Origin of the sequence: Specibacter sp. NPDC078692 (genome assembly GCF_040686835.1) — a bacterium.
GTDB lineage: Bacteria > Actinomycetota > Actinomycetes > Actinomycetales > Micrococcaceae > Specibacter.
Genome location: NZ_JBFBLV010000014.1, coordinates 57,672 through 100,315, shown reverse-complemented (window position 1 = coordinate 100,315; position 42,644 = coordinate 57,672). Strand labels below are relative to the sequence as shown.

Below are 42,644 nucleotides of genomic sequence, written 5' to 3'. Positions count from 1 at the left end.
GGATCGGCACCACCATCGCAAAAGGGATGGCGCTTGCGGGAAAAGACGGCATTAGACGGCCGTCTTTTCCCGCAAGCGCCGTCCGATGTGGAGCTACCCCACTATTTAGGTGCCCACATGATGAGGCGGGCCACAGCTCATCACCCTAGGTGCACTAAATGGATAGCCAACTTAAAAAAACAGCCATTGCTGCCCTAGCGTCTGGGGTGGGGCGGCGTCTGGGGTGGGGCTAGAGGCTGAAGGCTGTGCCGCCGGTTGCGCTGTGCTTGGCACGGAGCGCTGAGGGATCATCGATGGGGCCGGTGGCGACGGTCAGCTTGGTGAAGTCCAGCTTTTCGTCCCGGATGCAGACCTTGATGTTGGCCACGGCGCGGGCTGCATCGGGGGCCACAATGTAGATGTTCAGCTTGCCGAGACCGTGCGGGGCCGGCCCGAACTCGTACTTCTCCAGGATGCCGCTGCCGCGCCAGGCCAGGTGCGCGGTGAGGCTGTCCTTGGCCCGGCTTGCCAGGTGCTTGTCGCGGTCGGAGACACGTGAGCTCTTCAACGCGAACTGGGCAACGACCAACGACTGCTGGCTGCGCTCAAGCACAGCGAAGCCGTCCTCGAGGCACTGAGCTGTGAACGCTGCCAGCATGGCCTCGGCTTCTTCGAGGGTGGCTACCGGGGCATCCTTGGAGGTGCTGATGTGGCCCACCGTGCCGTGGTTGACTACGAAGAACACCCCCTCGTTCTCGCCGTCGCCCTCGCCATCCGTCTCCCCGGCTCCCCCAGCGTCAACCCACGCTTCACGGAAAATCAGTTGACCGGCGTCGTCCTTCTTATACATGCGCACAATGTTCGGGTCCAGGCCCGCCAAGATGGTTTCTGTGTGCTGTTCTGAACTGTGCTGTTCGGTACTGTTGTGCTCGCTCATGCTGTTTGCAGCGTCCTTCCAAGGGTGAACCAGGCCGCGTCGCGGCCGTCGAATGGGGCGTGACCGGCGGCCACGGCTTCGCTGAGCGCCTGGCAGGCGGCCTCGATGCGGTCGCAGATCTCCTGCGGGTAAGAGAATTTCACGGCGTGTTGGGCAAACTCGTCCCGGTCGTCAACGAACAAGCCGCGGTCCTTGGTGCGGACAACGTCCAGATCCATGTCAATCATGTGGAACTCCACCACGTCCGGGCGGATGCGGTGCCACTGCAGGTCCAGGGCCAGATCGATGTACAGCTCCACCCCGTGTGGATGGGCTGCGTCAAAGAACGTTGCCACCCAATCGCCGGTGTGCGGGATCAAGAAGATGGCATCCGATTCGGTGTACAGGGCCGCACCGGGCCGCGAAATGAACTCATGCGTGCCCTGGAAGACCCAATGACCGTGCTGATCCGTGCCGAGGTGACGCCCGGGAACAACCCAGTGGGCACCGCCGTCGTACTTGCGATTGCGGGCCACCACCAGATCGCCGGGCTGCGGCAGATCCACCCCACCCTGCTGCTCAACCGCTGCCTCCTGCGCAGCTATCACAGGATCGGCATCTGCCCTGTGCGCGGGGCGGGCTGGCCGGGTAGGGGCCGGGCGAAGGGAACCTTGGTGCCAAGGACCTGTTCGACGACGTCCTGGGCCACCCGCTGTGCCGTCAGCCCCACACGTTCGAGCACCTCGCCACGCGTACCGTGCGCGAGGAATTCCACGGGGAGGCCAACCTCGTTCAGCGCCGTATCGATGCCGGCAGCACGCAGTTCCTGACGGATCCGTGAGCCGACACCACCGGCGCGCACACCGTCTTCGACGACGATGACGATGCGGTGCTGTGAGGCCAGCTGAACAATTGAACGCGGCACGGGCAGGACCCAGCGTGGATCCACCACTGTGGAGCTGATGCCTTGGGCACCAATACGGTTGGCGACATCCAGCGAGAGTTCGCTCATGGCGCCGACGCTGACAATCAGCACATCGGTCTGCGGGTCCGCACCGGCACCAGGCATGTCGTGCGCAGAGCGGGCCAGGACGTCAACGCCGTCGTACAAACGCTCGAGAGCCACAATCTCCGGGCCCACCTGGCCCTTGGAGTAGCGCACAACGCTAGGCGCATCAGCGATGGCGACAGCTTCGCGGAGTTCCTCGCGCAGACGTTCGGCATCGCGCGGGGCGGCCAAGTGCAGGCCGGGGACGATCTGCAACATGGACAAATCCCACATGCCGTGGTGGCTGGGACCATCCGGGCCGGTCACGCCGGCCCGGTCCAGGACGATGGTGACGCCGGCCTTGTGCAGGGCAACGTCCATGAGCAGCTGATCGAAGGCACGGTTGAGGAACGTGGCGTAAATGGCCACGACCGGATGCATGCCACCGAAGGCCATACCTGCCGCCATAGTCACTGCGTGCTGTTCGGCGATGCCGACGTCGATGACGCGTTCGGGGTACTTTGCGGCAAACCCAGCCAGACCCATGGGGAGCAACATGGCGCCGGTAATGGCCACAATGTCGTCGCGTTCCTGCGCGATCTTGGTGATTTCCTCACCAAAAACACTTGTCCACGACTTGCCGCTGGCCGCTGCCACAGCACTACCCGTTTCGGGGTTGATGACTCCCACAGCGTGGAACTGATCGTCTTCGTCGGCGCGGGCAGGTGCGTAGCCGCGGCCCTTTTCCGTGAACGCGTGCACAATGACTGGTCCGCCATAGTTTTTGGCCAACTGCAGGGCAGCCTCCATGGCCTTTTCGTCGTGGCCGTCAACCGGACCAACATACTTCATGCCGAGGTCGTCAAAAAGTCCCTGGGGTGCCCACCAGTCTTTGACGCCCTTCTTCGCGGCGTGCAAACTCTTGTAGACAAAGCGTCCGGCAGCGTTGCCGTCTTGGAGTCGCTTCTTGCCCCAGTACATGGAAGCTTCGTACTTCTTATGAGTGCGCACGTGGTCAATGGCAGGGCGCAGCGAGGCCAGATAGTCTGCAACGCCACCCACTGTTGGGGCGTAGGACCGGCCGTTGTCGTTCACGACAATGACAACTTTGCGGTCTTTGTCGGCGGCGATGTTGTTGATGGCTTCCCAGGTCATGCCGCCGGTCAGGGCGCCGTCGCCAATGACTGCCACAACGTAGCGGTCATTTTCGCCACGGAGCTGATGAGCCCGGGCAATGCCGTCGGCCCAAGACAGAGATGAGGATGCGTGTGAGCTTTGCACGATGTCGTGCTCGGATTCTGCACGTTCCGGATATCCGGAGAGGCCACCCTGCTGGCGCAAAGTGGAGAAATTCTGGCGACCCGTCACCAATTTGTGCACATAGGACTGGTGCCCGGTATCGAAAACGATACTGTCCCGCGGAGAGTCAAAGATTCTGTGGATAGCCAGCGTCAGTTCAACAACACCCAAGTTGGGGCCCAGATGGCCACCTGTCTGGGACACATTTGCGATGAGGAAGTCCCTGATTTCTTGGGCCAGCTCCTCCATTTGGCGTTCACTGAGCCGGCTCAGATCACGCGGGTGCGTGATGGATTCTAAAAGTCCCATGGGTACCTCCTGGTGCACGGTCAACGTCTAACAATATCGTGTCTACGGCAATAACCTAGTCCACGCCTAACAAAAAATGCCGCCGTTTCCGCTTTCGCTATGGTCAAACCATGGCGTAAAGCGGAAACGGCGGCATTTCTCACCAGCAACAAGCTATACAGTGATCAACCCCACTGGACTGAGCCCTGCAGAGCAAGTGGCAGGGACCAGTTAGGCCGCTGCGGAGATCTGGCGCAGTACGTACTGCAGGATGCCACCGTTACGGTAGTAGTCTGCTTCACCGGGGGTGTCGATGCGCAGAACGGCATCGAAGCTCACGGTGGTGCCGTCTTCTGCAACAGCGGTGACCTTGAGCGTCTTGGGCGTGGTGCCGTTGTTCAGCTCGGTGACGCCTTCGACGGAGAACGTCTCGGTGCCGGTGAGACCCAGTGATTCGGCATTGGCGCCGGCCGGGTACTGCAGGGGCAAGACGCCCATGCCGATGAGGTTGGAGCGGTGGATGCGCTCGTAGCTCTCGGCGACAACTGCCTTCACACCCAGCAATGCGGTGCCCTTGGCAGCCCAGTCACGGGATGAGCCGGAGCCGTATTCCTTACCTGCCAAGATGACCAGCGGGGTGCCGGCAGCCTGGTAGTTGACGGAGGCATCGTAGACGTATGCCTGCGGGCCGCCAGCCTGGGTGAAGTCGCGGGTGAAGCCACCTTCAACGTTGTCCAGGATCTGGTTGCGGATACGGATGTTCGCGAACGTTCCGCGAATCATGACCTCGTGGTTTCCACGGCGTGAACCGTAGGAGTTGAAGTCCTTGCGCTCCACACCGTTAGCCAGCAAGTACTGGCCTGCCGGGGTTTCGGACTTGAAGGAACCGGCAGGGCTGATGTGGTCGGTGGTGACCGAATCGCCGAGCTTGAGCAAGACGCGTGCACCGGCAATGTCCTCCACCGGATCAGCTTCTGCCTTCATCCCATCGAAGTACGGGGGCTTACGAACGTAGGTGGACTTGGGATCCCACTCGAAGACGTTGCCTTCGGGAGTTTCCAGAGCCTTCCAGCGATCGTCGCCATCGAAGATGGTGGCGTAGGAGTTGGTGAACATCTCGCGGTCGATCGAGGCGTCCATAACTTCCTGGACCTCAACCGGGTTCGGCCAAATGTCTGCAAGGAAGACGTCGTTGCCGTCGGCATCCTGGCCCAGCGCATCGGTGTCGAAGTCGAAGTCCATGGAACCAGCCAGGGCGTAAGCGATGACCAGCGGCGGTGAGGCCAGGTAGTTCATCTTCACGTCCGGGTTGATGCGGCCTTCGAAGTTACGGTTACCGGAGAGCACTGCTGTCACGGACAGGTCGTTTTCAGCAATGGCTGCTGAAACTTCGCTGTCCAAGGGGCCGGAGTTACCGATGCAGGTAGCGCAGCCGTAACCAACCGTGTAGAAGCCCAGCTTTTCCAGGAACGGAACCAGCCCTGACTTCTCGTAGTAGTCGGTGACAACCTTGGAGCCCGGAGCCACGGAGGTCTTGACCCACGGCTTGGACAACAGACCCTTGTTGACGGCGTTGCGAGCCAAAACGGCTGCAGCGAGCATCACGGAAGGGTTGGAGGTGTTGGTGCACGAGGTGATCGAGGCAATCGAGACTGCACCGTGATCGAGCTCGAACTCAACGCCTGATTCGTTCTTGACGTGAATCGGAGCGCTCTGGCGGCCGTTGGCACCTGCTGCTGCAGAAACGAGCACGCGCTCGGTATCGTGCTGGTGCGTGTCCGGGTGAGTGAACGACGGGGCGTCGGAGGCCGGGAAGGATTCTTCCAGGGACTCGTCCACCGTGTTGCCATCAGCGTTTGCATCAGCGGCAACATAGTTGTTCAAGTCAGAGCGGAACTGTGCCTTGGAGTTGGTCAGTTCAATGCGGTCCTGCGGGCGCTTCGGGCCTGAGATGGAAGGAACCACCGTGGACAGGTCCAGCTCGAGGTACTCGGAGAACTGGATCTCGACCGTTGGATCGTGCCAGAGGCCCTGCTCCTTGGCGTAAGCCTCAACCAGTGCCAGCTGCTCTTCGGAACGGCCAGTCAAACGCAGGTAGTCAACGGTGACGTCATCGATCGGGAACATGGCAGCCGTGGAGCCGAACTCCGGGCTCATGTTACCGATGGTGGCGCGGTTAGCCAACGGCACAGCCGCAACGCCTTCGCCGTAGAACTCCACGAACTTACCAACGACGCCGTGCTTACGCAGCTGCTCGGTGATGGTCAAAACCACGTCCGTGGCGGTTGCGCCGGCCGGGATTTCACCGGTCAGCTTGAAGCCCACAACGCGCGGGATCAACATGGAGACGGGCTGTCCCAGCATGGCTGCTTCGGCTTCGATGCCGCCAACGCCCCAACCCAACACGCCCAGGCCGTTGACCATGGTGGTGTGTGAGTCGGTGCCAACCAGGGTGTCCGGGTAGGCGCGCAGAACGCCGTCGACCTCGCGGGTCATGACGGTGCGGGCCAAGTACTCGATGTTAACCTGGTGGACAATGCCCATGCCCGGGGGAACTACCTTGAAATCTTCAAAGGCGGTCTGGCCCCAACGCAGGAACTGGTAACGCTCACCGTTGCGCTGGTACTCAATCTCCATGTTGCGCTCAACGGCATCTGAGTTACCGAAGACGTCAATCTGCACCGAGTGGTCAATAACCATTTCGGCCGGAGCCAACGGGTTGACCCTGGTGGGGTCTCCGCCGAGGTCCTTGACAGCCTCACGCATGGTGGCCAGGTCAACGATGCAGGGGACTCCTGTGAAGTCCTGCATGATGACACGGGCCGGGGTGAACTGGATTTCGGTGTCGGGCTCCGCACTCGGATCCCAACCTGCCAACGCACGTACGTGGTCGGCTGTAATGTTCGCACCATCTTCGGTGCGCAAAAGGTTCTCCAGCAATACCTTGAGGCTGAACGGCAGGCTCTTGGCGCCTTCTACCGAGTTCAGTCGGAAAATCTCGTATTCGGTCCCGGCTACATTAAGTACGCCTTTGGAACCGAAGCTGTCCACATTAGTCATCGATGGACTCCTCTCGCCACTGCTTTTATCTTCGTCACGCACGGGACAGGATGCCAGTTAGGCACGCCTTACTCACGTTCGGAAACCGCTCCGCGCTTCTTAAGAAAGCGGTAGAGCAGTTCGATCGCGACGCATCCTGCTGCTGTTACCGCAATCGTAGCCGCTAACAGCCCGCCACTGGGGATATCAAGGGCAAAGAAGGTGCGGGCGAACGGCACTGCCATGACTAATACGAGCCCCACCACCATGGCCGTAACCAACAGTGCCCGCCACTTATCGAAGGGCCGAGCCAAGGCACCCAGCACCCACAATGCCACCAGCAACACCGTCATGGTGACAGCCGTCTGCGCCTCTCGAATCAAGTGTTCCCCGCTCAAAGACGGGTTCGGGAAGGTCAACGCATAGGAGTACACGGCCATGATGCAGGCGGCCACAATGGTTCCAGAGGGGATCGCGAACATCAGTGTTCTGCGTAAGAATCCTGGTTGGTAGCGGCGCGCATTGGGCAGCAGTGCTAGGAAAAAGGCTGGAATGCCAATGGTCATGGAGCTCACAATGGAGAGTTGTCGAGGCAGGAACGGATAGCGCCACATCAGGATGCCAATGACCACGGAAATGATGATGGCGTACGTGGTTTTGGTGAGGAACAAGTTTGCCACGCGCTCCACATTGGCGATCACGCGCCGCCCCTCGGCCACCACCGACGGCAGGTGGCTGAACTGGCCATCGAGCAGCACCAGCCGGGACACGGCCTTCGTCGCTGCGGCACCGCTGCCCATCGCAATACCAATGTCGGCGTGCTTGAGCGCCAGTGCGTCATTGACGCCGTCGCCGGTCATCGCCACCACGTGGTCACGGCTCTGCAAGGCCTGCACAATGGACTTTTTCTGCTCCGGCGTGACCCGGCCAAGAACGTTCTCGCGCTCCAGCACATCTGCCATGGCCTCGAGGTCATCTGGCAGTTCACGCGCGTCATATCCGTCGCCGTCGAAGCTGAAACCGACGTCGCGGGCCACGGCGGCCACGGTCCGAGGGTTGTCGCCGGAGATGATTTTCAGTTCCACTCCCTGCTGGCGGAAGTACTCCAACGTAGCGCCGGCATCCGGGCGGACCCGCTCACGGAACACCAGCAGGGCTACCGGGTTCAGGCCGGCCAAGCTAAATTCTGCGTCCGACGCCGGATCGCCCACCTTCGCGGTCACCTCGCGGTGGGCGAGGATCACGGCTCGCAAGCCCTTCCCTGACGCTTCGTAGGAGGCCGCCAACGCCTCGGGGTGACTTCCCTCGGCGAGAACTACTTCTGGGGCGCCCAGCACCCAGTCGCCGGCCGCAGGTCCCGCCCCAAAAGTGACGGCGCTATATTTGCGGGCACTACTGAAGTGCACCTCGGAATACGGCAGCTGATCCGGGGGCGAGGTGTAGGCGCTGACCAGGGCAGCAGCCGTGGCATTGGCATTGGGATGAGCGCCCTGCCAGGCAAGGACCAATTCCCATCCCGGAACGGGCGAAAACAATGTGGTGTCCGCCAACTCCATGCGGCCTTCGGTCAGGGTTCCGGTCTTGTCCAAGCAGACCATGTCCACCCGGGCCAGCCCTTCAACGGCTGGCAGCTCTTGGACCAGAACTTGTTTGCGGGCCAAGGTCACGGCGGCCATGCCGAAGGAGATGCTGGTCAAGAGCACCAGCCCTTCAGGGATCATGGCGACAATGCTGGCCACGGCACTGACCACAGCGATGCGCCAGTCCCCCGTGGCAATGGCCGCCCGCCAGCCTCCATGTGCGCTCATCTGCCCGTTGATGACCAACAGAATGATGGGGATCAGCGCCCAGGCAATGTACAAGATGATGCGGTTGATGGAGTTGCGAATCTCGGAATTGACCAGCGAGAAACGCCGAGCCTCGGCGGTCAGCGCGGACGCGTACGACTCCGCCCCCACCGCATGAACCCGCGCACTGCCGTAGCCAGCGACCACGGCAGAACCCGAAAGTGCCGCATCCCCCAAGGACTTCGTGACGGGATCGGACTCCCCCGTCAGCAGTGACTCATCAATTTCCAGTGCCTCGGACGCCAAAATAGTGGCGTCGGCCGGCACCTGATCCCCCGTGCGCAATAACAGCACGTCGTCATGAACCACCTCGGCCACGGCAAGCTCGGCCTCGGCCCCATCCCGCAACACCCGGGCCCGCGGAGCATGCAGCACCGCGAGCTTGTCCAGGGTGCGTTTGGCCCGGTATTCCTGCACCACGCCAATGGCCGCATTGGCCACCACAATGAACCCAAACAGCGCATCGCGTGGGTCACCCACCACCAACACCAGCACTAGGCAACTGCCCAGCACCGTGTTGAACAAGGTGAAAACGTTGGCCCGCACAATGGCCCAAATACTGCGGCTGCTCTCGTGAGCCACCACATTCGTCAGTTCCGCAGCACGGCGTTCTTGCACCTGTGCGGCCGTGAGTCCACGTGCGGCCAGCCGTGTGGCGTCCACCGGCGCCAGAGCACCACGTGCCGCAGCCATGGCCGCCCGGCGATGCGCCTCCCGCCGCTCCGCTAGAAGGGTGTCCTTGGGCTTATTGCGAGTGAGATCGCGCCGAGGCGGCCGTACCTTATGTGCCGTTTGGTTCAAGACCGTTCCTAGTCCGTTCCTAGTCTGTTCCTAGTTCTGGCGGGGTGCCGTTGCTGTTGCGCTTGCAACTGCGGGCACTAAAAGGGCCACCGTTTCCACATGGTGCGTGTGCGGGTACAGATCGAAGGCGCGCAGCTTCTCAATCTGCCAACCGGCGTTGGCGAAGTACTTCACATCTCGAGCGAACGCGGCCGGATCGCAAGAAACATAGGCGATCGCCTTGGGCGCGGTGGCTACCAAGGCCCGGACAACAGCCTTACCGGCGCCTGCGCGCGGCGGATCAAGCACGACGGCGTCAAAACGGCGCCGCTGTCCGGCCTCGGTGTGCGATGCCCGCGGTTGGGTACCGAGGATCTTCTCCACCCGGCCCTGAAGGATCTCCACCTGTTCACTGGCGTGCAGGTTCTTGCGTGCATCGCGGCTGGTGCCCGGGGATCCTTCCACCGAGAGGACGCTGCCGTCGGTGCCCACGGCGTCAGCCAGCGGGGCGGTGAACAAGCCAGCGCCTGCGTAGAGGTCAGCCACGTCGGCGCCGTCGTTGAGGTAACCGCCCTGCAGCAAGTAACCCAGGGCTGCATCCGTCAAGACCTTGGGGGCATTGCGGTGAATCTGCCAGAAGCCGTCACCGGTGACACGGAACTCGTGATCGTCGGTTGTTTCCTTGACCCAGCCGCGGCCACTGACCACTTCAATGGCGCTGTTTTCCGGGTTCCAGCGGGCTACCGAGGGAGGTGTCGGCAGTGCCGCCAAGGAGCGTGCAATGCGCTTGACGGCGCTGCCGGCCGCCTTATCGCTGAGTCCGTGAACCGGTGCCAGCAGCACCAGAACGCCGGAGCCGTTGGCGGGGGCGGCCACCTCAACGCGGTCAATGCCAGTAAAGTCCAGTTCCCACAGGCGCAGCTCATTGATGGCTGGAAGCGCCAGCGGCATTTCCGTGATGGGAAGAATGGTGTGCGAGCGGTGGGCGTGCATGCCCAATTTGCCGGACGGGGTGACGGCGAAACCAACGCGTGTGCGCCAGCCCAGGCCTGCCTGCTGATCAGCGGTGCCCTTGGAATCAACATCCTCAACGCCAACGCTGAACAAGGCGTCCACGGAGTCGCTGGAAAGGCCTCCCAAACGTTCGAGCTGTTCACGCACCACTGCGGTCTTCAGCTCCAGCTGACCCTGACGGGAAATGTGACCGAACTCGGCGCCGCCGATCGGCGCACCGTGGCGGGCTCCGGCGCGCAACGCGTCCGCTTCGGGCCAAAAGTGCTCCACGCGTTCGGGCGAGGCTTCCACGACGCGAGTAACATCGGCGCGCCAAAACTTGGCGTCGTCGTCGTGCTCGGTCAGGGAAATCTCCACGGTCTCGCCGGGGATGGCGTGGCGCACAAAAATGACGCGGCCCTCATGCCGGGCAACGCAATGGCCGCCGTGGGCCACGGGACCTACTGTGACGGTGAGGCGGGTGGTACTGGTGGGCTCGCTCATAAGCTCTATTCCTGATATTTCTTGGCGTCGGTGGAGGACTTCAGCTGCCACGGCACGCTGGCAACCACTACTCCTGGTTCAAAATGCAACCGCGTCTTAATCCGCAGGGCCGTCTGGTTGTGAACCAGCTGCTCCCACCATTTGCCCACCACGTATTCCGGGATGTACACCACGATCAAATCACGCGGTGAATCCTTGCGCATGGTCTTGATGTGGTTGATCAGCGGCGTCAACGTTTCCCGATAGGGACTCGCCAACACAGTCAACGGTACCGGGATGGACAGCCGCTCCCAATCCGCGATGGTCTGTTCGGTCTCGGCAGGATCCAGATCTACGGTGATGGCTTCCAGCGTTGAGGGCCTTGATGCGCGGGCAAAAGCGATGGCACGCATGACAGGTTTGCGCACGTGCGAGACCAAGATCACCGCATGAATCCGCGCCGGCAGCGCCTTGATCGCCGAATCCGTCTCTACGGCGAGCTCCTTGGCCACGTTGTCGTAGTGCGAACGGATGCTCCACATGATCACGAACAGTACGGCCATCGCCAAGAGCGCAATCCAGGCGCCCTGTTCAAATTTCGTCACCAGGACAATCAGCAGCACCGTCAGCGTCATGCAGAAGCCGATCGTGTTGATGACCCGGGAACGCTTCATGCGGAACCGGATGGACTTGTCTCTGACCTTGAGCAGCTCACGGCCCCAATGCCGCACCATGCCCAGCTGGCTGGCTGTGAAGGAGATGAATACGCCCACAATGTAGAGCTGGATGAGCCGGGTGACATCTGCGTTGAAAGCCACAATCAGCACGATGGCGCCCACCGCCAGCAACAGCACGCCGTTGCTGAAAGCGAGCCTGTCGCCACGGGTACGCAGCTGGCGCGGCAGGTAGCCGTCCTTGGCCAGGATAGAGGCCAGCACCGGGAAACCGTTGAAGGCGGTGTTGGAGGCGAACACCAAGATGGTGCCCGTGGCCGCCACAATGATGAAGAACGGAATGGAACCGGCACCAAAAATGGTGGAAGCGATCTGGCTGATGGACGGATTCTGCACGTAACCAACGGGCGGGGCCACGCCATTGACCAGGAATTCCGTGTGCGGGTCAGCCACAATGTGCACGCCAATGGCGTTGGCCAGGAACAAAATGCTGGCCATCATGCCCGCGGCAATCGCGCCCAGCAGCAATAAGGTGGTGGCCGCATTTTTACTCTTGGGCTTGCGGAAGCTGGGCACCCCGTTGCTGATGGCTTCCACACCTGTCAGTGCGGCGGCACCCGAGGAGAAGGCGCGCAGCAACAAGAAGGCACCGGCGAGTCCCACTAGACCCTGGTTGAAGGCGGCCTCGGGCACAATCTCAAAATCGGCCGACGGCGCCCGGCCCAGCGTTCCCGTGGCTGCCTGGAAGATCCCGGCGGCGGTCATAGCGAAAATGCAGAACATGAAAATGTAGGTGGGGACGGCAAATACCGTGCCCGCTTCCCGCACGCCACGCAGGTTCACGAGGGCAAGAATAATGACACCGACGACGGCGATCATGGCTTGGGCGTCGTGCCAACCGGGTATTGCTGTGGCCAGGTAGTGTGCGGCCGAGGACATGGACACCGCCACCGTCAGGACGTAGTCCACCATGAGTGCCGAGGCCACTGTGAGGCCTGCGCGTTTGCCCAAGTTAACCGTGGCAATCTCATAATCACCGCCACCGGAGGGGTACGCGTGCACGTTTTGACGGTACGAAGCAACCACCGTCAAAAGCACCACCATGACAGCTAGTCCCACCCAGGGCGAGAGTGAAACCGCCGCCACACCGGCCAGGGCCAGGGTCAACAGAATTTCATCGGGCGCATACGCCACAGAAGACAGCGCGTCGGAGGCAAAAACGGGCAGCGCAATGCGCTTAGGCAGCAGCGTATGCGACAGCTTGTCGTTGCGGAACGGACGCCCCACAAGGACCCGCTTGAACGCGTTGAAGAAATTCAGCACGCGGGTAACGCTAGCACCAGAACAGCGCACCCGCCCGGCCCCCGCCCGTCAGCTTCGGTGCATGACACACTGGTGAGGCGGTGACAAGCGCGGCTCGAGGTGGTTCCGACTTGACCGCGGGGCCACGCGGGGCGTGAAATTGGTACCCGCAGGGCTTGGAAAACGCTGTTGAGAAACACTAGAAAGCAGTACACACTTGCGGCACCGGCCTTCCGGCCCGGGTCCGCCACGACAGGGAGCGTCAATGGCACATTTCGTGATCATGGGTTGCGGCCGGGTGGGCGCAACCTTGGCCCATGCTTTGGAAGATTCCGGCCATTCGGTGGCCATCATCGACCAAGACGAACGGGCTTTCCGCCGCTTGCGCACAGGCTTCAGTGGCCGGAAGATTACCGGGGTCGGCTTTGACCAGGACACCCTGAAGGAGGCTGACATTGAAAGCGCCTACGCCTTTGCCGCTGTCTCCAGCGGTGACAACTCCAATATCCTTGCCACCCGCGTAGCCCGGGAAACCTTCCATGTGGAACACGTTGTAGCCCGCATCTACGATCCCGGCCGGGCAGAGATCTACCAGCGTCTCGGCATCCCCACAGTGGCTGCTGTGCGCTGGAGCGCGGACCAGGTGTTGCGCCGAATTTTGCCTGAGACCGCCATCAAGGGTGATTTCCGTGAACCATCCGGGCGCTTGTTCTTGTGTGAACTGGCACCGCACCCGGACTGGATTGGTCGGCACATCGCAGAGATGGAACAAGCTGCCGATGTCCGTGTGGCTTATCTGACCCGCTTCGGTGAAGGCATCCTGCCAAGAGCAGATACCAGCTACCAACAAGGAGACACCGTCCACGCCATGGTGGCCAGCGCCCGTTCAGCCGATGTGACCCGTATTTTGGCAGCAGCCCCCGTGAAGGAGATTTAGCATGTTGGTGGTAATTGTCGGGGCCGGCAGCGTTGGTTGCTCCATTGCCAAAGAACTGCTCTCCAACGGTCACGAGGTGCTCTTGATCGATCCCAAGCCTGAGGTTATCGGAAAGAGCGGTTTGCGCGGTGCCCGCTGGCTGGTGGGTGACGCCTGTGAAATCAGCACCCTGCGCGAGGCCAAGCTGGAAGAAGCGGACGTAGTCGTTTCAGCCACGGGAGACGACAAGGTCAACCTGGTGGTCTCGCTGCTGGCGAAGTCCGAATTCGGCGTGGGTCGCACGGTAGGCCGGGTCAACAACCCCAAGAACGATTGGATGTTTGATGACTCTTGGGGAGTTGACGTTGCCGTGAATACTCCCCGACTCATGACAGCACTCGTGGAGGAAGCCGTGGAGATTGGCGACCTGGTGCGGTTGCTGACCCTGCAGGCGGGTGTGGCCTCACTCGTAGAATTCACAGTTCCTGGTGATTCCCACGTGATTGGCTCCACCGTGGGGGCAATTCTGTGGCCGCAGGATGCCACTCTCGTGGCGATTCTGCGCGACGAAGCACCCATCACACCGAGCCCGGACGATGTGGTTGAGGCAGGGGATGAACTGTTCTTCATCACCACCATCGCTGCAGAAAATGAGCTGCGGGATCTGCTTCGGAGCTAGGGATCAGCTTTTGGGCTCCCCCTCCCCGTGTTCCCGTGTTCCCGTAAACCCGCGTCCGTGGCTGCGCCGTGGCCAGGATACGCCGTAGCTAGCGGGTTAGGCGTCAGTGTTGGGAGTTGCCGTGTCAGCTTCGGCCGTCACCTCGGCCACCGGGCGGCTGATGAGCCAGGCGATCCAGAGCCCAAAGGCGTATAAGGGCACACCCATGATTAGGCGCATGGCGCCGAGTGCGTCCACGGCTCCGGCGAAGTACAGCGGCAGCTGCACCGCCAGCCGGGCAGCCATGACACCCACCAAAATCCAGGTGGCAACACGGTAGGCGCGCAGCCGCTCTGGCATCTCCCGCCACCGCACGCCCTCATTGCGCGCGTAGCCAAACAGCAAACCCAGAATCGGCCAGCGCACGGCGATAGAGACCACCATGGCGGCAATGTAGGCAGCATTCGTATAGAAACCCACGGTGTAGAAGTTCTCGGCCTTGCCGGTCTTCATTGCTAAAAACGCTGAAAGTGCGACGCCGGCAATTCCAGCCAGCGCCTGCGTCAGGGGTGTGCGCTGGATGAGTCGGGCAACGAGGAAGACCGCGGCCATGGCCACCGAGCCCACCAGGGCAATGCTCAGGTCCCGGGTCAGGGTGAATGCGACCAGAAAAACCAGTCCTGGCAACACGCTTTCGGCAATACCCCTCATGCCACCGGCGGCAGCCAAAAGGTCAATGTGCCCGTTTTCCTTGCGGGCCAGCGGGTTCTTGGCAGCCATGTCCTGGGCCATCTCGGCAAAGCTGCCGGTGGGCTTTTGCTCTGGTATTTGTCCTTCGGGACTCTGCTGGCTCAACTAGCTCTCCTGGATTCCGATGATCTCGTAGCGAGGGTTGTACATGGTGGGCAGCCCCTCGTGCAAAGAGACCATTCCTTCAACACGCAGCCCGACTCCGGCACCGATTCCGGGCACTCGGCGCCGGCCCAGCCACACCAGTCGCAGCCGGTGGTTCTGAAGTTTCTGATCCGTCCGCAGCGGATCTACCCGAGAAGCATCACGGTCATTGAGCATGATGTCGCTCAGGATGGCCGTGTAGGTGGGTGCCGCGGTGGCGGGCAGGATCGTGATCGCATCGATCACGCCTACGCACACTGCCCGGCCGCGCGGGGGCAACTCGACGATGGGAGTTGCCTCCGGCCAGTCACCTTGCTCAACAGGAGACAACGTTAGCCAATCGCTGTGATTTCCGGGCCGCGCTCCAGCGGGGAACCACCCTGGGCGGCACCCATGTCCGGGCCCGAAGCGCCTTGTGCAGCGGCCACAGCATCCTTGGGCAGTCGCAGCAGGAGCAGATCGCGGGGAGGCAGCGGCACTTCGCCGCGGACTACCACCACGCCACGGAACAAGTCTTCCAAGACCAAGGCAGCTTCGCTGTCGACGGCCGCGGACCCTCCGAGGACACCGCGGAGGAACCAGCGGGGACCGTCAACACCGATGAAACGGGCCACCCTGAAGCCCTTGGAGCCGTCGTCGCTCTGGGCTGGAACCTTTGCCAGCACTTCCTTGCCGAAGGTGCCGTCAAGGATCTCGATTTCTCCACCCTGTGAGCCAACGGAGAGACCGATCTGCTCGCGAATGTCGCGCCAAAGCGGCTCCGAGCGCGATGCGGCAAAGGCCTGCAGCTGCAAGCTGGAACCGTTCAGATCGAGGGTGACAGCAATGACGCGCTGGGTGTTTTCTTCAACTTCCAAGCGCAGGGACAGGCCCTCCCGCGGTGTCACCATCAACGCGCCGAGGTCCACATAACCATCGGTGCTCTCAATCTCGCTGACATCCAGTGGCCCGTGAACGGCCCGATCGTAAGCGGTATCCGCCGGATCCGGTGGCAGATTCAGCATGGCTGCGGCGCTCTCAACTGACTCTGTAGCTGCGTCAGTGGCATCTGCTGCGCCACGTGTGCTCGAGGCGGTTGCTGCGGACTCGTCTGAGCTGTTGTTCTTTTTCTTACCGAACCCAAAAGCCATGGGAATTAAGACTCCTTGTAAAAGTGTGGAAACGCAGGATCAACGATTAGTTGCTCGCCGGTGCATTGCTCGACGGGGAAAAGCCTCCGGTGGAACCAAATCCACCGGTGCCGCGCACAGAATCGGGCAGTTCGTCCACGGCGATGAACGCGGCGGTTTCCACACGCTGGATCACCATTTGTGCAATTCTATCGCCCCGGGACAGGGAGATGGAATGGTGCGCGTCGGTGTTCAACAAGGTTACGGAAATCTCGCCACGATACCCGGCATCGACCGTTCCGGGACTGTTGACAATGGTCAGGCCATGCTTGGTGGCCAGACCGGAACGCGGGTGGATCAACGCTACAAAACCAAAGGGCAGGGCAATGCTGACGCCTGTGGGCACCAGCGCACGCTCGCCCGGAGCCAGGACCAGGTCAATGCGGCTGCGCAGATCGGCTCCGGCATCACCGGGGTGGGCGTAGCTGGGAGGTTCGATCCCGGCGTCGAGCATGTGCAATTGCACCTGGACAACAGGAGTGTGGGGATCGAGGGCGGGGTTCGCGGGAAAAGTCTCATTGGTCACAACAGGACACTCTATCCCGAAGCGCTGGGCACTGCCTGCGTCCGCGCAGTGAGTGTCAAGATCAATCCCAAGGTGAATGAGCCAAGATGAATTACGCGAGGAAAGATGAAAAGCTGGTGCCATGTCATCCACATCCCCCCACAGCGCCACCTCCCCTTCCCCGGCTGCACCCACTTATACCGAGAAACTCTGGCCAAACTTATGGGGCTGGGTGATTGTGCTGGGACTTTCGGTTGCAGGAATCCTGATCTTCATTCCTATCAGCATCGAGGCCGGGTTCGTGGCCTTCGGTGTTTTGCTGGTGGTTCAGATCGTGGTCTTGGTCACTTCCACGCCGACGATTGCCGTCACCGAAGACACACTCCAAGTGGGGCGTGCGCAGATTGAACGACAATTTGTTGGCGACGTCAGCATCCATTTTGGCGACGACGCGACCGCTCAGCGCGGCATCAAACTCAACGGTTTGGCCTACCTGTGCATCCGCGGCTGGATCAAGCCCGTAGTGAAAATTGAAATCCTAGACCCGGAGGACCGGACCCCTTACTGGCTTACGTCCTCACGCAACCCCGAGCACTTGGCTGCGGCACTCCGGGGCAAGGGAGCCTAAGAAAACGGGTGTAGGAACCCGGGCGTAGGAAAACTAGCCTTCGCAGTCTCGGCAGTACTTCATACCCTGCTTTTCTTTGGCCAGTTGAGAGCGGTGCCGCACCAAAAAACAGCCACTGCAGGTGAATTCGTCGGCCTGTTCGGCAATGATTTCCAAGGCCTGCTCTTCAGGGGCTAGCTCAGCACCGGGCAGTTCGTAGCTATCTGCCAGTTCACTCTCGGCGGGGTCGATCACGGCAACCGCAGCTACCGGTCCGCGGCTTGTGCGAGGAGCTCTGTGGTGCTGGCGAGTGCTGGTGTTCATAGGTGTTCTCTTTCCTGTTCCCCGCCGGATGCAGATCCGACTTAATACAGCCAACACCTTAAAGCCTGCTGGCGCTTCTGGTGGCCCTGCGGCACTGGAAGTTCGCAGCTGGCTTAAGTTTTTACCGCGGCTCAGGCGCCGGTGGGCGCCGAGCATGGAGCGGAAAGAGTAGAAGCGGACGGAAACGGACAAAAAACAGAGCAGAACGGCGCAGAATGAGTCACATTTTTCAGCCATCTCACGCCACGCCTAGAGCGGTAGTAGGAATTGGCAGGTATCGGTGGCAAAGTTTTGAAGTGAACTAATGAGACTTTTTTGGAGGACGGCATGGCTGATTTACGGCTAGTGGGTGTCCACGACGACGGCGAACATCTGCTGCTCAGTGGTCCCGACGGGGACAATTACCTGCTCCCCCTTGATGAGGCGCTACGCACAGCTGTGGGCAGGACCAGTCAACGCGCCCCCCGATTGAACCAGCCCGGTGCCCGTATGACGCCGCGCGAAATCCAATCCTTGATCCGTGCAGGCTCCAGCGCCACCGATGTTGCCGATCAATCCGGACTGTCTCTGGAGCAGGTGCGCCGTTACGAGGGCCCGGTCTTGGCCGAGCGCGAGTACATAGCCAGCCAAGCTCGCAAAGTTCATGTTGCCTCCTCGGCCCTGCCGTCTGCGAACACTAAGCCTCCCTTGGATGAGGAACCCACCACGTTGGAGGAGATGGTCCGCTTCCGTCTTTCCGCTTTCGGCATCGACAGGGCTTCCCTGCGCTGGGATGCCTGGCGTGACCATGCCGGCGCGTGGACTATCAGCGCAGATTTTGAACCTGGTACCGAATGGGCCGCTAGCAGTATCGGCGAACCGGCACCGGCCTTGTGGCGCTTCCATGCTGGGCGCAAGTCGTTGCAGAACGCGAACCGCTGGGCGCAGCAGCTCAGTGAACTCGAACCGCTCGATAGTCCTGTGCCCGAACGCCGCCTCAGTGCCGTAGCTGACAAGCCCTTCGACGTCGAAGCAGACGGCGCTGGCACTGTGCAAGCGTTGGACTTCGATCACGGTGGCTCTGGCGGCTACTCCCCCACTGAAACTGCCGTCACGCAATCAGCTGAGTCCGCAGACACCGATGAGTCCGCAGACGCGACAGCGCCCGACGCCGGGTACCCCGGTCATGGCCTTCTTGACATGCTGCGCTCTCGCCGAGGCGTCCGACTGGGCCTCGATGAAGACGGCGACGACGAACTCGCCGCCATGCTCGGCACGCACGTTCCGGGCGCTCATCCGCGAGACGAAAACGTCTATGGCCAGGACGCCGAGCGTAGCAACGCCAGCGACCCCGAACCCTCGTCAGCACCGGCTTCAGAATCAGGATCGAAGCCAGAATCGGCACGGGAGCGGCTCAGGAAGTTGCCGTTCCTCCAGCTAGCACCACGTCTAGCTGACGACGCCCTGGACAGCGTGGCCGAGGTCAGCACAGAAACCCGTGAAGTGGTCCTCTCCGGTGAACCGACTGGCCGCCTGCAGCAAGTCCAAAATGTGGAAACACCCGAGGAATCGCACGCTGCAGCAACGCAGTCCGCATCAGCGCAGCCAACAGACACCGAGCACCACGGACCCAGCGACAGTGAAGTAGCTGCCCGGCTGGAACGTAAGGCCTCAGCCAAACCCAAACGTTCCAGTGTGCCTAGCTGGGATGAGATCGTGTTCGGCACCAAGGGCGACTAGCCACCGCGACTCGCCACCAACTTCAACCAGCCTCTTCTCGGTGCGGCCCGCACAGTTTCTGTTCGGGCCGCACCGAAAGCAGGTTCAGTGCGCACAGTCTCAGCGGCGCTTGCCCTTGGCCTTCTTCGCCGACACGGGAATGCGTAGCAGCGGGACTTCTCGTTCGGCCTTGGTGATGGATCCATGCTGACCCACCACGTCCATGGCCTGTAGCCGGACGCGGCGCAGATCGTAAAAGGCCACAGATTCCCGGGCCAGGATCAGGATATCGCCAATACGGACGCGCACGCTGTCGTTAACAGTCCCAAAGTACCCCGCAGCGATAGCTTGTTCACGGGTCAGGACCCACGCCTTGCGTTGGAAGTGCTCCAGCCAAGCTGCCATAAGCTGGTCACGAGCCTCCGAGCTTGCTCCGGGTTCAAGGTAGAGATGAACCATGCGTGGCTCCCCCGCGGTGTGCCGGACTCCGGCCACCAGCTCAGGAATCACCGAGTAGTCGATGCGGTCAGCACGCGGAATATCCACCATGCCATGATCGGCCGTCATCAAAATCAGGGTGTCCGCAGGTGCCGTGGCCGCCAAACGCTTCATCCCGGCGTCGAGCTCTTCCAGCTGCCGTTCCCACTGGGGCGAATCCGCACCATAAGCGTGCCCCGCCTTGTCCAGCTCGCTCCAATAGAGGTACACCAACGCGCTGGGCGTGGCCGCCAGCGCTGCAACCGCCTGCTCCACCCGCGCGTGGGTGGAGGTGGCACCACTGAAACGGCTCCCGCGCAGGGCCGCGCGCGTCATGGCGGAGTCAGCGAATTTGGGCAAACTCACCGTGGTGGCAGGGATCTCGGCCGGTAACTTTTCAAAAATTGTGGGGACCGGCTGCCAACGCTGCGGATCGACGCCAGCGTCCCAGTTGCCCAACAAGTTGACCACTTTGTCCTGGCGCGGGTCCAAAACGTCGTACCCCACCATGCCGTGCTCACCCGGAACCGCGCCGGTGCCCAACGCTGACAAGGAGGTGGCCGTGGTGCTGGGAAAAGCGGCGTGCAGGGTGCGCGGGTGCTCGCCGCCAGAGTCAGCTGCCATCACCCCGCGCAGGAATGGTGCGTGCGAGGCGCGCTGCTTGAGCAGCGACTTTCCCAGCCCGTCCACCAATACGACACAAATCCTTTTGGCCGCTGGCAACTTCAAGACGTTGTTGTAGTCCTTGGCACCGAGCACGGCGGCGGCACTGCTGAGCACCTCAGCAATGCTGGCCTTGCCGTAAGCCGGCGCCCCCGGAAGAGGGGCTTGGCCGGTGAGCATTGCGTCACTGGTGGCGGTGGCCCCGAGGGTGGTCAGGGTCTCAGGGATGGACATGGTTTCGGGGGCGCCCACGGCGTTATCGGCGGTAATGTGAACGGCCCAATCGTGCGCCAAAAGCGGGGAACCGGCTGGCCCCGGCATCGGGGTGGCCTGGGGTGACGGTTCCGGTGTTGACGGCGCGCAGGGCACGGGCGAAGGCCTTCGCATCTGCCACGGCTTGCAAGCCCTCAGCCTCGGCACTGATGCGCAAGGCGATGTCTTCTTGGGCGATGGTGCCGGAGTAGCCGTGGTCGGCGTCGCAGTTGGGATCCCCGCACGACGCCGGACCCATCTCCACCCGCTGTCCACCAGACCACGCGATCGACAAGGTCAGCTCACGGGCAGGGTCGGAGGGCTTGTAGTCCTGGGGCTGGGCGTAAATGTAGCTCAACACCACGGAATTGATTTGGCTCACGGGCACCGATTCAGTGGACACCTGGGCCACCATCTGTTCCCCGGACTCATCGAGTTGGTGATCGTCAACATGGGTGATGACCAGCATTTCGCTGGTCAGCACCAAAACCGTGATGTGCCGGTGCACCTCGTTCCGGTCGAAGTGTGTTTCCAGGTGGACCAGGTGGGACAGCGGCTCCTGGCTGTCCAAGGCGTCATTGACTACGTCAGCAACCAGCCGGGGATAAAAACCAGACCGCTGGAGCGCGGCATCCAAATCGCGGCCCTTGAGATTCGCCGGCGCACCGGCTCCGAAGCTGTTCATGGTGTCCATTTTCGCACTTTGCCGCCAGCGAAAGCGAACTGGCGGCTCAAACGCTGCAAGGACAAACATCCGGGGTTCACGAATCGCGCTTTAGGACCTCATGGCTCTGCGGGCGCTATCCGTTCGTTGAGCGGGGTTTCCAATCCGCACATCCACAGCCAGCACCGTCACGGTGGTGGGCCCAACGAGGATCGGTTTGAATTCAATGAGCGCTACTTCGGGGTGTTCATCCTTGAGCATCGCTACACGGGCAACCAGATCTTCCAAGGCCGCCACATTTCCGGCCGGCAGCCCCTCGTAGCCGAACAGTTTCACGGCGGCACGGGGCGAACGGATCAACTCAGCGGTGTCCGCCGCCGACAATGGCGGCACCCTGTGTGACCAGTCATCCAGGAGATTGACAGCATCCCCGGAGAGGCCAAAGGAGACCACCGGGCCCAGCAGCGGATCCTCAATGGCTCGTAGGGTGCACGACTGGCCCACCTCGGCCATGCTCTGCACCTCCAGGTCCTTCTTCCCATAAGGTTCCAGATATTTGCGCATCTGGACAATGTTGCGACGGAGCGAGTCCGCGTTTTCAATGTTAATCCGCACCCCGCCCAGGTCCAGTCGATGCCGCAGGCTCGAATCCAGCGTTTTGATGGCCACCGGCCAGCCCAGCCGTTCCGCCTGGGCCACGGCCTCGTCGTCGCTGCTGAACGGCACCGATTCCAACGCTTTGATGCCATAGTGGCCCAAGAGCTCTCGGGATTCCTCGTTGCTCAGCGTCACCAGTTCATCACCAGAAACACCTTCCAGCCACGTGTCCAAGAGGTCTTCCACAGCCTGTGAATTGACCCCAACGGGGGGCTCAAAGACCGACGATTCCAGTGTCAGCCACTGCGCGTGCCGGACAACAGCTGCCAACGCTGCAATGGCACCGCCGGGACTGGAGAATGCCGGCAACGACCCCGCCATTTGCCGGTTGACGTGGATAGAGGGTTCGAAAATGCCGGTGAACACGGCAATGACAGGTTTACCTGACTCTTGTGAACACTCCTGCAACGTCTTCGCGATGGTATCGACGGTCAGCCCCACCACTGGCAGCAACGTCACAATGGCCGAGTCCGCACCGTCTTGCGCCAGCGCACTGAGCACAGTCCGTTTGAGCAACGGCAGGGCCCGCGACTGGCCCATGTTCAACACCAGAGACGTCTCCAGCACCGCCACGTTGAGCCCCTGTCCTTCAGCAGCGTCGGCCACCACGGCACCCAGAGCACCGGAGTTGGCCAAGATCGCCAGGCCGGGGCCCTTGGGTAGCGGCTGACCCACCACAATCTGTGCCACATCAGAGAGTTCCTCAATGGTGTTGACACGCACCACTCCGGACTGGCGAAGCATGGCGTCCAGAGCACCTGCCGGAGCCTGGGTCGTGCGGACCGCATGCCCTGGTGGCAACCGCAGCCCCATCGAATCCGACTTCGCCACAATCACCGGTTTGGTACGGGCCAAGCGGCGGGAGATACGGGAGAACTTACGTGGGTTTCCAATGGATTCCAGGTACAGCGCGCAGGCCTGGGTGTGGGGATCATCTTCCCAAAACTGCATCATGTCATTGCCTGAAACGTCTGCCCTGTTTCCGGCCGAGAGCACCGTGGACATGCCAACACTGCGTCGGCTCATGGAGGCAAATAAGGAAACGCCCAGAGCAGCGGACTGGCTGAAGATGCCCAGCCCGCCTTGGGCAGGCAGGGCCGGGGCCATGGAGGCATTCAGAGACACAGCAGGGTCGGTGTTAGCGAGCCCCAACGACGCCGGACCCACCAGACGCATACCGTTGGCCCGGGCTTGGCGCACCAAGGTGCGTTGACGCTCAAGGCCGTGTTCGCCGTCGTCGGCAAATCCTGCCGTGGCAATGACCAGCCCCTTCACGCCTGCTTGGCCACACTGGTCAACCACGCTGGGAACCTGGTCATAGGGTACAGCGATGATGGCCAGATCCACGGGTCCTGGGACCTCGAGAATGCTGGCGTAAGGCATCATTCCGGAAACCTCCAGGGCATCCTGATTGACCGCGTGGACGGCGCCGGTGAAGTTTCCTTCCACCACGTGTTCCAAGAGTTGCTGGCCAATGCTCCCCCACTCACGACTGGCACCAATGACGGCCACGGACTTCGGCGCCACCAGCCCGGCAACGCTGAGCGCCTCGGCACGGTGCTCACGGGATTCCATGACGGCCCGGGATTTTTCTGTGGGGTCAATAGCAAACTGTAAGGAGATGACGCCGTCGTCAAAGTGCCGGCGCACCTCATAACCGGCGTCGGAAAAGACCTGCATCATCTTGCGGTTCTCCGGCAAGACCTCGGCAGAAAACGTATCGATCCCGTTCTCGCGGGCCGCTGCCGCCAGGTGTTCCAATAAGATGGATCCCAGACCGCGGCTCTGGTGGGCGTCAGAAACGTTGAAGGCTACCTCGGCTTCGGTAGGGTCATCCAAGCGGTCATAACGGCCAATGCCAATGATTCCGGTGCCGCGGGTGATGACGAATGCCACGCGGTCCCGGTAATCCAGCTCGGTAAAGCGGCGCAACTCTTTGGGCGTCAGCTTTGACTTGTAGGTGAAGAAGCGCATATAGATAGAGTTTTGCGATTGGGCCATGTGAAAGGCTTGGACGGCATCGGCGTCGTCCGCTCGCATCGGGCGTAAGTGGGCTGTGCCACCATCACGCAGGACAACATCGGCTTCCCAATAGGCCGGATATTCGGGCGCTAGCTCTGGCTTCACCATAGAATCACTGTACCGACATGTTGCGTCTTTTGCCGTGCATGCCACCTGCAACACCCATGTAGAAAAGGAATCACCGCCATCATGGCCAAGCGCCAACCTCCTGCAGCAGATGACTTCGTTGAGAACATTGTTGATATTGATGTTTCCAATGAGATGGAAAGTTCCTTCCTGGAATACGCCTACTCTGTGATTTACTCCCGCGCGCTCCCCGATGCCCGCGACGGTCTCAAACCCGTGCAACGCCGAATTTTGTACATGATGAGCGAGATGGGCCTGCGCCCCGATCGGGGTCATGTCAAGAGTGCTCGCGTGGTGGGCGAGGTCATGGGCAAGCTGCACCCGCACGGTGACACGGCCATTTACGACACCATGGTGCGCATGGCGCAGGACTTTTCCTTACGCCTGCCGCTCATTGACGGCCACGGCAACTTTGGCTCGCTCGACGACGGTCCCGCCGCCCCCCGTTACACCGAGGCCCGCCTCGCAGCACCGGCACTGGCCCTCACTGGCAACCTGGATGAAAACGTTGTGGACTTTGTGCCCAACTATGACAACACCATCGTGCAACCCTCCGTGCTGCCTGCGGCCTACCCGAACCTACTGGTCAACGGCGCCAGCGGCATCGCGGTGGGCATGGCCACCAACATGGCCCCGCATAACCTCGGCGAAGTGATTGCCGCAGCCCAACACTTGATCGCCAATCCCGAGGCCACGCTCGAGGACGTCATGGCGTATGTCCCGGGCCCGGATCTTCCCTCGGGCGGGCGCATTGTGGGGTTGCAGGGCATCCGCGATGCCTACGCCACCGGCCGTGGCTCCTTCAAAACGCGAGCCAAGATCGCCGTCGAACAACTCACCGCGCGCAGGGTAGGACTCGTGGTCACCGAGCTGCCCTACCTGGTGGGTCCGGAAAAAGTGAAGGAAAAAGTCAAGGACGCCGTCAACAACAAGAAGTTGGTTGGCGTCGCTGACTTTGTTGACCTCTCCGACCGCAATCACGGGCTGCGCCTGGTCATTGAAATCAAGAACGGTTTCAACCCCGCCGCCGTCATGGAACAGCTCTACCGGTACACACCGTTGGAGGAGTCCTTCGGCATCAACAACGTCTGCCTGGTGGACGGTCAGCCGCAGACACTGGGCCTGCTGCCGCTGCTGCAGGTCTTCGTCAACCACCGCATTGACGTGGTCCGCCGCCGCACCGCCTTCCGGCTAGGCAAAAAGCAGGACCGCTTGCACATTGTCGAGGGCATGCTCATTGCCATCGTGGACATTGACGAGGTCATCCAGATCATCCGCACCTCGGATGAAGTGGCTGCCGCCCGCGCACGTCTCATGGCCATCTACGACCTCTCCGAAATCCAGGCCAACTACATTCTGGACCTGCAACTGCGCCGCCTGACCCGCTTCTCCATGGTGGAGCTGGAGACCGAACGTGATGAGTTGCGCCGTGAAATTGCGGCCCTCGAAGCCATCTTGGCCTCCCAGGAACTGCTGCACCAGCTCGTGTCCGATGAGCTCGGCGAGGTCGCAGCCACGCACGGCACCCCGCGCCGCACGGTCCTGCTGGAGTCTGAGGCCATGGCGCCGTCCGTGGCCAAGGCTCTGGCCGCTGGCCCCGGCGGGAAAGCCGGCAAGGCGGCGCCGTTGGCTCTGGAAATTGCCGATGACCCCTGCTGGGTGCTGCTCAGCGCCACAGGCCAAATTGCCAGGACCTCCTCCGCTGATCCGCTGGTGGAATCCGGCGGCCGCAGCAAGCACGACGTCTTCACCTCGGTGCTGAAAACCACTGCCCGGGCAGAAATTGGCGCGCTGACGTCCTTGGGCCGTATGTTGCGCTTGCAAGTGGTGGACATGCCTGTGCTGCCACCCACCGCAGCCCTACCCAACCTGGCCGGTGGCGTTGCCGCCAAGGACTTCATCACCCTGACCAAGGGCGAATCTCTCGTGGGCTTTGTGCCACTCAACACCACCTTTGCGGTAGGCACGGCCGCCGGCGTGGTCAAACGGGTCACTCCCGAATACCCCCTGAACCGCGACGACTGGGAGTACATCACGCTCAAACCCAAGGATGTTGTGGTGGGTGCCGGTGTAGCCACGGACGACGACGATCTAGTGTTCATCACACAGGGTGCCCAACTGCTTCGCTACAGTGCCGCCAACGTTCGTCCGCAGGGCCGCACAGCCGGCGGCATGGCGGGCATCAAGCTCGGGGCCGGCGATGTGGTGTTGTCCTTCGGTGTGGTCTCCCCCCATGATGCTAACGCCGTGGTGGTGACCGTGTCCGGTGGGCAAGACGCCCTGCCTGGAACGCCGTCGGGCTCGGCTAAGGTTACCGCCTTCTCCGAGTACCCCGCGAAGGGCCGGGCCACCGGTGGCGTCCGGGCGCACAGATTCCTCAAGGGTGAAGACCGGCTGTTCTTGGCGTGGGCTGGCCACGGCCCTGCCAAGGCCTCCTCCAGCTCTGGTGTGGCCAGGGCTCTTCCCGTAGAGCACGGGCACCGCGATGGATCAGGTGTTGCCCTGACAGCCGGCATTGACCTGGTGGGTCCCAGCCTGTCCGGTTCCGCCGGTAGTGGCCCTGCCGCGGACGGGCCTAGTGCAGTTAGCCCTGCAGGTGCTGGTTCAGCGCCGGATAAACCTGCCGCTGTAACGCCGACCGGGGTCAAGACTCCCCCGCCGGCGCCCACTCGTGATCCCGCGCCCATCCACGACTCCACCCAGGAGGCGTTTGAGCTGCCGCTGGACTAATGAGTTCGCTGCTATTCCCCGTTGCGGCCCGGTGACGGATCTTCGCGTCATAAGAACATCCTCGGGCCTGCACCAAGATGAGATCGGCCTAGACTGGCCCCATGGACATCATTGCCGATCACAAAGACTGGACCTGGGTACTCGAGCGGAGCTGTCCGGACTGTGGCTTTACGGCGTCGCGTGCCACTCCGGCGACTGCAGCCACCATGCTGCCGGCGGTGTTGCCCCGTTGGCAGTCGGCGCTGCGGCGAGCCAATGTGGAGGAACGCCCTGAACCCGGCGTCTGGTCGGTGCTGGAATACAGCGCTCATATCAGGGACGTTTTTGAGGTCTTTACGGCCCGGCTAGAACTCATGCTCAGCGAGGACAACCCCACGTTCCCCAATTGGGATCAGGACCAGGCTGCCCTAGACGGAAATTACTCGGCGCTGGATCCGGACGTCGTGGCACAGGACCTGGTCCAGAATGGGCTCGACGCCGCAGCCGCGTTCGGTGCCGTAGCCGAAGAGGACTGGGAGCGACGTGGCCTTCGCGGCAACGGTGCGGCCTTCACCGTTGTGACATTGACAGGCTATTTCCTGCACGATGTCATCCACCACCTCCACGACATCAACGCCTAAGTTTTTCGAAGACGGGGAGGCTGCGATGCATCTTGACAACACAGACAGTACTCCCCCGCCGCCGAACCTGACGGATCCTGCGTCTTTGCAACGAACCTACCGTTATCTTCGGATGGGAATAGGCGGAACCGTCTTGCTCATTTTTGTGTCCGTCGCCGTAGCCATGACGCAGGTGGGTGTACTGTCCTCCGTCAGTGCCTACTTTTACACGCCGGCCCGCACAGTGTTCGTCGGCGCCTTGATCGCGGCATCGCTGGGGCTGCTGGCCATTTCAGGAACGGGGGTTGAGCGGGCGCTGCTGGATGTGGCAGGTCTGCTGGCTCCCTTGGTCGCCTTAGTGCCAACCCCCTTGGTCCCCGGATCTGTGCCCGGTATCACCATAGAGTGCGGCTCCGCCGACAGCTGTGTGCCGTCCGCCTACCATCTTGATGTGTTCAATGGAATCACCACCTACCTGCTGGTGAGCGTGGTGATTATCGTTGCCGCCTTCTTCATTTTCAAGGGACGCAACCTCGAGTTTTTGGCCGTCCGTAGTTCCTTGTTGGGGGCCAGCGGCCTCTTGCTCGTCGTGGCTCTGAGCTGGGCCTTCGCCCGGGACGTCTTCATACAGTACGCCCACGTCAGCGCTGCGATCTTGTTTTTTCTAGCGATCGGCTCGGTCGCCGTGGCTAAGGCCTTTGAACAGCACCACGGCGCCCGCCCAACCCGGCTGTACCAGCGCTTGTATTGGATCATTGCCATAGGCTTTCTGTTCGATGCCGCGGTGGCCGTAGCCGTGATCTACGGAGGCTGGCTCGAATCCTTCGCCGTGCCGCCGGTGCTCATCTGTGAGTTGCTGGCGCTGGCCTTGTTCCTGCTGTACTGGATACTTCAGTCATTCCCACGGTGGGACTCCAAGCACCCGCAACTGGTGTTCCCGGGTTCGCTAGCCGCCGGGAACGCTTAGGCGCTAATAGAGGGGGCGTCGTGGAGCACCTTGTCCCACACCATGGAGCGCCGCACCGGCAGATAGCCCATGCGCTCATACAGGCCCAACGCCCCGGAGGGGTTCTCGGTGTCGACGTCCAGGCCCGCACAGCCCAGCCCGGCGGCCGCAAATCGTCGCATGGCATCGGCCAGCATTGCCGGGGCGAGTCCGCGTCCGCGCCAGGCCCTGCGCACACCCAGCAGTTCGGTGTATCCCTCCCCGGCGCCGAACTCTACCGCGGCAGCTGGGTCCACGGTTGCCAACTGGTATGCGGCGACCTCACCGGTGGCATCATCCACAGCGGCCGTCGACAGATCCAGGCGCATAAGCTCATGCCGCATTTGCACTGCCCACCGTTCCGGTGACCGCGGCTCGGATCCCCAATGGTCGGCAAAAGCCTCGTTGTGGGCGCAGCGCACGGCATCGCTGAGTTCGGCAGTCAGGGCCACAATCGTGATCCCCGCCGGCATAGGCACCGCAGGAATCCGCTCCAGGCTTCGCTGCATCGCAGCGTAATACCGCACCACCGAATAGCCGGCCACGGACAAGAGAGCCCGCGCTCCAGCGTTGTTTTCCTCCACATGGAGGCGCACCTTCGCCACTCGGGCCCCGTCGGCGGCGAAACGTGCCGCAGCCTGCCTCTCCTGCCAGAGCAACACGGCCGCACCCACGCCACGACGACGCCACAGCGGATCCACCCCGCCCCAGATGTCGGACTTGTCCCCGTCCGGGCTCTTCGCCACCGCACCATAGACACGCAGCACGCCGTCGGCATCAACTCCTCCCAACGTATTGCTCACAGCGGGGTTCAGGGAATCGGTAACCACTGCCTCCAGTTCCGAACGCTGGGCATGCCAGGGGGCCTCCTCAAATGCCGCGATCCGCTTCACCAGCGCCAGCCACGAGTCAACGTCCTCGGGAACCAGCGGACGGAACTCCAGACCCGCAACGTGCGGGAAGGGATGAGCAGCGCCAAAAAGGGAAGGAGTCATCCCCCAAGCCTAAAGCCGGGCCCCCGCCGTTTCCAACGCAGCGTCCGACAGCCGAAGGTGAGTGTCCGCGCGCTCGGCCAGTTCGCCGTCGTGCGTCACCAAAACCACCGAGGCATCGGCAAGAGACTGCCGCAGATCCTCGATCAGCCCCACAGCTTCGTCCTGCCCCAGGTGGGCTGTTGGCTCATCCAGAAGTACGACGTCGGCCCCCGCCACCAGCGTGCGTGCCACCGACACTCGGGTCCGCTGTCCACCGGAGATGTGGTGCCCGCCGGGTCCCACCCGCGTGTCCAGACCCAACGGCAGTCCGTCGAGCCACGAGCCCAGACCCACAGTGGATAGGGCCTCGAGCAGCTCGGCTTCTGTGGGAGGGGTTTCGGCGGGGCGGGCCAGGGCCAGGTTGGAGCGCAGGGTGGAGTTGAACAGGTAGGCGTCCTGCGGGCACCACGCAATCCGGCCCAGCGTCGTCGTGGTGGCCTCTTCGCCATTGAGTTGGTAGCTGCCTGCCTCGGGCTTGAGGAAACCGAGGAGGACGGCCAGCAGTGTTGACTTTCCAGCCCCTGAAGGGCCACTGACGCTCCACCACTGCCCGCGCTGGGTGCCTCCGCTGATCCCGGTAAACACGGGATGGGAGACGCCGGGGTAGCGGGCTGAGATGTTGGAGACGGCGAGGCGGTCCACTGCCGGGCCAGCCGCTTCTGTGGTTGCCTGCTGCACCGTGGTGGGGGCGTCGAGCAGGGGCAAGGTCTTGTTCATCAGCGTGCCCAGGGCCGGCAGGGCGCTGACCGCGTCAATGTACTGTCCCAGAGGTTCAGCCAGGGCCAGCATGAGCAGTGCGACCACGGCGGCTGCGCGGGGATCCACCCCGGCCCCGATTGCTGTTGTGGCGGCCAGCAGTGCGGCCAGAGTGGTCAGCAGGCTCACGGCACCCTGGCCGAAGCCGTCAGCCCAGGCGAGCCGGCGCAGCGGCTTGGCCACGGCAGCGTCGGCTCTGGTGAACGTGGCGGCCTGAACCTTACCCACGCCGTTGGCAGCTAGCTGGTCTGCTGCGGCGAAGAGCGTGGTGGCGCGCTCCGCCAGCCAGATCCTGTGCACGGCGGCTGCGGCCGAGGCACGGCGTTGGGCGGCCAGCACCAGAAGGGGCAGCAAGACCAACGCCAGCAGGCCCAGCAGCACGACGATGCCGGTGGCTTCGGGCACCAGCAAGAATACGGTGAGCAGGACGGCACCGTAGGAGATCAGGGCGGCAGGAATGGGCACTACCACCCTGGGCACGGCGTCGCGTAGCTCATCCACGTCGGCTACCAGCGTGCCCAGCGCACCACCGGATCGGGTCAGCTTCCCCCAGTGCAGCACTGAGGAACCCAGAGAATCCCACAACTTCAGGCGCAATTCGGCAGCCCAGCGGAATACGGCGTCGTGCGTCAGCAGACGCTCGGAGTACCGCAGCACGGAGCGGCCAATACCGAAGGCCCGCACCCCAACAATCAAGGTCATCAGATACAGAATGGGCGGTTGCGCGGCAGCCCAGACAATGAGCCAGCCGGAAAACCCGGACAGCGCCGCAGCACTGAGTGTGGCCAGGGCTGAGACCAGCACCCCTGCGGCAAAGCGCGGCGAAAGCAGTGGCAGGGCCCGCAGGTGGCGCCACTTGAAGCCGGCGGCCGCCACGTCTTCCCCGTGGACAGATGCTGGCTGTGCAAGGACGGCCGGCTCCGCTGATGCGGCGGGCAGCGTGTCGGTTGCCGTGGCAGAGCCGGCGGCTCCCAGTGCTTCTCCGGCACCGGCACTCAAAGCGTGCGCGAGCAGCGGGTCGTGGGTTGCCACAACCACGGCGACCCTCCCCTGCAACTGGCCGATTTCCGTCCTGACGGCCTGTGCCGAGACGGGATCCAGGTGGGCTGTGGGCTCATCCAACAGGGCAAGCTCCACCGCCGGGTCAACTGCAATGCGGGCCAAGGCGCGGGCCACGGCAACGCGGCGCAGTTCGCCCGGACTGCAGTCCACCACGGCACGTCCGGCCAGATGAGCTGCGTTGACGCGGCCCAAAACGGCGGCAACCAGCCCTGGCTCTACCTCAAGCTCTTCGGGACCGGCGGCATAGAGGGCCACCTCGGCAGCAACGCTCTCTTCTGTGAAGACGGGGTGCTGTGAGGCATAAACCACCGCGTCCGGTTTGCGGACCACCAGCTCCCCGAACGTTTCGGCGCCGAATTCCCCGGCAGGCAGAATGCCAGCAAGTGCGGCGAGAATGGTGGACTTTCCGGTGCCACTGGGGGTGGCCAGCACCAGTGCCGCGCCGGGAGCTAGCGCGGCAGTGAATCCGTCAACAGCCGGTTCACTTCGGCCCGGGTAGCGGACGCTGAAGTCACTGGCCACAACCACGGCACTGGCCGAGGTACCCCCAGCGGAAGGTGTGGTTGACTGCGAGGGGGCTCCGGCGTCGAGAATTTCATTGACACGACGCAGTGCCTCCACGCCGTCCTCGCTGCCGTGGTGGGCGGCACCCAAGTCACGCAGCGGGCGGAAGCACTCGGGGGCCAGCATGAGCGCTAGCAGCCCGGCTTCCAAGCCCATGCTCCCGTTGACCAAACGCACGCCGATGAAGACGGCCACGACGGCCACGGAGATGGTGCTGATCAGTTCCAGGGCCATGGAGGATATGAATGCGGTGCGCAGGGTTGCCATGGTGGTTTTGCGGTAGGCCTCACAGACGTCGGCCAAGGCCTTGCGCTGGGCGCTGGCGCGGCGCAGACCCACCAGGACGGGCAGTCCGCGGGCCAGTTCGAGCAAGTGGTTGGAGAGGCGGTCAAGTCCGCTGGCTGCTGCTTCCACCCGCTCCTGGGTGTGGAAACCAATCAGGATCATGAACACCGGCACCAGCGGCACCGTGAGCACCACGATCAGGGCGCTGACCCAGTCGGAGATGAGGATTTGAAGACCGACCATCAGCGGCAATACGGCGCAGCTGACCAGGGCCGGCAGGTAGGTGGCGAAGTAGTTGTCCAGACCGTCCAGCCCGCGGCTGGCCAGCATGCCTTCGGCACCTACGGCACCTCCCTGGCCGCCATTGCGCGGGTCCAGACGGTGGGCGACGAGTTTGCTCCGCAGTTCCTCTTTTGCACCCAGTGCCGCACGCCGGGCCAGAATGGACTGTCCCCACACGGCCGCTGCGAGCAGGATGGCGCCCGCACTCCCCTGCACCAGCAGCTTGGTGCTGTCCAGGGCGCCACCGCCAGCCCACTGGCTCAGCGCATGGGCCAGAGCGCCAAGGGCCAACACCAATCCAACTGCCTTGGCGGCAGCTAGTCCGGCCAAACCGGCCAAGGCCACCCTGGTGGAACGGCTAGCGGGGAGTACGGGTCGCATGCTCATATTAGGACTTGCCGCCTGTTGTTGATTCTTCCAGTTCACCCTCGCGCACGGCACCGGCTGGAGCCAGTCCCACAGCGGGGGCAAAGTCGATCGGTTCGGGCAGGTGAGCTACGGAGATGCGCTTGCGGAAGATCCAGTAGGTCCAGGCCTGGTATGCCAGCACCAGCGGGATGCCCACGGCAGCCACAATGGACATCAAGCCCAGTGTGTAGCTTGATGAGGACGCGTTCTCCACGGTCAGGTTCCACAGCGGGTTCAGCGTGGAGGGCAGCACCACAGGGTAGACGGCGCTGAAAATGGCGGAGGCGCCGGCAAGCAGGAAGCCGCCCATGGCCAGGAAGCTGAAGCCTTCGCGACCTGCCCTGTTCGCGAACCAGGAAACTATTGCGGCAGCAACGGCCACGGCGATCAGCAACCAGCTGAACCATTTGCCGTTTTCCAACGCCACGGCAATGGCCCACACGGCCATGGGTGCCAGTCCCACAGGCATCCACCGGCCCACGAGGCGGCGGGCGCGGTGGCGGATATCGCCGTCGGTCTTCAGAGCCACGAAGGCTGCAGCCTGAATAATGGCAAAACCGACCACGGCGAGTCCACCAATCACGGCGTACCACGTGAACCAGGCGAAGGGTCCACCCACGCGGTCGCCGTTCTCGTTCAGCGGCAAGCCGGTAGTGGTCAGGGCCAGCATGGCGCCGATGCCGAACGCAGCAACGAAGGAGCCGATGGCGATGGCCCAGTCCCAGACCCTGCGCCATAGGTCGTTGTGAATCTTGCCGCGGTATTCAAAGGCTACGGCCCGGAAGATCAGGGCCAGCAGCACAAACACGAGCGGGATGTACAGGGCGGAGAACAAGGAGGCATACCAGAACGGGAACGCGGCAAAGGTGGCCGCGCCGGCCGTGATGAGCCAGACCTCGTTCCCGTCCCAGACCGGACCTACCGTGTTCAGCAGCACGCGGCGTTCCTTTTCACCCCGGGCGAAGGTCTTCATCAGCATGCCGACGCCTAGGTCGAAGCCTTCGAGGAAGAGGTAGCCGATCCACAGCACGGCAATCAATATGAACCACAGAGTGGGCAAAAAATCCATCATTAATCCTTCGGCTTCAGCAGCAGGTCAGGGGTGCAGGCAAGTCAGGGGTGTAGGCAAGTCAGGGGTGCAGATGCCGCGCGAATCAGTAAGCAAACGCAAGCACATCGTCATCAGCGTCCCCTCCCGGGTCAGTGCCGCCGTCGCCGTCGTCCTTCTTTTTCGTCTGGTCAAGCTCCGGCATGGCCGAGACCACTCCGCCACGGATGTACTTGGTCAGCAGCATGACCTCCACCACCAGCAGGACCGCGTAGACGCTGGTCAGCGCCACGAGGGAGAAGACCATCTCCCCGGCCGAGACCCCGGGAGAGACTCCGGCCGCCGTGAACAGGAAGACCTGGTCAACCCCTGACATGGAGGGGTTGGGGGCTACCACGAAGGGCTGGCGGCCCATCTCGGTGAAGATCCAGCCAGCGGCGTTGGCGCCGAACGGGGCCAGGATGCCGATCAGGGCCAGGCGCATGAGGCCCTTGGAGCGCGGCACGGTGCCCTTACGCGTGATCCACAGGGCAACGGCTGCGGCCGCGGCGGCGAGCCCGCCGAAGCCGATCATCATGCGGAAGCCCCAGTAAGTGACGGGCATGATCGGGACATAGTTGATTTCGGTGCCGGCGCGGTCGCCGTACATGGGGTCATCCGGAAGGTACTTGCCGTACTTCTCCTGGTACTCGGGAATGAGGGTGTTCACGCCCTTGATCTCGGTGTCGAAATCGTTGTGGGCCAGGAAGGAGAGCAGGCCGGGGACTTCCATGACGGCGACGACGTCGGAGCAGTCGCGGCTTCCCAGATCGCCGAGGGACAGGATGGAGAAGCCGGTGCCGTCATAGCAGGCAGCCTCGGCGGCGGCCATCTTCATGGGCTGCTGCTCAAACATGAGCTTCCCGGACAAGTCTCCGGACACGGCGGATCCGGCAAAGGCGATCATCGCCACCACGGCCCCGATCCGCAGCGACTTGATCCAGACGGAGTGGTCCTTCCTATCGCGCCCGGGAATGGTGGCGGACTCACCCACCACGACACGGCCCTTGGCATCCACGGTGTCGATGCCGTCCTTGCGGCGGCGCCACAACTGGTACCAGGCGATGCCCAGCAGGAATCCGCCGGCCACAGCCAGCGCGCCGGTGATGGTGTGGAAGAACGCCACGAGGGCGGTGTTGTTGGTGAAGACCGCCCACGCGTCAACCATGACCGGGTGCCCGTCAAGCATTTCAACACCCACGGGATGCTGCATCCACGAGTTGGCAACGAGGATGAAGTAGGCCGAGAAAATGGAGCCGCACACCGCTATCCACAGGCATGCAAGGTGGATCTTGGCGGGGAGTTTCTTCCAGCCGAAGATCCACAGGCCCAGGAACGTGGACTCCACGAAGAACGCCAGGAGGGATTCCATGGCCAGCGGCGCGCCGAAGACATCGCCCACAAAGCGGCTATATTCACTCCACGCCATCCCAAATTGGAACTCCTGGACAATGCCCGTCGCCACGCCCATGATGAAGTTGATCAGGAACAGCTTGCCCCAGAACTTCGTCATGCGCAGGTACGCTTCGTTGCCCGTTTTGTGCCATCGCGTCTGCAGTATGGCCACCAGCGTGCCCAGCCCGATAGTGAGCGGGACCATCAGGAAGTGGTACACCGTCACTATTCCGAACTGCCACCTGGCAATGTCCAGAGCTTCCACAATTTTCCCCTCATCGATCAAAAATATTCAGGCCTTGCAGCATTTTCTACGTTCCGTAGAACTCTAAGTTCTACCCCGCGTAGAACATTGTTGTCAAAAGCTGTATATTTAGTGTTGTGCGCTTGATTGGCGTACTCTCAATACTTTTGATGATTGTTTTGATGCTGGTAGTTAAGTAGATGCTGGTAGTTAAGTAGAGGATTTTGATGGCAACGCTTGGAGATTTGGAAAGAGCCGTCATGGACCTGCTCTGGGAGCACCAAGAGGCCATTACGGCCAATATGCTGCGCGATTTGCTCTCACAACGCACCTCAGAAGACAACGTGGAATCGCGGCCGCTGGCCGTCACCACAGTGCTCACAGTGCTTTCCCGCTTGGAGAAAAAGGGCCTCGTGGAGCGCGAACGCGCCTCACGCCCGCACCGCTACCGCGCCGTCACTAGCCGCGAAGAGCACACTGCTGAACTCATGCTCGAGGTCTTGGGCTCAGCCCCCGACCGCGAAGCAGTTCTTGCCCGCTTCATCGGCACCGTCAGCGCCGGCGAAGCGCAGACACTGCGCAACCTCTTAGGACGTTCCTAACATCGGCGCCCTCCGGCTGCGTTACAGCGGCCGGACACGGTAGGTTGTAGATCATGTTTTGGACCTCTTGGCTCCTGGCCGCCTTGGCCGTGATCTTGGCATGGCCGGTGCCCGTGCTGCTGTCCCGCGCCGCGTGGCCGGCCCGGGCACCGTTTGCTGCGATGGTGCTGTGGCAATCGATAGCCTTGGCCGGTGGTCTTTCCATGATCGGGGCCATGCTCTGCTACGGTCTGGTGACGCTGGGCGAAAGTCTGGCCAGTGGCCTGCACGGACTACTCCGGATCTTTCTGGGCCAGGAATCCCTGGACACGTTGGGCGTATTGCACGCCTTCGCGCTCAGCGCTGCGGCCCTGCTCTCGGCGCATTTGGTATTCACCCTGTGGCTGACATACTTTCGCATTCAGCGCCAGCGCCGCCGCCACCGAGATCTTTTGCACCTGCTCAGCTCGCCGTCCGCCGACCGCCCGCACACCCTGGTCATCAATCATCAGGCTCCCGTTGCGTATTGCCTGCCGGGCGGTTCGCGCTCGGTCACGGTCCTCTCAGAGGGGCTCTTGGAGCTGTTGTCCCCCGATGAGCTGCGTGCGGTCCTGCTCCACGAACAAACCCATTTGGCTCAACGCCACCACCTGCTGCTGTGGGCTTTTGCCGCCTGGCGATCCGCCTTGCCGTGGTTGCCCACCTCAAAACTTGCCCAGCAGTCGGTCTCCTCATTGATAGAAATAATGGCCGACGACGTCGCCTTACGTTCCGTTGACAAGCCCACCTTGGTCACCGCCATCGCCTTGGTTGCCAGCGGCTCAGCCCAAGTCCCCGCGGATACTTTGATGGCGGACAACGCAGCCCTCATTGACACGCCCAGCACCACCTCGGCGCGGCTCAGCAGACTCCTGACACCCGCGCCGGCATTAGCGGCCAGCCGTCAGATCCTGGTGATTGCCGCCGCACTGCTGCTGCTGACCATCCCCACAGCGCTGCTGCTGGTCCCCGGCCTTCTGAACTAGGCGTCGATGCGGTCCTGATCCAGTTGTTCGCTGCCGGCCACAATGAATTCCTTGCGCGGAGCTACCTCGGATCCCATGAGTAACTCAAAGGTGTGTTCTGCACGATCCGCGTCGGCACTGGTGACCCGACGCAACATGCGGTGGCGGGGATCCATGGTGGTTTCGGCCAGCTGGTCTGCATCCATCTCTCCCAGACCTTTGTAGCGCTGAATGGGCTTCTTATAGCTCTTGCCAGCCTTCTCCAACTTAGCCACCAGGGCATGCAGTTCTTGCTCGGAGTAGGTGTACACCATCTCGTTAGGCTTAGAGCCCGAATGGATGATCTCCACCCGGTGCAGTGGCGGGACAGCGGCAAAGACACGTCCGGCGTCGATCATGGGGCGCATGTAACGGAAGAACAACGTCAACAGCAAGGTACGAATATGGGCGCCGTCCACATCGGCATCCGTCATGAGAATGACCTTGCCATAGCGTGCCGACTCTAAGTCAAAACTACGTCCGGATCCAGCCCCCACCACCTGAATCAGGGCGGCACATTCGGCGTTGGCCAGCATGTCCCCCACGGAAGCCTTCTGCACATTGAGGATCTTCCCTCGAATCGGCAAGAGGGCCTGAAAATCAGAAGATCGAGCCATCTTGGCAGTTCCGAGTGCACTGTCACCTTCGACGATGAACAGTTCGCTCTTCTGGACATCGGTGCTGCGGCAATCCGCCAGCTTATTAGGCAGCGAGGAAGTCTCCAGCGCGTTCTTACGGCGCTGAGTTTCCTTGTGGACACGGGCTGAAATCCGGGATTTCATCTCTGAAACCACTTTTTCCAACAACTGGGCGGCCTGCACCTTTTCCGCGCGGGCCGTAGATTCCAGCTTCTCCTTGAGTGTCTTTTCCACAACCCTGGCCACGATGGCTTTGACCGCAGGCGTGCCCAAGATTTCCTTGGTCTGTCCCTCAAACTGCGGCTCGGCCAGCCGAACGGTCAGAACGGCTGTCAAGCCCGACATGACGTCGTCCTTTTCGACCTTGTCATTGCCGGCCTTGAGCTTGCGGGCGTTGGACTCAATGACCTTGCGGAACGTTTTCAGGAGCGCCTGCTCAAAACCTTCTTGATGCCTGCCACCCTTGGGAGTAGCGATGATATTGACGAAACTGCGCATGGTGGTGTCGTAGCCAACACCCCAGCGCAGGGCGATGTCCACCTCGCAGTCACGTTCCACAGCCGTACTGACAAGCCGCCCTTCAGCGCTCAGTACGGGCACAGTTTCGGTGAAAGTGCCGTGTCCTTGGAGTCGCCAAATATCTGTCACCGACCCGCCCACGGAAAGGAAGTCCACAAACTCGGAGATACCGCCGTCGTGGTGGAAAATCTCCTCGTGTGTGGCAAACTCCCCCGGCGTCCCGGCGAGGCGGCGTTCGTCAACCACCTTGATCTTCAAACCTGGAACCAGGAAGGAAGTTTGCCGGGCACGGGCAACGAGCTCGTCATAGGAGAATTTGGCATCTGCCGTAAAGATTTGCCTGTCGGCCCAGTACCTGATCCGGGTGCCGGTCACACCGCGTTTGGTGCTGCCGACGACGTCAAGACTGGAGGCCTCAGTGAACGGCTCAAAGGCCACATCGGGGCTCAGGCTCCGGCCAGTATCTTTGAAGTGGCCGGGCTCGCCACGGCGGAAACTCATTTGATAGGTTTTGCCGCCACGATCCACTTGAGCGTCCATCCGAGACGACAAGGCGTTGACCACGCTGGCGCCCACACCATGGAGACCACCCGACGCCGCATAGGAAGTGCCGCCAAACTTGCCGCCAGCATGAAGCTTGGTCAAAACAACTTCCAAACCGGTCAGCCCGGTCTTTGGCTCCACATCCACAGGGATGCCGCGGCCGTCGTCGTGCACTTCAACGGAGGTGTCCTTGTGCAAGATAACGGTAATATTCTGGCCATATCCAGCCAGGGCCTCATCAACGGAGTTGTCGATGATTTCCCACAGACAGTGCATCAGGCCGCGGGAGTCGGTGGATCCGATGTACATGCCCGGGCGCTTACGTACAGCCTCCAGCCCTTCCAGAACAGAGAGATGGCGTGCACTGTAATCAGAACTCTGGCGTGCCACTGTGGACATACTCCTTCGAGGTTTGGTTGGCGTATCAATATCTAAGGTTAACGGCTGGTGCTGCGTTGTTGTTACAGGCTTGCCGCGCCAGCACTGATCCGGCAGGATACGCGGTTAGCGAAAGTACCCCGCGTCGATGGAAGCAACTCGCACTAATGGTGGTTGTATAAAGTACAGGAACTTATGAAGGAGGCCATCATGACCACCACGACCATCAGCAGCCCCGAGCTGACAACCCTCGACCGTTGCGACCGTTGCGGCGCACAAGCATATGTGCGGGTAGTTTTGGAATCCTCCGGCGGTGAACTGCTCTTCTGCGGCCACCACGCCCGGGCAGTGGAAGCCACGTTGAAGCCCTTGGCGGCAACCTGGCACGACGAGACCAGCCGCCTGCACGAAAAGGCACCCGTTTCAGTCGACTAACACCACTTTGAGTGGCAAGTGCGTTGACAGAGGGGCTCTGGATCACCAGGGCCCCTCTTTTGTACCCTTTTAGGGTTAGCGGCCAAGTTTGGGGTTAGCGTTGGGGTTAGCGGCCAAAATGTGTGTACAGCCCGAGCGTGTCAGTTGCTTCTTCCGATCACCATCTTCGAGTCGACATATCTGGCCCCGAAAATGCGATTAAGCGGGCCATATCTGGCGACTCGAGTGCGCGGGTTAGCGCCCCGTTTGTCTGCGAAGCGTTCGCTCACGACGACTGTCCATCTGACGACTGCCCAGCTGCTGTACTTCCAGCCCTTTGGGGGCTTGAAACGTACCTTATATTGGGACCCGCCGATCCCGGAAGCTGTGTTCCAGCAACAAACAGGCCCGCCCTCAAATAGCGAAATATCCCGTTTTTGAGACACTTTTTCGCGGCTTTAAGTGCGGGCCAGTTCGGTACTTCGGTTCTTCAGCGCACCGGATGTTAGTCCAGGTAGTCGCGCAACACCTGTGAACGTGACGGGTGACGCAGCTTAGACATCGTCTTTGATTCGATCTGACGGATACGCTCACGCGTAACACCGTAGACCTTGCCGATTTCGTCTAAAGTCTTCGGCTGGCCATCGGTCAGGCCGAAGCGCATGGCAACCACGCCTGCTTCACGCTCGGACAAGGTGTCCAGCACGGAGTGCAGCTGCTCCTGCAACAAGGTGAAGGACACTGCGTCGGCCGGAACAACAGCTTCGGAGTCTTCGATCAAGTCGCCGAACTCGGAGTCTCCGTCTTCACCCAACGGGGTGTGCAAGGAGATGGGCTCGCGGCCGTACTTCTGAACCTCAACAACCTTTTCCGGGGTCATGTCCAATTCCTTGGCCAATTCCTCAGGTGTGGGTTCGCGACCCAAGTCCTGGAGCATCTGGCGCTGCACGCGGGCCAGCTTGTTGATGACCTCCACCATGTGCACCGGGATACGAATGGTGCGGGCCTGGTCAGCCATGGCACGGGTGATGGCCTGACGGATCCACCAAGTGGCGTAGGTGGAGAACTTAAAGCCCTTGGTGTAGTCGAACTTCTCGACAGCACGGATCAGGCCCAGGTTTCCTTCTTGGATGAGGTCCAAGAACAGCATGCCGCGACCGGTGTAACGCTTGGCCAGTGAGACCACCAGGCGAAGGTTGGCTTCCAGCAGGTGATTCTTGGCGATCATGCCATCATGGACGATCCGGTCCATGTCGCGCTTGAGCTGCGGGGCCATCTCGTCAGCTCCGGCCTTCAACTTTTCAGTCGCAAACAGGCCAGCTTCAATGCGCAGGGCGAGGTCAACTTCCTGTTCAGCGTTGAGCAGCGCGACCTTGCCGATTTGCTTCAGGTAGTCCTTGACGGGGTCGGCGGTGGCGCCGGCTGACATGACCTGCTGAACAGGGGCATCGTCATCATCAGAGTCTGAATAGACGAATCCGGTGCCGGTAGCTACGGGGCGCTCAGACTTTGTCTCGTCTTGCTCGTCATCCTCAACCACTTCGTCAGTGGCAGAGTCATCTTCAACCTTGGCCTTGCCGCGTCGGGCAGGGGCGGCTGACTTCTTCGGGGCAGCGGCGGGGACAGCCTCGCCGGAAGCTTCGGCAGCGGCAGCCTTTTTGGCGGCAATGGTGGCAGCCCGCTTCTGTGCTGGCGTCAGGGGCACGGTTGCTGACGAGGACGGATCCTCAGTCTCGTTGGATGTGGAGACTTTGCTTTTAGCAGTAGCAGACACAGAAAACCTTTCTTACGGCGGTCTGTGGAGTTACCTTCGGGCAACACCACTATGACCCTGTCAAGTCCGTGTTGCTTCTCGCATCACTTTTACTTGGAGGGTCAGAGGGTATAACTCCCCAGACCACGGCATTGTTCCCGCCGCCCGAATGAACTTCCATTCGGCCTGAATCCAAAAAAGGTGAAAACTTAAACACGGACCCCACCGGGTCTTGCATCTAGTCTCTCACGATTTGCCCGCACCTTCTTGCCTACGCCACGCCCTAGAGACAGCGACAGCCTGCAATTAACATCACAGCCTGACTACGCGGCCTCATCAAGGCCGAACTCTTCACCCTTCTTATCTTCTTGCTTGCCTTCGTTCTTCTCTTCCCTGGTGACTTCTTCATTGTCGCGATTGTCGCGATGCCATGCGGTCACGGGATCCTTGGCGCATTCAGCAACGTGGCCACCGGAGAGCAACTGGTCCAGGAGTGCGGCCAGACGATACCCGGGCTGGTATTCCATGCAAGCTAGGAAATACTGTCCGGCCCAACTGCCGCGCCCCTTGCACCATTGAATCCAGCCCAAGATGCACAGCACTGGTGCCTTGTCCGCTGTTTGGGTGGCCTGTGCAAGAAACTGCAGGAACGGTTCAGCCCCATCAAGTCTTTCCCAGTCCAGCAAGCAGGGTTCATCACCCTCTACCTTGGGGGCAGTGCCGCCCACCAGGATGTTGCCGAAGTCGTAGGCTGCTCCAGCCATGAGTTCCTCGGTAACCCACCCCATCTGGACTGGCCTTCCAGCGGCTTGGTTGCCACCGTACCAGTTGACTGGAACCACCAGCTCAGCCATATCTGAACCAGTGATGCCCAGTCCTGCCGCCCCGGCAAGGGCGTACTCGGCGGAAGTTGCCAGGAGCACCATGACGGCATCACGGACGCTTCGGTCCGCGAGGCTGGCCAGCAAGAAGGCGCACATGCAAGCGTCTGGTGGTTGGGGCCAGAGTTCAAGGCTGAACTGCCATGCCTGCAAGGTTGCGGTCAATTGCTCCGCACCACAGCCATTCATGGTTAGCGGATCCTTGACCTTCTCACCGAGACCGGCAACCTCGGCTACGAATTC

Annotated in this window: 32 protein-coding genes (1 of these 32 only partly in view); 10 read left to right on the top strand and 22 right to left on the bottom strand. The window is 61.8% G+C overall.

The genetic code is table 11. From position 1 onward, the window contains the following. Nucleotides 1–229: 229 nt before the first annotated feature. From AB0O97_RS11545 to AB0O97_RS11515, 7 genes are all read right to left on the bottom strand, one after another. Nucleotides 230–916 carry a hypothetical protein gene (locus tag AB0O97_RS11545; protein WP_363882645.1) on the bottom strand — a complete coding sequence of 229 codons (687 nt, stop codon included), beginning with the start codon at nucleotides 914–916 and terminating at the stop codon, nucleotides 230–232. After that, entirely contained in the window at nucleotides 913–1,503 is a 591-nt protein-coding gene (locus AB0O97_RS11540; RefSeq protein WP_363882643.1) for a DUF402 domain-containing protein, read from the bottom strand. Before AB0O97_RS11540 ends, AB0O97_RS11545 begins: the two co-directional genes overlap by 4 nt. After that, on the bottom strand, nucleotides 1,500–3,491 hold the full coding sequence (dxs, locus tag AB0O97_RS11535; RefSeq protein WP_363882641.1) for a 1-deoxy-D-xylulose-5-phosphate synthase: 1,992 nt from the start codon (nucleotides 3,489–3,491) through the stop codon (nucleotides 1,500–1,502). The genes AB0O97_RS11540 and dxs overlap by 4 nt, the downstream gene beginning before the upstream one ends. 210 nt (nucleotides 3,492–3,701) lie before the next feature. Next, a complete protein-coding gene (locus tag AB0O97_RS11530) occupies nucleotides 3,702–6,530 on the bottom strand; it encodes an aconitate hydratase (RefSeq protein ID WP_363882638.1) in 2,829 nt (942 codons plus the stop codon). A gap of 68 nt (nucleotides 6,531–6,598) precedes the next feature. Further along, complete coding sequence (locus AB0O97_RS11525; RefSeq protein ID WP_363882635.1) at nucleotides 6,599–9,157, bottom strand: HAD-IC family P-type ATPase; 2,559 nt, start codon at nucleotides 9,155–9,157, stop codon at nucleotides 6,599–6,601. Nucleotides 9,158–9,187: 30 nt separating this feature from the next. Further along, nucleotides 9,188–10,633 (bottom strand): TRAM domain-containing protein, encoded by a 1,446-nt coding sequence (locus tag AB0O97_RS11520; protein WP_363882632.1) that lies wholly within the window; start codon nucleotides 10,631–10,633, stop codon nucleotides 9,188–9,190. Nucleotides 10,634–10,638: 5 nt separating this feature from the next. After that, the gene (locus tag AB0O97_RS11515) at nucleotides 10,639–12,609 is read right to left on the bottom strand and encodes an APC family permease (RefSeq protein ID WP_363882629.1); all 1,971 of its coding nucleotides are present in this window, start codon (nucleotides 12,607–12,609) and stop codon (nucleotides 10,639–10,641) included. Nucleotides 12,610–12,853: 244 nt separating this feature from the next. On the opposite strand from AB0O97_RS11515, the gene AB0O97_RS11510 reads away from it, so the two are divergent. Together AB0O97_RS11510 and AB0O97_RS11505 are read left to right on the top strand one after the other, a co-directional pair. Beyond that, nucleotides 12,854–13,525, top strand: coding sequence for a TrkA family potassium uptake protein (locus AB0O97_RS11510; RefSeq protein ID WP_363882626.1), 672 nt, complete (start codon nucleotides 12,854–12,856; stop codon nucleotides 13,523–13,525). Nucleotide 13,526: 1 nt separating this feature from the next. Then, nucleotides 13,527–14,183 carry a TrkA family potassium uptake protein gene (locus tag AB0O97_RS11505; protein ID WP_363882623.1) on the top strand — a complete coding sequence of 219 codons (657 nt, stop codon included), beginning with the start codon at nucleotides 13,527–13,529 and terminating at the stop codon, nucleotides 14,181–14,183. A 96-nt stretch (nucleotides 14,184–14,279) separates the two neighbouring features. Here AB0O97_RS11505 and AB0O97_RS11500 read toward each other — a convergent pair whose 3' ends face one another. The 4 genes from AB0O97_RS11500 to dut all read right to left on the bottom strand — a co-directional run bounded on the left by AB0O97_RS11500 (nucleotide 14,280) and on the right by dut (nucleotide 16,751). Continuing rightward, on the bottom strand, nucleotides 14,280–15,017 hold the full coding sequence (locus AB0O97_RS11500; protein WP_363882620.1) for a DUF3159 domain-containing protein: 738 nt from the start codon (nucleotides 15,015–15,017) through the stop codon (nucleotides 14,280–14,282). After that, nucleotides 15,018–15,386: a hypothetical protein gene (locus AB0O97_RS11495; protein WP_363882617.1), complete on the bottom strand. Its 369-nt coding sequence runs from the start codon at nucleotides 15,384–15,386 to the stop codon at nucleotides 15,018–15,020. A gap of 2 nt (nucleotides 15,387–15,388) precedes the next feature. Next, complete coding sequence (locus AB0O97_RS11490) at nucleotides 15,389–16,060, bottom strand: DUF3710 domain-containing protein (protein WP_363841446.1); 672 nt, start codon at nucleotides 16,058–16,060, stop codon at nucleotides 15,389–15,391. Nucleotides 16,061–16,232: 172 nt separating this feature from the next. Next, on the bottom strand, nucleotides 16,233–16,751 hold the full coding sequence (gene dut, locus AB0O97_RS11485; protein ID WP_363841337.1) for a dUTP diphosphatase: 519 nt from the start codon (nucleotides 16,749–16,751) through the stop codon (nucleotides 16,233–16,235). Nucleotides 16,752–16,872: 121 nt separating this feature from the next. Here dut and AB0O97_RS11480 point away from each other — a divergent pair, with 121 nt between their 5' ends. Then, entirely contained in the window at nucleotides 16,873–17,358 is a 486-nt protein-coding gene (locus AB0O97_RS11480) for a DUF3093 domain-containing protein (protein ID WP_363882614.1), read from the top strand. Nucleotides 17,359–17,391: 33 nt separating this feature from the next. On the opposite strand, the gene AB0O97_RS11475 is transcribed toward AB0O97_RS11480, so the two are convergent. Further along, nucleotides 17,392–17,661: a DUF4193 family protein gene (locus AB0O97_RS11475; protein ID WP_363841343.1), complete on the bottom strand. Its 270-nt coding sequence runs from the start codon at nucleotides 17,659–17,661 to the stop codon at nucleotides 17,392–17,394. Nucleotides 17,662–17,988: 327 nt separating this feature from the next. On the opposite strand from AB0O97_RS11475, the gene sepH reads away from it, so the two are divergent. After that, nucleotides 17,989–19,380, top strand: a complete 1,392-nt coding sequence (sepH, locus tag AB0O97_RS11470) for a septation protein SepH (RefSeq protein ID WP_363882611.1) — start codon at nucleotides 17,989–17,991, stop codon at nucleotides 19,378–19,380. Between the two features lie 99 nt (nucleotides 19,381–19,479). Here sepH and AB0O97_RS11465 read toward each other — a convergent pair whose 3' ends face one another. The 3 genes from AB0O97_RS11465 to AB0O97_RS11455 form a co-directional block, all read right to left on the bottom strand. After that, nucleotides 19,480–20,679 (bottom strand): nucleotide pyrophosphatase/phosphodiesterase family protein, encoded by a 1,200-nt coding sequence (locus AB0O97_RS11465; protein ID WP_363882650.1) that lies wholly within the window; start codon nucleotides 20,677–20,679, stop codon nucleotides 19,480–19,482. Between the two features lie 76 nt (nucleotides 20,680–20,755). Then, entirely contained in the window at nucleotides 20,756–21,445 is a 690-nt protein-coding gene (locus AB0O97_RS11460) for a DUF5998 family protein (protein WP_363882608.1), read from the bottom strand. 81 nt (nucleotides 21,446–21,526) lie between these two features. Then, nucleotides 21,527–24,202 (bottom strand): GNAT family N-acetyltransferase, encoded by a 2,676-nt coding sequence (locus AB0O97_RS11455; RefSeq protein WP_363882605.1) that lies wholly within the window; start codon nucleotides 24,200–24,202, stop codon nucleotides 21,527–21,529. An 81-nt stretch (nucleotides 24,203–24,283) separates the two neighbouring features. Between AB0O97_RS11455 and AB0O97_RS11450 the strand changes: the two genes are divergently transcribed. From AB0O97_RS11450 to AB0O97_RS11440, 3 genes are all read left to right on the top strand, one after another. Next, nucleotides 24,284–26,950, top strand: a complete 2,667-nt coding sequence (locus tag AB0O97_RS11450) for a DNA topoisomerase (ATP-hydrolyzing) (protein ID WP_363882602.1) — start codon at nucleotides 24,284–24,286, stop codon at nucleotides 26,948–26,950. Nucleotides 26,951–27,051: 101 nt separating this feature from the next. Beyond that, nucleotides 27,052–27,570, top strand: coding sequence for a DinB family protein (locus AB0O97_RS11445; protein ID WP_363841355.1), 519 nt, complete (start codon nucleotides 27,052–27,054; stop codon nucleotides 27,568–27,570). A gap of 25 nt (nucleotides 27,571–27,595) precedes the next feature. Then, nucleotides 27,596–28,516 carry a hypothetical protein gene (locus tag AB0O97_RS11440; protein ID WP_363882600.1) on the top strand — a complete coding sequence of 307 codons (921 nt, stop codon included), beginning with the start codon at nucleotides 27,596–27,598 and terminating at the stop codon, nucleotides 28,514–28,516. Here the strand turns inward: AB0O97_RS11440 and AB0O97_RS11435 are convergent. The 4 genes from AB0O97_RS11435 to AB0O97_RS11420 form a co-directional block, all read right to left on the bottom strand. Next, nucleotides 28,513–29,529, bottom strand: coding sequence for a GNAT family N-acetyltransferase (locus AB0O97_RS11435; protein ID WP_363841359.1), 1,017 nt, complete (start codon nucleotides 29,527–29,529; stop codon nucleotides 28,513–28,515). The genes AB0O97_RS11440 and AB0O97_RS11435 overlap by 4 nt on opposite strands. Before the next feature lie 9 nt (nucleotides 29,530–29,538). Next, nucleotides 29,539–32,904 carry a thiol reductant ABC exporter subunit CydC gene (gene cydC / locus AB0O97_RS11430; RefSeq protein ID WP_363882598.1) on the bottom strand — a complete coding sequence of 1,122 codons (3,366 nt, stop codon included), beginning with the start codon at nucleotides 32,902–32,904 and terminating at the stop codon, nucleotides 29,539–29,541. Between the two features lies 1 nt (nucleotide 32,905). Further along, nucleotides 32,906–33,994, bottom strand: a complete 1,089-nt coding sequence (cydB, locus tag AB0O97_RS11425; RefSeq protein WP_363841363.1) for a cytochrome d ubiquinol oxidase subunit II — start codon at nucleotides 33,992–33,994, stop codon at nucleotides 32,906–32,908. Nucleotides 33,995–34,079: 85 nt separating this feature from the next. After that, nucleotides 34,080–35,672, bottom strand: a complete 1,593-nt coding sequence (locus AB0O97_RS11420) for a cytochrome ubiquinol oxidase subunit I (RefSeq protein WP_363882596.1) — start codon at nucleotides 35,670–35,672, stop codon at nucleotides 34,080–34,082. 206 nt (nucleotides 35,673–35,878) lie between these two features. Here AB0O97_RS11420 and AB0O97_RS11415 point away from each other — a divergent pair, with 206 nt between their 5' ends. Both AB0O97_RS11415 and AB0O97_RS11410 read left to right on the top strand, forming a co-directional pair. Beyond that, nucleotides 35,879–36,253 carry a BlaI/MecI/CopY family transcriptional regulator gene (locus AB0O97_RS11415; protein ID WP_363841369.1) on the top strand — a complete coding sequence of 125 codons (375 nt, stop codon included), beginning with the start codon at nucleotides 35,879–35,881 and terminating at the stop codon, nucleotides 36,251–36,253. Nucleotides 36,254–36,306: 53 nt separating this feature from the next. After that, on the top strand, nucleotides 36,307–37,257 hold the full coding sequence (locus tag AB0O97_RS11410; protein WP_363882593.1) for a M56 family metallopeptidase: 951 nt from the start codon (nucleotides 36,307–36,309) through the stop codon (nucleotides 37,255–37,257). Here the strand turns inward: AB0O97_RS11410 and AB0O97_RS11405 are convergent. Continuing rightward, the gene (locus tag AB0O97_RS11405) at nucleotides 37,254–39,374 is read right to left on the bottom strand and encodes a DNA topoisomerase IV subunit B (RefSeq protein WP_363882590.1); all 2,121 of its coding nucleotides are present in this window, start codon (nucleotides 39,372–39,374) and stop codon (nucleotides 37,254–37,256) included. The genes AB0O97_RS11410 and AB0O97_RS11405 overlap by 4 nt on opposite strands. Before the next feature lie 189 nt (nucleotides 39,375–39,563). Here AB0O97_RS11405 and AB0O97_RS11400 point away from each other — a divergent pair, with 189 nt between their 5' ends. Further along, a complete protein-coding gene (locus tag AB0O97_RS11400; RefSeq protein WP_363841378.1) occupies nucleotides 39,564–39,788 on the top strand; it encodes a hypothetical protein in 225 nt (74 codons plus the stop codon). Nucleotides 39,789–40,272: 484 nt separating this feature from the next. Here AB0O97_RS11400 and AB0O97_RS11395 read toward each other — a convergent pair whose 3' ends face one another. Continuing rightward, the gene (locus AB0O97_RS11395) at nucleotides 40,273–41,541 is read right to left on the bottom strand and encodes an RNA polymerase sigma factor (RefSeq protein WP_363841381.1); all 1,269 of its coding nucleotides are present in this window, start codon (nucleotides 41,539–41,541) and stop codon (nucleotides 40,273–40,275) included. A gap of 302 nt (nucleotides 41,542–41,843) precedes the next feature. Further along, nucleotides 41,844–42,644 carry the 3' portion of a DUF4192 domain-containing protein gene (locus AB0O97_RS11390; RefSeq protein WP_363882587.1) on the bottom strand. 543 nt of this gene lie beyond the right edge of the window, so 801 of the gene's 1,344 nt are visible here — the last part of the coding sequence; its start codon lies beyond the right edge, outside the window; the stop codon is at nucleotides 41,844–41,846.

What these genes read in the sequence shown, in the direction of transcription:
- dxs (WP_363882641.1), bottom strand. Translation starts at nt 3,491, where the DNA reads ATGGGACTTTTAGAATCCATCACGCACCCGCGTGATCTGAGCCGGCTC.
- AB0O97_RS11545 (WP_363882645.1), bottom strand. Translation starts at nt 916, where the DNA reads ATGAGCGAGCACAACAGTACCGAACAGCACAGTTCAGAACAGCACACA.
- AB0O97_RS11445 (WP_363841355.1), top strand. Translation starts at nt 27,052, where the DNA reads ATGGACATCATTGCCGATCACAAAGACTGGACCTGGGTACTCGAGCGG.
- AB0O97_RS11480 (WP_363882614.1), top strand. Translation starts at nt 16,873, where the DNA reads ATGTCATCCACATCCCCCCACAGCGCCACCTCCCCTTCCCCGGCTGCA.
- sepH (WP_363882611.1), top strand. Translation starts at nt 17,989, where the DNA reads ATGGCTGATTTACGGCTAGTGGGTGTCCACGACGACGGCGAACATCTG.
- AB0O97_RS11450 (WP_363882602.1), top strand. Translation starts at nt 24,284, where the DNA reads ATGGCCAAGCGCCAACCTCCTGCAGCAGATGACTTCGTTGAGAACATT.
- AB0O97_RS11415 (WP_363841369.1), top strand. Translation starts at nt 35,879, where the DNA reads ATGGCAACGCTTGGAGATTTGGAAAGAGCCGTCATGGACCTGCTCTGG.
- AB0O97_RS11505 (WP_363882623.1), top strand. Translation starts at nt 13,527, where the DNA reads ATGTTGGTGGTAATTGTCGGGGCCGGCAGCGTTGGTTGCTCCATTGCC.
- AB0O97_RS11530 (WP_363882638.1), bottom strand. Translation starts at nt 6,530, where the DNA reads ATGACTAATGTGGACAGCTTCGGTTCCAAAGGCGTACTTAATGTAGCC.
- cydC (WP_363882598.1), bottom strand. Translation starts at nt 32,904, where the DNA reads ATGAGCATGCGACCCGTACTCCCCGCTAGCCGTTCCACCAGGGTGGCC.
- AB0O97_RS11410 (WP_363882593.1), top strand. Translation starts at nt 36,307, where the DNA reads ATGTTTTGGACCTCTTGGCTCCTGGCCGCCTTGGCCGTGATCTTGGCA.
- AB0O97_RS11440 (WP_363882600.1), top strand. Translation starts at nt 27,596, where the DNA reads ATGCATCTTGACAACACAGACAGTACTCCCCCGCCGCCGAACCTGACG.
- AB0O97_RS11510 (WP_363882626.1), top strand. Translation starts at nt 12,854, where the DNA reads ATGGCACATTTCGTGATCATGGGTTGCGGCCGGGTGGGCGCAACCTTG.
- cydB (WP_363841363.1), bottom strand. Translation starts at nt 33,994, where the DNA reads ATGGATTTTTTGCCCACTCTGTGGTTCATATTGATTGCCGTGCTGTGG.
- AB0O97_RS11405 (WP_363882590.1), bottom strand. Translation starts at nt 39,374, where the DNA reads ATGTCCACAGTGGCACGCCAGAGTTCTGATTACAGTGCACGCCATCTC.
- AB0O97_RS11475 (WP_363841343.1), bottom strand. Translation starts at nt 17,661, where the DNA reads ATGAACACCAGCACTCGCCAGCACCACAGAGCTCCTCGCACAAGCCGC.
- AB0O97_RS11400 (WP_363841378.1), top strand. Translation starts at nt 39,564, where the DNA reads ATGACCACCACGACCATCAGCAGCCCCGAGCTGACAACCCTCGACCGT.
- AB0O97_RS11455 (WP_363882605.1), bottom strand. Translation starts at nt 24,202, where the DNA reads ATGGTGAAGCCAGAGCTAGCGCCCGAATATCCGGCCTATTGGGAAGCC.
- AB0O97_RS11490 (WP_363841446.1), bottom strand. Translation starts at nt 16,060, where the DNA reads ATGCTGAATCTGCCACCGGATCCGGCGGATACCGCTTACGATCGGGCC.
- AB0O97_RS11520 (WP_363882632.1), bottom strand. Translation starts at nt 10,633, where the DNA reads ATGAGCGAGCCCACCAGTACCACCCGCCTCACCGTCACAGTAGGTCCC.
- AB0O97_RS11435 (WP_363841359.1), bottom strand. Translation starts at nt 29,529, where the DNA reads ATGACTCCTTCCCTTTTTGGCGCTGCTCATCCCTTCCCGCACGTTGCG.
- AB0O97_RS11465 (WP_363882650.1), bottom strand. Translation starts at nt 20,679, where the DNA reads ATGCTCACCGGCCAAGCCCCTCTTCCGGGGGCGCCGGCTTACGGCAAG.
- AB0O97_RS11460 (WP_363882608.1), bottom strand. Translation starts at nt 21,445, where the DNA reads ATGGACACCATGAACAGCTTCGGAGCCGGTGCGCCGGCGAATCTCAAG.